This window comes from Paenibacillus sp. 32352 (assembly GCF_002042965.1).
Classification (GTDB): Bacteria; Bacillota; Bacilli; order Paenibacillales; family NBRC-103111; genus Paenibacillus_S; species Paenibacillus_S vulneris.
Map to the genome: position 1 here is coordinate 461,373 of NZ_MZNT01000002.1, position 57,671 is coordinate 519,043.

The window sequence follows — 57,671 nt, forward strand, 5'->3', positions numbered from 1 at the left end:
TGGGGAGCGGAGGATATGAGCGCGATTGCCAAATGCTACGAGGCATGGACCCATTCAACGATCGGCAGCCGGGAATCATAATAAATGGAGAAATAAAGGACCGCAGGGCCATTGGCTTTGCGGTCCTGTTTGAATTACAGGCTTTATAATTTTCGTGGTTCTCTGCATAAAATGAAAATTAATTTCCGTTTACATTCAGTTTAAAATAGCAATGTAAGATAAAGGCAATTCTTGAATTGAGGTGATTTGCCATTTTACAATCAAACAACAAAACCTTGGTACTGGTCGGTTTGATGCTGGGACTTATCTTTGCGGAATTGGATGAAACCATCGTATCGACCGCCATGCCGACGATTATTCGTGAGCTGCACGGGTTATCATTGTATGGATGGGTCGCGGGAATCTATATGCTTGCCGTTACCATGTTCATGCCCATAATAGGCAAGCTGGCCGATATTTACGGACGCAAAAGGGTCTACCTGATCTGCATGGGGCTATTTATCACTGGGTCCATTGTAAGCGGTATGGCGGCTTCCATGACTTGGCTCCTGATAGGACGAGGGATCCAAGGAATCGGCGCCGGGGGACTCATGCCTTTGGCCCTGGTCATTCTCGGTGAGACTTATCCGTTGGAGCAGCGAGCCAAGATTCAAAGTCTCATCGGCCCTCTGATGATTCTTCCGCAGCTTCTGGGACCTACCGTGGGAGGTTATCTGGTTGGAAACATGAGCTGGCATTGGGTGTTTCTGATTAACATTCCCGTCGGATTGTTAGCTGCGGCGGTGCTAGCGATTGGAATGAAGGAATCAAGAGGAGAAGAGAAGCGTTCCGTAGATTGGTTCGGAGCGGCGACGCTTGTGCTCGGACTATTCTCGCTTCTGCTTGCCCCGGTATTGATTGATAATCAGGGGTACACCTGGTCTTCACCGGTCATCATCGGATTATTGTCGCTGTCCTTGCTCTTGTTCGGATTGTTTGTCCTGATCGAATCAAGAGTTCAAGAGCCTATGATTCCGCTGAGTTTGTTTACCAATAGAAATGTGGTCGTCTTGTCCATTCTCGTGTTTATCCTGACGATGGGAATCATGGGCGGCATAGCGTCTTTCCCGTTCTTCGCCCAGAATGTCATGGGTCTTTCACCGACAGCTTCCGGTTATTTAACTCTGGCCTTCATGGCGGGGGCCATTCCGTCCAGCATTGTGAACGGGTTTCTGATTACACGGGTCGCTTATCGTCAGTTATTTATCGTATCTTTCCTGCTTCCGGTTATCGGCTTCTTTCTGCTGATGCAGATTCAGGTCAGTACGACCGTATGGTTCATCATCGTCAGCTTCTTTATTCTTGGTGTGGGTCTAGGGGCACTTTTCGGCGGAGATAACCTTATTGTTCAGGAATCGGTAGATTCCAGAGATAGCGGAATAGCACTATCGACAGTTCAGCTGTTTCAATCATTGGGCGCGACGATTGGATTGAGCGTTTTTGGCAGTATGCTGTCCCGAAATATTAAGAACGGCGTTGCCGGACTTAGCGATCAGCTTCCCCCGGGTACTGCCGAGCATATCGAAACGGGGGGGATTCCGGCGGGAATCTCACCTGAACTGGTGACACAAGTGAAGGAAGCCTTTGCTCATGCATTTCAGCACATGTTCTCCATCTCCTTCGGCTTTGTCATAGCTGCATTTTTTGTCTGCTGGTTTTTGAAAAAAGAGGTTTTATCCAAAAAAGAAAAGGAGACCGCGGGCGCATAATGCGCAGCGGTTTTTCTTACGGAAGGACGTCGATAAGCGGTTTTCTCTTTTGTCTCATGCAGCACCTAATTGCCCATGTCCAAGTACCTAATTCGCGAAAATACATTGCTACTCCTCTCGCGATGCTTTATAATAGCAATACAATTGGAGGGGAACATATGAGCGTATATCAAACAGAAAAAGAGAAGCATTTACAAATGACTTATAAAAATAATGTGGTCATAGCGATGGATGGGAACAAAATGATTGTCGTACATAGTAAACGTTCCGTGAAGCCGCTGCTGCCGTTTGAAATATCCAAAGAAGTGCTTGAACAATGGAAGCAGAGGGATAACCGGATTGCTGTGACCGATACGCCTTTTAAGGATCTGTATTCAACTGCTTTTCATCGCCCGGACAGCGCGCTGGTGTATGTTTCGGACTTTAATGCTATAGAATTTAGTGAATGCTAAGAACAGGGCTCTTATCATCGTAAGGGGGCAGTCATATGAAACAAGCTGCTGCCGGTATAGCGCTGTTCACACTGGCAGGCATCGCGACAGCCCCCGGGTTTATGGACCCTTTCCGCGAGGAGTTGTCCTCCGAGCTGCGTAATCGTGGTTATCGCGTCGTATCGAAGTCCGTCTACCCATTCGGAGATTGGTCGCAGCGTTTGGTGCGTCAATTGGCGGCGATATTTCGCGATTTGACGGATATTCAGGAGCGATTGTGGTCCTCTATCGGAGCAGGAGCTGTCCGGGAGGCCGTATGGGAAGCGGCACAATCTGGCTGTACCGTGTTGTTAGTCGGACATAGCGGCGGTGGCGTGAGTGCCGTTCAGCTCGCAACTCAGCTGACGAAGGCAGGCTACGGTTCACCGCTTGTCGTTCAGATCGGCTCTCCCAAATGCCCTGTTTCCTCCGAGCTGAAGGACCGCGTGCTTTATCTGTCCGCCATGGGAAGCGGAGGGAAGAAAGATCCGGTCTCCCGATTGGGACGCTGGGGCGGCTGGGTGCGCCGGTTTGGCCGCGTCAAGCTTTGGAAATCGGGCGCTTATTCGCCAGGCGAGATTGTTGAGATCTCTCTAGTCGGGAACCACCCGGATTATTTTCGTACACAAGCCCCTTATGTGAATGAAACTGGCGATACGAACATGACCGTGACGCTACGTCCGATCTTATCTTGGCTGGACCGCAAGCTACCCTGACGAAAAGTACTTTTTGCTGAGTACTTCATCGTAATGAATTGCTGATTATAGGAGGATGCCATAAGCGCATGCTCCTATTTTGCTATTGAGAAATCTGCAGATAGACCTAGTCGACAACAGGTAGAAATATGGTAAAATTATCATCATTGATAATGGGAGGGAAACTATGTCAGACCATGATGAAGTGAATGAAAGGCGCCGCAATAAATTAAAACTCATTCAATTTAATAACGATAGCCACTCTTTGGTAGAGTCTGAGAAGCCGAAAGAAACATTTGAAGACGTCGGCGGATTGGATGAAGTAAAGAAGAAAATCCGCATGAGCTTCATTCTGCCTTTGAAGCAGCCGGAGGTATTCGCCGCGTACGGGGAGGAAGCTTGCTGCTGTACGGCCCTCCGGGATGCGGCAAGACGTTCCTCGCCCGGGCGGTGGCGGGTGAAATCGATGCCAATTTCATGCACATCGAGCTCCAGGCCATTCTTTCGATGTATGTCGGCCAGAGCGAGCATAACCTGCATGATATATTCCAGAAGGCGCGGGAAAACAAGCCTTGCGTCATCTTTATTGACGAGCTGGATGCCATGGGCGGCAGCCGCCATCAAATGAGGCAGCATCATGATCGTATGCTGGTGAATCAGCTGCTATTGGAGCTGGACGGGTTACAAGCCAATAACGACAACGTATTCGTGATCGGAGCAACCAACACTCCATGGTATCTGGATTCAGCCCTGCGCCGCCCGGGCCGATTCAATCACCTTGTTTTCGTACCTCCTCCGGAGGAAGCGGAGCGGCAGACGATACTTCAGCTAAAATTAGCCGGAAAACCGGCTGAATCCCTGAATTTAGCCAAAATTGCCGCTGAAACGAAGCTGTTTTCCGGTGCGGATTTGGAGCAAATCGTCAAGGATGCGGTTGATTCCGCTATGGAGCGGACTTTCGAGACCGGGGAGATTCAGCCTATCACACAGGAGGATCTAAGAAGGTCAGTAAAATCTAGAAAAGCAACAACGCTGGAATGGTTTGCAACCGCCAAAAATTACGCGACCTTCAGCGATGTGAACCAGGACTACAGAGTAGTTCTGGACTACATCAAAAAGACGGGCATCAAGTAGGCGCACAAGGGAGGCTCTAGCTTTGGAACCATCGATTCAAGCCGCCTTTGCTTCGGCGCATCAATTAATAGCCTGGAAGAGATATAAGGAAGCATTGAATGAAGTAGGAAAGGTGCTTCAGCAGGATGCGGATAATCCGGACGCGTACGCTTTGAATGCTCAAATCTACCTTTTGATGGACGAACATAAGAAGGCGCTCCATTGGGCGAATCAGGCGATTCAACGGGATCCGGAGCACGAGCTAGCCTGGTACGTGCGTGTCGGCGTCTTTTATGAAACGGAGAAAGAAGCGGAATTTCACGAAGCACTTCAGGAAGCCTTGCGCATTGATCCGTATGAGGCGCATTATTATTTTTTGCATGCAAATCGGCTTAATAAAAAGGGCAAATACCAGGAAGCAAAGGAGCAATTGCTGTCCGCCTTGGAGCTTCAACCGGAATCTCCGCTGTATTTGGCCACGCTGAGCTATGTAGAAGCCCTGCTCGGCAACGATGAAATGTCAAGGCAATTGGACCGGCAGGCCATTCAATATGATACAGAAAATGCCTATGTCCTTCTATATCTGGGTTGGGCGGCGTCTAAACGCGGGGATTATGACCTGCAGGAGGCGTATATGCGGAATGCGGTACGGATGAATCCCGAATCGAAGCAATTTCAAGATGAGTATCTGGAGGCTCTTCAGCACCGCTATTTGCTTTATCGTATTTTCCTCTGGCCCGGCAAACTTTTTCGCAGGATGAAGAGTTGGCAAATTTGGCTGTGCTGGGCCTTGGCCTGGCTGTTATTTAAACCGCTTTTACTCGTATTTATCATTCTTTATATAGTCACGCATTGGCTTACCAAAGGGATCGTTCATGTGCGAGTGTTCGGATGGAAGAGACGAAGCTGAGCTCCTGTCATATGCCTTCATACAACTGACATACTGTTGTCAGTAATCATCTTGTACAATGGCATTAACTAGTGAAAAGGAGCTGTCTAATCATATGAACGCAAATGAGATTGTAAATAGCATGGAAACGTTAACCGGTCACTATCTGGAGGAATTAGAGCGCTATCCCTTGGAGCAGCTGAAGCAGCAACCAGGTGAAGAGGAATGGTCTCTCGGACAAATGTACGTACATTTGATCAACTCCGCTCTCTACATGCAGCTTCGAAATGCTGATACATGTTTGACAAGCAAGGAACCGGTTCACACGGGCGAGGGAAAAACGGACGCCGGCAAGGCGGTATTCGATCTGGGCGGATTTCCCCCTATTCAGATTAAGGCTCCGGCATCCCCGCAGTATACGCCTTCCCAGCCGGAAAGCAAGGAACAAATCGTGGATGGGATGCGCGCTGTGATCCGTCGAATGAAGGAATTGGAGCCGCTGCTTGCAGATGCCAATCTAAGTCACACTGCGCAGCATCCAAGACTTGGCGCATTAAATGCTCGTGAATGGTTCGCGCTTGTCGAGATGCACTACCGCCATCATCTGCTTCAAAAAGACCGGTTGAAGGCCTATCTGGCGCGTGTCTAAATATCCCGTTTATCCAATGGAACGGGGATACGTCAGATTACACTTGACACAAATAGTATAGGTGAGATAACATTATTCCTAACATTACAAATACGTTGAAAAGGAATAGTACGATTTTCTAAACGAACAGAGAGCTGTTGGATGGTGTGAAACAGCCGTGGGGAATATCGGAACTCGCCTTGGAGTTGCTCGCTGAACCAGTTAAGTAGGTGGAGCCGGAGCCTGACCGTTATCATCAGGAGGATACAAGGGTTGTCCGTGCTTGTGAACCCGTATCCGTAGAGGGCATGCCGACTATGGCATGAATTCGGAGTGGTACCGCGTAAGATGTCAAAGTCTTTCGTCTCTGTTTAGTGGAGACGAAAGGCTTTTTTTGCATTCCGTCCGATTATTTGACAAATCAGCGCAGAAATGGATGAAGGGAAGGATAAACCATGAAACATGTTGAAAAGTACGCTAGAGGATATTTTATGCCGCCGGTAACCAGCTTGAATTGGACCAGGAAGGAATATATTACGGAGGCGCCGACCTGGTGCAGCGTCGACCTTCGCGACGGGAATCAGGCATTGATCGTTCCGATGAATTTGGAGGAGAAGCTGGAATACTTCAAGTTGCTTGTAGATATCGGATTCAAGGAGATCGAAGTCGGATTTCCCGCAGCGTCGGAAACGGAATTTACTTTTTTGCGCACCTTGATCGAACAGGAATTGATTCCTGACGATGTAACCATCCAGGTGCTTACCCAGTCCAGAGAGCATATTATCCGCAAAACCTTTGAAGCGCTGAAGGGCGCGAAAAAAGCCGTAGTCCATTTGTATAACTCGACATCCGTGGCACAGCGGGAGCAGGTATTCCGCAAATCCAAGAAAGAAATTATCGATATCGCTTTGACCGGCGCCAAGCTGTTGAAGCAGTGTGCGGAGGAAACCGAGGGGAACTTCCAGTTCCAGTACTCGCCGGAAAGCTTTACAGGTACAGAAATTGATTTTGCGCTGGACATTTGCAATAGCGTGCTCGATGTATGGCAGCCAACAGCGAAGAACCCGGTTATTATTAATCTCCCTGCAACGGTATCCATGTCGATGCCTCACGTATATGCCAGCCAGATCGAGTATATGAGCGAGCACCTGAATTTCCGGGAGCATGTCATTTTGTCGCTCCATCCGCATAATGACAGGGGAACTGGTGTGGCGGATGCGGAGCTCGGGATGCTGGCCGGTGCTCAGCGCGTCGAGGGCACTTTGTTCGGAAACGGGGAAAGAACGGGGAACGTAGACATTGTTACACTGGCCCTGAACATGTATTCCCACGGGGTGGACCCGAAGCTGAATTTTGAGAACATCCCTGCGATCATTTCCGTCTATGAACGATTGACCAAAATGAGAGTGAGCGAAAGACACCCATACGGCGGGGAACTTGTATTCACTGCTTTCTCCGGCTCGCATCAGGATGCGATTGCTAAAGGAATGAAATGGCGCGAGGAAGAGGAGCCGAAGCATTGGTCGGTCCCTTATCTGCTGATCGATCCCAAGGATATCGGCAGGGAGTATGAAGGCGATATTATCCGCATTAACAGCCAGTCCGGTAAGGGCGGGATCGGATACATTCTGCAGCAAAAGTACGGACTCGACCTCCCTGCGAAAATGCGCGAAAACTTCGGTTACTGCGTTAAGAACGTATCGGATCATCAGCAAAAGGAACTGATGCCTGATGAAATTTACAATATTTTCTTGAAGGAATATGTAAATATCCAATCGCCTGTCGAGTTTGTCAAATACCGTTTTACGGACAATGAAGATTTCCAAACCATCGTCACTATACGGACTGGAAACGAAGTCAAGGAAATTACAGGGACTGGAAACGGAAGACTCGATGCAATCAGCAATGCCTTGCAAACGGATCTTGGAATGAATTATACCGATGTGATCTATAAAGAGCACGCACTGGAAACAGGCTCTAAATCACAAGCTGTATCTTATATTGGAATTACGGCTCCAGACGGTAATGTGCATTGGGGCTGCGGCATTGACGTTGACATTATGACCTCATCTGTAAAAGCTCTGTTTAGTGCTGTGAATCAAATGAGCCGTCATACCAAGGCTTGATTGGATTTAACACAGGGTAGTTAACCCCGGTACCATTCTATAATGAAACAAGGAGCAGCTTAAGTCATATCGCTGCTCCTTGTTTGTTTTTCTAATCATACCATTTCATATCTAAAAATTCCTCTGCTGCCTTTCATTCAATCCATTCGAATGGATCGAAAATGTTACCTTCTTTCCAAACCGTCCCATCTCTTAGTACCGGGTATTGGAATGTCAAATTGATCCAAAGCCCGGACGATAATATGATGAATTAATTCGTCGTTAGTTTGAGGATGATTGTAGAACGCCGGCACGGGTGGAAAGATGATCGTTCCCATGCGAGATAAAGCCAACATGTTTTCAAGATGGATATCATTGAGAGGGGTTTCTCGGGTTAACAACAATAGCTTTTTACGCTCTTTTAAAATAACATCAGCTGCACGAGTCAAAAGATTATCGGCAAGGCCCACACGTATAGAGGCCAAGGTTTTCATGCTGCACGGAGCCACGATCATTCCGTTGACCTGAAAGGACCCGCTCGAAATTTTGGCGCCCAAATCCTTATAGGAATAGGTATAATCAGCAAGCTTTTCAACCTCTTTTGCCGTATAAGGAGTTTCTGCTTGAATCGTCATAGCTGCCCATGCAGACATGACCAAATGGGTCTCTACGTCGGTATCCTGGAGCAGCTCCAGAAGACGAATTCCAAAAATCGCCCCTGTAGCCCCGGATATTCCTACAATGATTTTCATTTCTTTTTCCTCCTTTCAGCCATCTTAATAAAGTTAAAAGCCGTAGCTCTCCCAATTGGTCAGGATACGATTACGCAGTTCTTCCGGATAGCTTGCAAAAGAAGCTTCAAGTGGCGCATAATCCTTAGGCCATTCGTCTGAAGGAAGGCAATTATAAATTGCTTTTGCAGTCAATGCTTCCTTTTTCTCAGCTTGGTCCAAATACGCAACAAGCGGCAAGACCTGCTGCTTGGCCATGACAATAGTTTTATCAGGATGGTGCCGAGTAGCTAACGCCCACACCACCTGATTGATGTTGCTCGGATCAATGTCATCGTTAACGACGATTACCTTCGGTATATAAGAACCGACGTCTATCCAAGGGTTGGAAATGAGAAACAATAATATACCAAGTCCAAAGCCTGTACTCCAGATCATGATGGAGTCGGGCTTTTTATCTGAAAACTTTGTTGACTCCATAGAAGAATAGGGGATTTGTTAAGGTTGATGAAAGGTTAAGATCATAAGCTTGTAAGGTTCAGCGTTTATACTATCCTTCTGTAATGATTCCATGTCGGAACAATGGTTTCACTTGAATAAAACGACATCATGACGGAGGTAGAAGCATGAACACGATTTTGCAGGCAAAGCATGTGAGAAAAGTATTCGGTACCAAAGGGAATGTATATACCGCCTTGGAGGATATTAATCTGGAGATCCAAGAAGGGGAATTTGTGGGGATTATGGGCCCGTCCGGAGCGGGAAAATCAACATTATTGAATATCTTTTCTACTATAGATACGCCTTCAGCGGGCGAGATTACGATCGCAGATCAGGATATCGTTCATATGAAAGAAGAGCAATTATCCGATTTCCGCAGAAACAAGCTTGGTTTTATATTTCAGGATTACCATTTGCTCGACACGCTGACGGTGAAAGAAAATATACTGCTCCCGCTGGCTTTATCGAAAGTCCCCGCGCACGAAATTGAAGCACGAGTCCAGCGTATCGCAGATACCTTTGGAATTCGGGGAATATTGGACAAATACCCATACCATATTTCGGGAGGACAGAAGCAGCGAACGGCAGCATCGCGTGCGATCATCACGAATCCAAACCTGATTCTGGCGGATGAGCCGACCGGAGCGTTGGATTCCAAATCGGCAACCAGCTTGCTGGAAAGCTTGGACAAGCTTAATGACAGCAACCGTTCAACCATTCTGATGGTCACGCATGATGCCTATGCCGCAAGCTTCTGCAAGAGAGTGGTTTTCATCAAAGACGGGCAGCTGTACAAGGAGCTCTATAGAGAGAACCTGGAGCGCAAAGATTTTTTTCAAGAGATCCTGGCGGTACTCGCCTCTCTAGGAGGTGGACATCATGACGCTGTTTAGCATTGCCCGGAAAAATATAAAAAACAATTTTACCAACTATTTCGTATACTTTGCATCCATGATTTTCAGCATCCTGATTTACTTCGTCTTTGTTTCCTTAAAGTATGATCAGACGATTCTGGCTTCAACCGGCTCTTCTGTCAAAATCAGCTCTGCCTTCAGCAGTGCAGCTGTAGTATTAATGGTTTTTGTCGCGGTCTTCATCTGGTATTCCAATGGTTTTTTTATGCGGAAGCGCAAAAAAGAGGTTGGGCTGTTGTCACTGCTTGGAGTCCGTAAGAAGCAGATAGGGCGGATGCTGTTTTATGAAAATTTCATCATGGGACTTCTGGCGCTGTTGATCGGGATGGCTCTGGGTTCGCTGCTGTCCAAATTTTTCGTTGTTCTTCTTATGAAAGTGATGGGGTACGATGCGATGAATCATTTCACGATTTCATCAGCGGCCATCTTGAATACGGTGATCGTCTTCTTCGTTATCACTTTGCTGACCTCCCTTCAAGGATACCGGCTGATTTATCGATTTCAAATAATCGAGTTGTTTCGCGCAGATCAAGAAGGGGAACAGGAGCCCAAGACCTCCTATGTTATCGCAATTTTATCTGTGCTTCTGATCGGCTTCGGCTATTGGCTCGCACTTCAGAATTTACTGAAATCCCAGGTGTGGGCGGCATTAGGGTTGATGGTAACCCCGCTGGTTATTCTGGTGACCGTGATTCTAGGCACCTATCTATTATTTAACTCTTTAACCGTGGCGCTCCTGAAGCTGTCCCAAAGAAATAAAAAGAAGTACTGGAGCGGGATTCGTATGATAGGAATCTCACAGCTTCTGTATCGTATCAAGGGCAATGCAAGAACCTTAACGATGATTGCCGTACTCAGCGCCACGACGTTGTCGGCTGTTGGAACGGCGTACGGCTTTTATTACAACAACAGAAGCACGGTAGAGCAAGCCAACCCCAATAGCATTATGTTTATTGCGGCAAATAAAGAGGTGGCCGGTAAGGTACAGTCTATTATCGACAAGAGCGGAGAGCATCATGTCTTGTACCACTTAACTGTTCCCGCCATTCAGGCGGATATAATGAAGGCGGATCACAAGGATATGAATCCGGATAGCGGCTGGTCCTACACATTGATATCTAACCGTATGTTTAATCAGTTGGCGAGTCTGCAGCAAAGAACGGATTCCCTCAAGCTGCAAGCGAATGAAGCGGTTCTGCTGGATCCGGTGTACATGGAGGGGGTATCGCCTCAATACGTCGGCTCTTCCTTCCTGCTGACAAAAGGGAAAACGAAGGAAACGGTAACGTTCAAGGAAATAAAGCAATACAGCGTACTGAATCTTAGTACTGCTTACTCAACGATTGTTATCAGCGATGAGATGTTCTCCCGTTTGGAGCAGCAGCTCACTCCAGATCAGTTGGAAGCGTACAAGATTACTCATGAGGATCGTGCCAAACAGCTGACCAAGGAGATTGAGTCGGTACTGCCGGACGACGCTCATTTTTCCAGCTTCTATCGGAACTATGCCTCCGGACTGGAAGGAACGGGTTTGCTAATTTTTATGAGCGGATTCCTGGGACTTGTTTTCCTGGCTGCAACCGGAAGTGTGATTTACTTCAAGCAATTGACCGAAGCGAATGCAGATAGAGGGCGGTACCTGATTTTGCACAAGATCGGTGTAAATAAGAAAGAAATGAAGAGCACGATTGCCAAGCAGGTCTTATTTGTATTTGCCCTTCCTTTAGCAGCGGGGGTTGCCCATTCTGCGATAGCTTTAACCGCCTTGTCCAAGCTATTGCTGACCAATCTGACTATTCCGGTCCTGATCTGCATAGGAGTATATACCTTCATATATATCGCTTACTACTTTTTAACGGTAAATGCTTATTACAAGATTGCTGTAAAAGCGAATCAATAGGATTCCTATTCAAGGGGGAAACGGGATGAAAAAAACGACAGTTATCACCATCATTGTTGTTGGTATTGCAGCGGTATTGCTGATGTGGATGCAAAATGGAAATATGAACAGACTCGGTACGGAGTCCTATTATGTTCAAGTGAACGAAGGAAAGAAAATAGAGGGAAGTACAAGCACCGGAGAAAAGTACGAAACCTATGAATATATGGTACAAGGATATGATAAGCATGGCTCGGTGAAAACCTTAACCTTTACAGCGACAAAAGAGCTGCGAAAGGAAGCGTATTTACGCTTGTATGTCAAAACCAAGGGGGTAAGCTCCTACCAGGAGGTGCAACTGGACGAAATCCCCGAAAAGGCCAGGATGCTCCTTTCTAATCCGTCCTTGAAGGAATAGCTCCAATGGAACTTGTCAATAAACACGTTCCAGCCGCGATGCATAGGTGCTCTTTTTATGCAAAAGCTATGAAAAAAATCAGCGGATCGTATATAGTATTAGGGAACAGCATGGCAGGATACGGCACGGAGGTGATGGGATGACGCATCCTAAGAAGGTTCTGATTATCGACGATGAGGAGGATATTGTACGGCTGCTTCGAACCGTCCTTATGAAAGAAGGGATTGATCCTGTATACACTGCGGCAACCGCGGCGGAGGGATGGAACCAGTTTCAGGAGAAACAGCCGGATATCGTCCTGTTAGACATTATGCTTCCGGATGGGGAAGGCTATGAGATATGCAAGCAAATTAGAGCCGTTTCGCATGTGCCGATCTTATTTTTATCTGCGAAGACCGAAGAAGTTGATAAAATCCTTGGTCTGGCTATTGGCGGCGACGATTATATAACCAAGCCGTTCAGCCCGAAAGAAGTGGCTTATCGGGTTAAGGCACACCTGAGACGAGCCGATTACAAGCAGATAGAAGAGAAATCAGACCCATTGCTTAAAACGGGTCCGTTTGAACTGAACGAACAGAAGGTCGAGTTCAGCAAGAATGGGAGGGTCATTGATCTCAAGCCCAAGGAGCTTGGTTTGATCAGTCTCTTTTTGAAGCATCCGAATCAAATCATTAGCAAAGAAACGATCTATGATAAGGTGTGGGGCGAGGATTTCTTTGGTTATGACAATACAGTGATGGTTCACATACGCAGGCTGCGTGAGAAAATGGAGGAGGATCCCTCCAATCCGGTGTATTTGGTCACGGTAAAAGGGTTGGGCTACAAGCTGGTGGTGAAGGATGAGCCAAGCAGATGAAATGGAAGCTGACCGGCCGATTTCTGGTATCCGTCGTTCTTATTGTCATTTTGGTCGTATTTTTCAATATGGTACTTTTACTCGGATTGCTTATAGCCCATTCGGTTATAGGCAGCTCGCTCTTCAACCGGAGTGAAGCCTCTGCGGAGACCATGACCCGGAATTTCGCCGAACAGATCGTTATTGCCAATCATCAGGTTTCACTTACAGAAGAAGGGCAGGAAGTGCTTCTAAGCAACAAAGCATGGATTCAGGTGCTGGATGAGGATGGACGGCAGGTATTCAGCTATTTAACCCCCGAAGGAGTTAAGGACAAGTATTCGCCGCTGGACATTATCCAAATGTACAAATATAAAGAGATCAATTCTAGTACAACGGTCTACATTGGAGAAAAATCGGCAGAGAACTATAAATACAGTTATTTTATCGGCGTTGAGAATCTCTTTTTGTCCAGGTTCGTTTTGTCGATTGATTACCGTCATGCCGGAAGGTTGTTCAACATAGTCGGCGTTCTGGTGCTAACGATGGACGGTTTGATCGCTTTGTTCATCGGGTATTTGTTCAGCAAAAGATTAACCAAACCTTTGCACCTTTTAATTGATGGTATCAAAAGCCTCGCGGGCAAGGACTACTCAATTCATTTCACTCAACCGGGGATTTATAAGGATGTATTCATCAATATGAATCACCTGTCAGAAGAACTACAGGCACATGAGAATGAAAGAAAGGCTATGGACCGAATGAAGGAGGAATGGATCGCCAACATTTCCCATGATATTAAAACTCCACTAGCCTCCATTCAAGGGTACGCGGAAATTATGAAGGACCGTGAATACCAATTTTCAATAGATGAGATGCGAGAGTATGCCGGGATCATTGAACGCAAGTCCACGTACTTGAAAGAAGTCATAGACGATCTGAATCTGTCTACCCGGCTGAAGAATAAGCAATGGTCCCTGAATATAAAGAACTTGAACCTTGTAACTCTAATAAGGAATTTAGTCATTGCCACATTGAACGATGCCAGGTATTCGGATCGCAGCATCCATTTTCAGTACAGCCAGGATATCATCATGCTGGAGCTGGACGAGATTCTGATGCGTAGAGCAATCAGCAATCTTATCTATAATTCCATCGTTCATAACGATGAGAAGGTTATTATTCATGTTAGCGTGGAACAGGGGCCGAGAACTCTGATCCGCATTGAAGATAACGGGAAAGGCATTAAAGAGGAGGAGCTGGGCAGGATCTTTGACCGCTATTATCGGGGGACCCACACGGGGGAACTCCATAAAGGCTCGGGGCTTGGCATGGCCATAGCACGCGATATTATTGCAGCTCACGGCGGGGAGATTCAAGTATCAAGTCAACAAGGGCAAGGGACACGTATTCAAATTGTTATCTAAAGCCGCTTTTGCAGCGGCTTTTTTTCGTTCTGCTAATGGCTTCGATAGTTTTGTTCAATCCAGGGAACCATTGTATTGTGAATTTAGATCTGTTATCATATTGATTACTGTTATTATTATGATTACAGATTACATTTATTGTACCTGGAGGAGGCATTCTGTATGAACCCAATCTATAAACCATTATTCCAATCGTATACTTTTCCAAGCGGTGTCCAATTGAGCAACCGAATTGTGATGGCTCCCATGACAAATTGGTCCTCGAACCCAGACGGCACTGTTACGGACGAGGAGATCCAGTATTATGAACGACGCTCCGGTCAAGTGGGCATGGTCATCACGGCTTGCGCTTATGTCACTCCTAATGGGAAAGGATTTCACGGGGAGTTCAGTGCGGACAGCGATGAAATGATCCCAAGCTTACGCAGACTGGCGTCAGCGATCAAGGACAAGGGCTCGAAGGCTGTGCTCCAAATTTTTCACGGGGGGCGGGAGTGTCCACCTGAATTAGTTCCTCAAGGAGACGTAGTCAGCGCCGGCAGCGTACCCAGCTCGCAAAATCCATCCGTTACGCCTCGGGCACTCTCGAGTGAAGAGGTAGCTTCTATAATTAAAGATTTTGGGGAAGCTACAAGAAGAGCCATTGAGGCGGGCTTTGACGGGATTGAAATTCATGGAGCGAACGGATATCTGATTCAGCAGTTTTTCTCCCCGCATTCCAATACTCGTGAAGATGAGTGGGGAGGCAATCTGAAGAAAAGGATGGCGTTCCCGCTTGCTGTAGTCGATGAGGTGAAGCGAGCTGCTAAGCGTTATGCGAAGAGTTCGTTTTTGATCGGCTATCGTTTCTCCCCTGAAGAAGCGGAGCGTCCAGGAATTACGATGACGGATACGTACGAACTGGTAGAAGCCTTATCAAACAAAGGACTGGATTATCTGCATGTGTCCCTAATGGATTTCTGGTCTAATGCCAGAAGCGGGGATGAGCTGGATCGCCCAAGAATGGAATTGATTAAGGAAAAAGTAGCCGGCCGTGTCCCATTGATAGGTGTGGGCTCTATTCATACCGCAGAGGAAGCTTTGAAGGCTTATGATGCCGGTATTCCGCTTATTGCGCTTGGCAGAGAGCTGCTTATCGATCCGGATTGGGTTCAGAAGGTAGAAGAAGGTCTGGAAACGGAAATCGAAGTTACCCTGAAGAAGGACGCCCAGGAACGTCTAGTGATTCCTTCTCCTTTGTGGAACGGCATTATGAATGCCCCCGGTTGGTTACCTGTTGAATAGGATCTGAACTGATGAAATATAGGAGGCGGCTTAAACGGAATGAACTCATTTGTTTTTCAAAATCCGACGAAGCTTATCTTCGGTAAAGGACAGCTGGAGCAATTGGCGACGGAGGTTCAAGCTTACGGCAAACGGGTACTGCTAGTTTATGGCGGAGGAAGCATCAAGCGCAATGGTTTGTATGATAAAGTGATGGGCAGCTTGAACGGCATCGGTGCCCAAGTGACCGAATTAAGCGGCGTTGAGCCGAATCCCCGGCTCACAACGGTGCATAAGGGAGTAGATTTATGCCGTAAACATCAAATCGATCTCATTCTTGCTGTGGGCGGGGGAAGCGTCATCGACTGCTCCAAAGCTATTGCGGTAGGAGCTAAGTACGAAGGTGATGTGTGGGATATTATTACGCGTAAAGCAGCGGCGGCAGGGGCTCTTCCTCTTGGGACCGTATTAACGATTGCCGCAACGGGTTCGGAGATGAATGCGGGCTCTGTTATCACCAACTGGGAAACCAAAGAGAAGCTCGGTTGGGGAAGCCCGTACTCTTTCCCGAAGTTTTTGATTCTGGATCCGGAGCATACGATCTCCTTGCCGGCAGACCAGACGGTCTACGGAATGGTGGACATTATGTCCCACGTGCTGGAGTCCTATTTCCATCACGTCCCGAGTACTCCAGTACAGGACGGCTTCTGCGAAACCATTTTGAGAACAGTGATAGATACGGCTCCGAAGCTGCTTCAAGACCTGCAAAGCTTTGAGCATCGTTCGACGATTATGTACTGCGGAACGATGGCGTTGAACGGTGTGCTCAGCATGGGCATTCGCGGCGATTGGGCAACCCATAATCTGGAGCATGCCGTATCTGCAGTCCATGATATTCCGCACGGAGGCGGCCTGGCCATTCTGTTTCCCAATTGGATGAAATATAATCTGGATGCAGGTGTGGAACGCTTCAAGCAATTCGCGGTCAATGTGTTTGGCGTTAGCACAGAGGGCAAATCGGATCGCCTCATCGCAGAGGAAGGAATTGAAGCTTTGCGTTCATTCTGGACATCCATCGGCGCGCCTAGCCGTCTGAAGGATTACCAGATTGATGAAACATCGGTTGAAACTATGGCCGATAAGGCCATGATCTATGGAGATTACGGTCATTTTCGCAAGCTGAACCGCGAGGATACTGTTGCCATTTACAGAATGTCTCTATAAGCGAATGCGGCTGATTTCGAAGAAATATAGTGGAGGCGCTCCATATGAAGCTATCCGGTAAAGTTGCTGTCATCACAGGTGCCGCGTCGGGTATGGGAAGAGCTATGGCCGAGCTATTTGCGGCGGAAGGTGCAAAAGTGGCCGTGTCCGACCTCCAGTTAGAGGCTGCCCAAACCGTAGTAACGGGGATTGAGGGCAAAGGCGGTCAGGCTATCGCGATTGCTGCTAATGTAACGAAAGAGGACGATATTCAGCGGCTGATCGATACTACGGTCAAGGAGTATGGTACCGTCGATATCTTGGTTAACAATGCCGGAATTATGGATAACTTTGTCCCGGCTGCCGATCTGACAGATGAGCTGTGGGAGCGGGTCTTCGCCATTAATACGACGGGACCCATGAGAACCATCCGCAAAGTGCTTCCCATCTTTACCGGGAAAAAAAGCGGGGTCATCGTTAACGTGGCATCCGCAGGAGGGCTTTATGGCTCCAGGGCAGGCGCCGCGTATACGGCGGCTAAGCACGCTGTTGTCGGGCTTACGAAGAATGTAGGCTTTCAGTATGCGAGCCTGGGGATTCGCTGCAATGCGATTGCGCCAGGGGGAGTCAATACGAATATCGGCACAACGATCAGCTCACCCAATGCATTCGGGATGGAAAGAGCGATGGCTGGCATTAACCTGAATCCCCGTACGGGAGAGCCGGAGGAAATAGCTAAGGTAGCGTTGTTCCTCGCATCGGATGACGCAAGCTTTGTCAACGGTACGGTTATAACGGCGGATGCAGGCTGGACAGCCTACTAAAAAAGAGAAATAGGGATTCATGACGTCAGCCGAGCTTCGGCTGGCGTTTTTTTCTGTTTTGGTCTACTGTGGATTCCGGAAGAAAATCGCAGTGTTTCTATCTGTCCGTATTGTCACTTTATGTCCATATTTTGCCAACGATTCTGTCGGTTTTTGGATTTCTAGGAGGGATTTGTCTTGCCTGTGTCGAATTCGTAAGGACATTATCGGCATAGGGAGTTGGAGAGCAATTGTTACGTTATAAAGTGATTTGCGCAGCCGTTGGCTCTTTTCTGCTTATCGGCGCGCATAATGCTACCCCAATACACGCTCAGGAGAGAGCGGAGGGAACAGCAGTCCTCATTCCAAGCAATAAAGCGCCAATCAATCAGCGTGATGAGAAGGTTCAAAAATCATTTGCGAGAAGCACAGTCGATCGGCTGAATGTTCGTACAAAGCCTGATTTGTCTTCATCCATCCTCTTGATGATCGGGCCATCGAACAGGTACGAGGTAATAAAGGAGCAGGGCGACTGGGTACAGATTCAGCTGCCGGAGGAGAAAGCCGGTTGGGTATTCCGGGAATATATCGAATATGAGCCCTCCGTATCAGCCGTAAGCAAACCAGAGAAGGCTGAACCTGAGCCCAAGGAAACCGCACCCGGCGAACCTTCGAAGCAGAAGGCGGTCGTTCATATTACCGACGTTACGAATTTACGCAGCGGTCCCGGAACGGACTACGATATTACAGGCAAAGCCAAGCCGGGTGACTCTTATCCTATTGTGGATACCAAAGGCGAATGGTATGTCGTTTCTCTCCCAGATCAAACCAAAGCGTATGTTGCAAGCTGGGTCGTACAGACAGAAACGGCAAGGCCGGTTGTACCTTCTACATCAGCTGCTAACAAGGCGTCCGCGCCACAACTATATATTTATCATACTCATAATCAGGAATCATGGAATCAGGTGGCCAGCATCAAGAAAGGCTCTTCGGTTGATGATCCTAATTTGAACATCACCCTGGTCGGGAAACGGTTAGAGCAGCGTCTGCAGGAGAAAGGAATCCCTGCATTAGCCGGTAATGACGATATCGCGGAAAAGCTGAAACAGCAGAAGCTGGGCTTTTCTTCGGCATATGCCGTTTCCCGTCAATCCGTTCAAAAAGCAATCAATACGTATCCTACCCTTACTTATTTCTTCGATATTCACCGAGATGCGGATGTTCCGCGGGATAAAACAACGATCACCATCGATGGAAAATCATATGCCCGCATTTTGTTTGTCATTGGTACGGCACACTCCGGTTACGTTGAGAACAAAGCGTTCGCCGAGAAGCTCGACAAGCTGCTGGATGAGAAATATCCCGGTCTTTCCCGGGGCGTTCTTACGAAGAGCTCCCATCAAGGCAATGGAGAATACAATCAATCCGTTGCGCCGGGAAGCTTGCTGCTGGAAATAGGGGGCACGAACAATACCCTGCAGGAAAGCCTGCAGACTGCGGAAGCTTTGGCAGATGTTTTTGCGGAATACTACGGCAAAGAGAAATGATCGGTTTTGAAGGCGGATCATAATTCATGGCGGAAGGAGGGAGCTACAGTATGCTCCCTAAAGTTGTTCTAGAAGATTTGAAAAAGTTCATTGAGACTCACGAGCTTGATGAACGAACGGCAAAGCTAGTCGCTGACCACGCAGAGCTTTCACTTCAATATAAACTTACGGAGGAAGAGGATTATTCGTCCATAGGAAATAGCCGGATTGCGGGATGCCCGGATCTGCCTCCATCCATAGATTGGCCGATTGATTCCGATGGGGAATACTGGACCTTCATTGCCCAAATCAATCTGGAGGAGCTTCCCGTTTTGCCATTTGACGGGTTTCCGAAGCGGGGTATTTTATACTTCTTCCTGGGCCTGGATGAACCTGCGTACAATATAGACCACCGGATTTATTATTACGACGGAGAGGTCAGCTTATTGAAAAAGACGGAACCGCCGGAGGGGCTGGAGGAAATAGCTGCGGAGTATCGCGGTTTTGTTTCACATAAGATATCCTTTGATCCTGTCTGGACTTTGCCTGAGCAGATGAGGGACATATTGATGGATGAGGTTCCTGAAGTATACGATAAGCTTGAGCATCATAGCGATACTTTATGGGGGCAATTTGAAAGCTGGGCGGGAGATACGCCGCTTGACGCTTACTTATGCCGCAACGGGATGGAGGATCTTCTTTTCAAGTATTATAAAACTGTGGAAGAAGTTCAGCGGGAGGCTAATGAGGCTGAAGCGAGAGGCAGCGTGGATTACGCACAGCGACTACGTACCCAAGTCATTCCCCAGCTGGAGGGCTACCTCGCCAATGAGGATAAGCATAAGCAAGGGGCCAAGAGCTGGCATCCTCTATTATCCGTTTCGTCATTGGACGAAGCAGGCATGTGCTGGTGGGATGCCGGAATTCTTGAATTTTTCATCGATAAATCCGACCTGGAGCGGCTGGATTTCAGCCGAACTTATGTCAATTTGGCAACGAGCTAACGGAAACAAAACTTCCTAAACTGCGTCTATAAGGAAAAGGGACGAAGGGAAGAGTAGCGATGAACTGTTCGGAACATATTCAAACAGAGTCCGTCAGAAAATGTCCGAGCTGCAAACAATTTTTATGCCGAAGCTGTATCGATGCGGGTCATTGCCGGCATTGCGGCTGGATGCTGTCAAGGAAGACGAGGGAGTTCATCCGGTTAACCGGTGTTTTCTGGACGGTGCTCATCGTGGTCTGGGCTGTACTAATAGGGTATGGATATTCTCATTTTACCGGGTTTGCTTCTAACGGCCCGATCTATTTTCTACTGATTACCGTGTCACTGCTTCCTTTATACATAGCGCTGGCTTTTTCTTTTAAGTTCTATTTGGAGGCAGGCTGGTTGGGAAAAAAGCACTCTTGTCTGATCCTCCTGTTCCTGCTGCTGGCCATATGGCTGTTCCGGTTTGTGGTTCTTCCATTAAGCAGCTATGATATTGATTAATCCTTATCTGATAATGGAATCTACTAACGCCTATCAATCCGCGTCTCTACGCGGATTTTTTTATGTTTTACTACATAGTAAAAGGGCCGTCGAAATCATTCGACAGCCGCTTACGTTCGGTACCATCCGTAGAGGGCAGTCTCAGCCGCGTTGTTCAAAAAGCTTGATAATCTCGATAATGACTTGGGTTGCTTTTTCCATATTATCTACCGAGACGAATTCATACCGGCCATGATAATTCTCCCCGCCTGTAAAAATATTCGGGGTAGGCAGCCCCATGTAGGACAACTGCGAACCGTCCGTTCCGCCGCGGATCGGTTCAATAACAGGCTCGATACCCAGACTTACCATTGCTTCTCGCGCGATATCTACAATGTGGCGGACAGGCTCTATTTTCTCCCGCATATTGTAGTACTGATCCTCGATTTCTACCGTGACGCGTCCTTTCCCGTACTGATCCTCCAGGGACGCCGCAATTTGGGTCATTAGCTGTTTGCGGTTGTTAAAGGACGTTTTGTCAAAATCTCTAATCAGGTAATGAAGCTTGGTTTCTTCCACATCCCCCTGCATAGATATCAAGTGGAAAAAGCCCTCATACCCTTCCGTATGCTCCGGTGCCTCTTGCGCAGGCAGTCTTCCATTAAACTCCATCGCAATCTTCGCGGAATTGACCATTTTTCCTTTAGCCGTTCCCGGATGTACAATTTTGCCTTTGCATGTCACAAGCGCACGCGCCGCATTGAAGCTCTCGTACTGGAGCTCGCCAAGAGGTCCGCCATCCACGGTGTATGCATAGGAAGCGTCGAAGGCGGCGACATCGAAGCGATGCGGCCCTCTGCCGATCTCCTCATCCGGGGTGAAGGCTACGCGGACTCTGCCGTGTTTGATCTCGGGATGTTGAACCAGGAACGCCATCGCGGTCATAATCTCGGCGATACCCGCTTTATTATCGGCTCCGAGTAAGGTAGTCCCATCCGTCGTAATTAACGTATGGCCAACATAGCCGGCTAATGCCGGGAAATCCTGGGGAGACAGTACGATCTGCTGCTCTTTATGTAAGATAATATCCTTGCCGTCATAGCCTTCTACAACCTGCGGCTTGACTCCCGCCCCGGTAAAATCCGTAGCAGTATCCATATGGGCCATAAAGCCGATCGTCGGTATGTCTTTGTCAGAATTGGAGGGAAGTGTGGCCATAACATAGCCGTTGTCGTCCATCGTTACGTCCGACATTCCGATGCTTTTCAGCTCATCGACCAGCTTTTGCGCAAGCGTCAATTGGCCGGGAGTCGTAGGACAGGTCTTGCTGCTTGCATCCGATTGCGTATCGATTTGGACGTAGCTTGTCAATCGTTGGATAAGTTGATCTTTCAAAGCGAATTCATCTCCTTTTGTATCATTATAAATCAATTCCGGGGGAAGACAAAGAGGAGGTGAATAAGCAATAGCTCCAGGGGGCGCAGCTTCTTTTCTAGCGCTCCACTCGCGGCGTGGCGGGATTACAAGGCGGTGCAGGAATTTCGCCGGATTGTGCGAGCTTTTTCAAATAATAGCATTCCTCGCGGTACATATGATCGGGCATTAATGGGTTCAAGCTGCTCAGCAGCTCCTTATTCAATTCCAGCTCCTCCAGCTCTTTTAAGAAGGCCATGAATATCGTTAATTCTAGGTTGACGTCTTGATGAAATTTAATGAATGAAGGATACTGACTTCTCATCGTACGCAGATAACCGGCTAATTCTACCGATTTTAAATAAAAATCAATAAATTGCTTTTCGAATGCTTTGCTCTTGGCAATCCATTGTCTCTCTGTGGGGTCCAAATCGCTGGAAAGAGCGGTAGCGTGGTAAATTGCATCAGACAACCAGATCAAATCGTGGTGAAGAGGAGGATAATGCGGAACGGGCTTGCCCGCGAGAAGCTCGTCGAGAATGCGGACATATTCCTCCAGCTCATTGACCATATGGTTCAGAAAGGTAGGCGTTAAATTCATTTTGACGGACTTCAGCAGATTTCTCTCCAGCAGGTTCAGTTTATAAGCACGAAGACGGATGGTGGCTTGATAGGCAGCATGATTCAGTTCCGAGAGCTGGGCTTGATCCAGCGGGCCGCGGGAGCGCTCAAGCAGCGTATCAAACTGGCGTATGAATTGGCCGGACTGCTCGATATCTTTACTTTCGGAGGAAGATAACGTGCTGTGTATAAACCGTGAATGATCGCCCAAAATTTGCAGCCAAAACTGATGCTCGAAGACGGCATTCGGGTCCGCCATATGGATCAACCCCTTATAGTTATTATGTTCCAATTTATGAGAGCGATCCTCAAGCTATTCGCGACAAGCTGAACGGATGACACCAAAAGGAAAAGGTAATTCACTCAAGAAATGAATTTCAGAGCATAATGGAAGCATATTTCTGAGAGGTTCTAATTCACCTTCAGAGCCTTAAAGATGGGGTTGCAGCGTGCTTAAATGTACTGGCGCGGGCACTTTTGAGGAATCTCAACAAAAAAAGAAGAGGAGTAACCCTCTTCTTAAGAAATTCGCAAAATAGTTAATGTTGGGTTGTGATAAAATACGGTATTACCTACTTGGCCTACCGCGACAACAGATAGAGCGTTGCCAGCAGTTAGCTGAGCAATTTGAGTAGAACTTAAATTAAAACTAAAACCTGCAACTCCCGAGGGCATGAGGCTAGAAATGGACGCCGGTCCAAAACTTCCATTATCAACAGCGAACCCAATAGAAGCGCCATTACCAGTATTTGTAATTCCAGATATCGTTAGGCTAAAGGAAATTAAATATATACCTGATTCAATTATTGTTATGGTATTAGTCGTTGTATCTGGTGTGGTATTGAATGAGGGGCCAATGGTTAAAAATTCGATTTTTTCTCCTACTACAACAGGGTTTACAGATCCAACGCTATACATTGACCCAAATGTTTGAAAGCCAATTGGTCCAGTCGGTCCAGTAGGCCCAACAGGGCCTGTTGCTCCGTGTGGCCCCGGAGGTCCTGGGGGTCCTGTCAATCCAGTCGGACCCGTTGGCCCAGTCGGACCTGTCGGTCCCGTTGGGCCGGTTATGCCAGTTAAACCTTGATCCCCCACAAGTATCAACTCCATTTATCATCTTGTACTATTTTATGTCTATCAAATCGAAAAGTAATGGATACTTTTCAGGGAATAAAAGTCCAAAGTACGAAGAAGAGGTTTTAAAACCAAGCGTGAGGCGAATGATGAGTTAATTAGACTTCAAAAAGAAGTTCAGGATGATGAGTACATCGGTAAAAATCATACTCGAATTGGTGAATGGCTTAAATACTGGTTAGATAACGTACGTAAGCTTCAATGTGACGCGACTACCCATTATAACAACGAGCTATATCTGATGGATTGATTAAAGAAAATCCTGTGAGAAAAGCTAAGATACCTAGATATGTCAAGAAGAAATTAAGTGGACACAAGGTTCAAGCTACTGAGTTTCTCAGGTTCACCGCGAGAGATAGGTTCCATTGCGTATACGCTCTCGCTTTATTCACTAGCATGAGACAAGGTGAGATACTAGGTCTAAGATGGAAAGATATTGAGGGGTCAAAACCATTTCTGGTGAGCGTGTCATAGCAATATCGGATCAGTTAATAGCTATACTCCAAAATCAACGTGCTAAGTAAGCTGTTTTCAAGCTTCAGGCAACAGAGTTCAAGGATCTCGATCTTGTAAAATACAACCTTAAGGACGGGGGCACAGTGTTCCCAGGCAATTTCGTTAAAACTTATATCGATGTGCGGAGCACATAAAATCCCTAATTCAGCATGGAACTAGCTTTATTTAGTCATACTGGGTGAAATCGCGCATACCTATAATCAATTTGCGTTTTATTTACTAATGCAAAAGGAGCAGGAATATGCAGCTGATTCTCGTCATTTTGTTATTAGTCCTGATCTTGCTGCCGGTCTCATTATTGGCCTACATGTACGCTCTTTCGAAAAAGCCGCAGCATTCTATCATCCGCGCCCATCCTTATCTGGGATGGCTCAGGTATGTGCTGGAGAAGCTTGGCCCTGAGTTTCGTCAATATTGGTTTGACCACGACACGCAGGGGAAGCCGTTTTCCCGGTCTGATTTTATCGGGGTGGTATTTGCGGCGAAGTACCGTACGGACCTGATCAGTTTTGGGTCCAAGCGCGATTATGAAGCCTCCGGATATTATCTTTCGAATGATCTGTTCCCTAAGCTTCTTGATGACCTGCGGGTGGAGCACAGCGAGAATGTAACCGGCAAAAAGTACGAAATCGTGAACGAGGGCTTATTTACGCGCAGAGAGAGGATGAAGGAGGGAAAGGCCAGAAATTGGCTTTACCCCGACGAAGATGCCGTCATGATCGGAGAGGCTCGCACACATCCATGGGTGGTAAAAGGGATGTTCGGCGCTTCAGCCACTTCCTACGGGGCGGTTGGCGAGCATTATATTGAATCCACGGGAGCGGGGGCCCGGATGGCTGGAGGTACATGGCTCAATACCGGGGAAGGCGGGATTGCTCCCGAGCATTTGGCTTCCGGCGCGGATTTAATCGTTCAGATTGGACCCGGATTGTTTGGCTTCAGGGATGCTGACGGGAATTTCTCGATGGAGGAATTTCGTGCGAAGGCAGCTATTCTTAATGTGAAAGCATTTGAATTGAAATTTGCCCAGGGGGCAAAAATTCGCGGAGGCCATCTGGAAGGGGCAAAGGTCAATGAGAAAATTGCCGCTATCCGCAAAGTTCAGATCGGAGAAACGGTGAACTCGCCTAACCGGTTTTCCTTTATCAAGAATTCGGAGGAAACATTGCTTTTTGTCAAGAAGCTGCAGGAAGAAGGCGGGAAGCCCGTAGGCATCAAAATCGTCGTAGGGGATCAAAGAAGGCTGGAGCCATTGTTTCAATGCATGCGGGATCTAAAAATTTATCCGGATTTCATAACGGTCGACGGAAGCGAAGGCGGATCTGGAGCTACCTTTAAGGCAATGGCAGATGGAATGGGCTTGCCCTTGTTCCCGGCTCTTATCCTGCTTGATGATACCGCCAGAGCTTATGGTGTGCGCGATCGAATCAAAATCTTTGCCTCCGGGAAGCTGATTACCCCCGATAAGGTGGCTATTGCATTGGCGCTTGGGGCAGATTGTGTCAATTCCGCAAGAGGGTTTATGATGGCTAACGGCTGTATTATGGCTATGCAGTGTCATACGGGGAAATGCCCGACGGGCGTGACGACGACTGATCTGAAGTACCAAGCAGCCCTGGCTCCGGAAGAAAAACAATGGCGCGTGATGAACTATATCCTCCAAATGCGGGAAGGCGTGTTCTCCCTGGCAGCGGCGTGCGGTTTGGAGAGCCCGAAGCAGCTTAGGCGCGAGCATGTCGTTTACAAAAACGAGGAAGGCCGAAGCGTTCCCATGAGTGAACTGTTCCCGTATCCACAGGATAAGCTTTGTGAGAACGGTGGAATGGACAATAGATAGGGAGCGTATCTAAATTGATACAACGACGAAAACCATAGCTTTTTCATTCGACATTCGGGCTTGAGCAATCAAGCTTTTTTTCTTTTGGCAAAATTGTGTATGATAGCTATAGAATGGACAGCCTTTTCCATTGGGAAGGAATTCCGTTTTTTGGGTATAAAATAAGTATACCGGTTTGATCCTGTATTTAAGACAAACACCATCGTACAGAGAGGGGGTACCACTGGGGGATGAAAATCACAGCTCTGATTCATAACTTGGCATGCCGCTTTCAGGATGACGACGTGCCTGCCTTATCGGCGCAATTGACGTATTATCTAGTGCTCTCCTTCTTTCCGTTCTTGATCTTTGTCGGAACCTTGATGAGCTTTACCAGCTTCTCCGCGGATGAGGCGCTTGAACGCTTGAGCTTGGTTTTACCGGATTTATCGAACAAGACTATTTCGGACGTGTTTCATGAGATCGAGCAGACCAGGAGCGGTTCCTTGCTGTCCATCGGTTTAATTGCCACGCTGTGGTCGGCCTCCAATGGAGTCAATGCGGTCATCAAAGGAATTAATAAGGCATATGAGCAGGAAGAGGATCGTCCCTTCTGGAAGGTGCGGCTCTTGTCCTTAGGAACGACCGTCGTACTGGCTGTAGCGATCCTGCTAAGCTTCGTGATGCTGGTATTCGGACGTAAAATCGGTGAATGGCTGTATGTTACCGCCAAGCTTCCCGGCGACTTCTCCACAGTATGGTCCTGGGCGCAATATGCCGTGCCGCTGCTCGTTATTTGGACGTTGTGCTGCCTCATTTATTCGTTTCTTCCGAATGTTCGTTTGAGGTTCCGTGAGGTGATTCCCGGGGCATTATTGGCGACTTTTGGCTGGATCATCGCCTCGCTGCTGTTTTCTTTTTATGTGAATCATTTTAACAGCTACACGAAAACGTATGGCAGTATCGGAGGCATCATCGTTCTGCTCATCTGGCTGTATTTAACCAGTATGATCATTCTGCTGGGGGGAGAACTGAATGCAGCACTGCACTTTATTCGCAGCGGAATGGTCAAGCCGCCGTGCAAAATGTTCGGGCTGCCAATGGCATTCTTTAAGAGAAATAAGAAGACGGTCAGCGATTGAGTATATCAATCTAAGCGGCTGCTACGGCAGCTGCTTTTTTCATTTTTAAAGAATGGACTATCAGGAGTAGATTATTTAAAGAATCTGATGTACAATGCTTGGTTATAAAAGGCTTTGCTGGAAATACTAACTTCCATCCTAAGAATGGAGAATAGAGGGGATTGACATGAACAACTCCACAGTGCTTCACAGCGGCAGACGTGCTCCATTGCTGGTCAGTATGGGGATCAGCTGGCTGTTTGATGCGATGGACGTCGGGATCATTTCTTTTATCGTAGCGACCTTGACCGTACAATGGCATCTGACTCCGGAGCAGGTAGGGGTGTTTACTAGCATTAATTCCGTTGGTATGGTATTCGGTGCGGCAATGGCCGGTTATATGGCGGATCGCTTCGGACGGAAAACGATTCTGCTTTGGACCCTGCTCCTTTTTTCCGTTGCAAGCGGCTTGTCCGCGTTTGCAGCAAGCTTCACTATGCTGTGCATTCTTCGCTTCGTTGCAGGAGTAGGTCTCGGAGGGGAGCTCCCGGTAGCATCAACGCTTGTTTCCGAAACGGTGCCGGCAGCGGAGAGAGGGAGGACAGTCGTATTGCTTGAGAGCTTCTGGGCAGGCGGCTGGCTTGCGGCGGCTCTTATTTCGTATTTCGTCATTCCAAGGTTCGGCTGGCAGGCAGGATTCCTGATCGGAGCAATACCTGCGTTGTATGCGCTCTATTTGAGAAGGTCCATAGAAGAGCCTCAGCGATTCGTACGCAATCAGGCGGGAAGGAAGCCGAAACTTCGTGAGCAATGGGCTGCCGTGTGGCAGAAGCAGTACTTGCGCTCCACCGTCATGCTCTGGATTCTCTGGTTTACCGTAGTGTTCTCGTATTACGGGATGTTCCTGTGGCTTCCGACTGTTATGGTCATGAAGGGCTTCGGGCTGGTCAAAGGGTTCCAGTACGTGCTCATCATGACGTTGGCCCAACTGCCTGGATATTTTACTGCGGCCTATGCAATTGAAAAATTCGGTCGCAAATTCGTGCTTGTGCTGTATTTGATATTGACAGCGCTAAGCGCGCTTTGGTTCGGCTCTGCCCAGACGGAAGCATCGCTGATTGCTGCAGGCATCTGCCTGTCATTCTTTAACCTGGGAGCATGGGGCGGTCTTTACGCCTACACGCCGGAGCTGTACCCAACCCGGGTAAGGTCCACCGGAGTCGGCATGGCGACGTCCTTCGGCCGTATCGGAGGTGTCATTGCTCCATTCCTTGTAGGTGTTCTTGTAACTCGCGGGGTGGAGCTTCAGACGATCTTTTACCTGTTCTTTGCGGCGATTCTGATAGGGGCCTTGGCGGTATTTTTCCTTGGGAAGGAGACGAAGGGCATAGAGCTGGAGAATTGATGGCGTACGATAGAAAAGGAGGGAGCTTCCATAATACACCGGTACATGATAATAACCCTCGTCGCTTGGATTATCGTAAGTTTGCTTGGGTGGGGGAATCCTGGTATGGCTTCCCCCAGGGAAGACTTGCTGGAGAAAGCGCTGCTTCAACAATTGCATCCGTTAATCCAGAGCACATTGCAAAGCATTTATCAGGAATCATTATCGCAATATGATTGTGCTCATATCCTTTCGATCAATGAGCGTATAACCAGCTCAAACCAGGATGTTAAAGCATCACCGGTGGATGCCATACATGGTCAAGCCTATTTCGAGCTGATTGTCGGTGTAAGAAGAAGCGGCGGGGAATATATAGAGCTCACCTTCATTAATGATACGGCATCAGGGCAGTATGACCTGAAGACATATAAGCAGAGCATGGCCCCGAAGGAATTGTTTTGTCCAGAATGACCTGCATATATTTGAGCTTCTACAGTTCGTATGCTATAATCAGCGCAATCGCTACATAGCACATCGGAGGAAAGAGCATGCTTACTTTTGAGCAAAAACTGGCCATCATCGAATCATTCCCTGAGCTGACGCGCAAGGATGTCTCGTTAGGCCGCGTGAATTTTCAATATGAGAACAGCGGCTTCGACCGCAAAAATGTCGTCTACCACCTGCATAAGAACGGGAACGGCTTCGTCTATGCGGGGCACCTGGACGAATATCCTATTGACGACAAGGGTCTAGTCAATATTCGCGATTTTACAGAGGAGGAGCTGCGCAGCTTGCTGGCAGCGTCGATCCGCTCCCTATCGCCGGATTCGGCTGAGGCTTCGGGACCGTCATCGGAAGGCAGAGAGGAGCTCTGGATCGGACCAGACAAGGCTGTGCTGCGGCTTTTTTACGAGGACGAGCTGTGGTACCTCTATGACAGGCAGCATTTGGAGTCCGCTTTCGAAACCTATGAGGAAGCAGAGGAATACCTGAACGAAGAAGGATTTGTACGCAGCGGCGCCTAAGCGGCCGCTGCTTGTTATTTATGGACCTTTTGCAAAGCTAAACGTCACAATAAAGGAGACAGTAATCTTGCAATGGACTCTTTACATTGACTTACGTAGGATCTTTTTTTGTACGTTTCCATAGTCAGCTCGAATGAACGCTCCAGATCGACCTTAAAAAGCTCTTCAAGCTTGCCGGCCGTCTTCGTGTCATAGATAAAAGCATTAATCTCAAAGTTGAGCTTGAAGCTTCGAATATCGATATTGGCCGTACCTACCGAGGCAACCTTACCGTCGATCACCAGCGTTTTGGCATGAAGAAAGCCTCCCTCGTACAAGTAGCAGCGCACCCCGTTATCCAGCAGCTCGCCCAAATAAGAACGCGACGCCCAGAACACGAAGAAATGATCCGGACGGTCCGGAATCATGACCTTAACGTCGATGCCGGACAAAGCGGCCATTTTCAACGCAGTCAGCAGGCTCTCGTCAGGGACGAAATACGGGGATTGAATACAGATGCTCCGTTTGGCGGAATGAATCATTTTAATATAGGCGTTTTTGATTTGCTGTCTATTCGAGTGGGGCCCGCTCGATACAATCTGCATCCCGACGCCTTGAGGATGGACGTCCTCAGAGAAATATTTGGCATCGTAGCTGATGGGTGCGGCATGGGTTCGATTCCAATCCATCATAAAATGAGCCTGAAGCACATTAACGACGCTGCCTTCCAGCCTCAAATGGGTATCTCTCCACGGTCCCAGCTTCGGATCCTTCCCTAAATACTCATCTCCTACATTAAAGCCTCCTATATAGCCCCACTTGCCGTCGATAACTACCACCTTACGATGGTTGCGGTAATTCAGCCTGAGGTTTAAATAACGGATTTTGGACGGAAAAAATGCCGCAGCCTTTCCGCCGGCGTCAAGCAAGGGCTGGATGTATGTTTTCTGCATTCCGTAGCTTCCTACATCGTCATACAGCAGCTTGACCTCAACCCCCTCCAGAGCTTTTTGGGTTAATAGCCGAAGCAGCTCTTGCCCGAGTGCATCTGTTCGGACAATATAATATTGCAGATGGATGAACAGGGAAGCATTACGGATATCCTCGAACAGGGAGGTAAACTTGCTTTGGCCGTCCGTGAAGATGTCCACCTGATTATCTTGGGTCAGGATGGAATAACGGCCGCTCATCAGGTTCATGTGCATCATGTCGTGGTAAGCTTCCATGGCCGGATCGACATAATGCATGACGCCGAGCTCAATTTGCTCCGCCTGCGTTCGGGATATGGCGTTGAATTCCTCCCGTGTTTCATCCTTCATGGCTATAATTCTTCGGCTGTTCAACGTTTTACCGACCAACAGATAAATGATAAATCCAATGCCTGGGAGGAAGAGCAGAACCATCAGCCAGGCCCACGTGGCTACAACATTGCGCCGCTCCAGGAAGATGATGGCTAAGGCAAACAAATAATTAAGGAGCGTTAATAAATTATATACATCTTGAAATTCAAACAGCGGGGTCACCTCCTGCCAGCTTTCGTGCTGTCTATTCTTAAGCATAACCCCATCTGGAATCATTATCCACCTTCTAATTAGAATTTCCTTACCCCAACCCCCTGGATGTGAAGCAGGATAATGCTCTCGTATGTATGTAGAACGCACAAATAAGATTTTCGGGTCTCATGCCTCAGGGAGTGTGGAAGGGAAGCAGGGCACAATGACAGCTATTAAATACCTTATGGAACGGCAGGCGAATTTATTAACTTTTCTTGCCGATGCAGTAATACACGGGTCCAAAGCTTCAATACTGTTAGAAAGAACCGATATAATAGAAATTTATCTTTCCATCTATTCATTATTATGACATTATTATCCATAAATAACTTGTTAAAAGGTGGGAGATGGTATTGTCAATTACTGTAAGACCTCTTCGTCTGCCCGACGACTATGAGGCGATTGCCAAGCTGGTAAATACCTATTGGTCCGAGCCCGTGGACGCCGCAAAGCTGGAGGAAGATGACCGCAAGCTGTATACGGTCGGCAGGACGTTTATCGATGAGAACGGGCTGTTAGGCGGTTATGATCGGCTGAGATTGGCTGCTGTCACTGATCAGGATGAGGTTATCGGTTATTTGTGGACTTGGAGAGCACCTTGGACGGAACCGGGGAATTTGAATCATACCCTGGTAGTCGACCCCTCCTTTCGGAGTCAGGGAGCGGGAAGAAGGCTGTTCGAACAGGCTGTAAGCTGGGCCGCTGCGCTAGGAACTAGTAGAATTGTAACCGAAGTCTGGGATGATGACCCGGCATCGCAGCATTTTGCCGAAACGAACGGATTTGTCGTCGAACGCCATTCCTATCAATCCGTACTTCCGTTAGCAGGAAGGGACGACTTAGTGACGGTTGACGGGAATATTATTACCCAGCTGGAAAACGAAGGGGTTCGGTTTACGACACTTGCCGATGAGGGTGAGGAGGCCGGAGAGCTCAAGCTCTATGAGCTTTACAAGGAAACCCTCGTGGATATACCAGGCTTCACTGGTGAGGTCCCCGTCATCTCCGAATGGCGGAAGTGGTATTTGATGGCGAATGGTTACTCTCCCGATCAGGTTCTTATCGCCGCTGCTGGCGATCGTTATGTAGGTGTAACCAATGTGCTTCACAATGCGAAGACGAACGGCATGTACCATGAATATACCGGGGTCAGCCGCGACTATCGCCGCCGCAGTATTGGACTGGCACTTAAGATAAAAGCGATTGAGCTGGCCATAGCTCGCAAAGCAGCCTACATTCGTACGGACAACGATTCCACGAATGTCCGGATCCTGACGATCAACCGGAAGCTGGGTTATCAGCCGCGCAGGGGATCTTATCGAATGGTTATGGAAATGAAGGATGTACCTGCGCAATCATAGTTCATACTTAACAGATGAAAGGAGTTTTTTGTCCTGTTCATTCACTGGAACAACATCCTGATAGTGCTGGGTGTATTAGCCATTGTTGTCATAGGTCTTATCGTGTATATCAAAAATAAAAAGAGATAGTAGGAGGGGGAGCGGCTCAATTTTCCCTTCTCCAGATACAATAATGAATGGTTGTCCGTTGAACATAGAAGCTGAACAGAAAGCAATACCAAATATAAGCGAGAGCTTCCCGAACAACTTGTTTCTCTTAAGACCTAACAAAATGACGGGTTCCGGACGAAATACTTAAGTAGTACCAGGTCCGATCTTTGGGCTCAACATAGGAGGAACAAGGGAATGGAGAATGAAGCAAGCACAGCCGGATGGGACGCTATCGATCACGTACTGTCCAAAATCTACGGAGACCAGGAGCCGAAGCATTACGGGACGATTCTCAGCTATGCTTTGGGCGGTCAAGATCCGCTGGATGGAATCAGTGTCTACAAGAGTGATTCGCCTCAGCCACACTGGCATTTTGTCACATACGGCTTTTCAGAGCTTTACGAGAAGGAATCGGACATTCCGGATGAGAGCGGTTATGGGTTTGAGCTGACGCTTCGTCTATCGAGGACGGAAGATGAAGAGGAGCCTCCGGCATGGGCATTGAATTTGCTGCAAAATATGGGACGGTATGTATTTAAGAGCGGCAATATTTTTAAATCAGGTGATTATCTGGATGCTAACGGCCCGATATGCCTGGGTGCCGATACAGAGTTAACCGCATTGGCTTTCGTAGAGGACCCGGAGCTTCCGGCAATTGATACACCAAACGGACGGGTTGAATTTATCCAAATGGTTGGAATCACAGCCGATGAACTTGAGGCGATGCAAACATGGAATACGCTAGGCGTGCTTTCCGAGAGCTTGCCCTATATTCCACAGTACATGACGGATCTGGGGCGAGAATCCATTGTACAGATCCCATCGGTTGCCCATGCTGTAGAAAGAGGAATGCTGGAGGAAGGCTCCAATACGGGCTTCCTGTATGTGGATCAGCTGACATGGGAGGAAGGAAAGAAGGGCTGGTTTAGCAAAACTCCTTCCAAGCTTACGTTAGGAGCCAAGCAAGCTGACATTATTGGCAAGCTGCTGCAAGGTCGAATTATGAAGGGTAAAACACTCACCTTGCTGGGTTCGGAAACCTGCGTCGTCTTTGAGCCGGGGGATAAACCTGGAGTTGAAGCCGATGAGGAGAAGATTCGTTGGATACTAAATCATGATGCGGCTAAAGAACTATCCGGCAGATTGCAGCCTAAGGAAAGCACATTGGAGCTCGCCTCCATGCAAGGGACGGTTATTGAGATCGTCAAAACTAATATAACGGACCATGAAGGGAACGTTGTCAAAACCATCGGTTAAACTTGATATCATAAAAGGGATAGGGGAGCTTGCGGACGACGCAGCTCCTTTTGTATTGGGTGCGAGACTTAAAAGAGGCTTTGAGGAAAGGAGAATAACGTTGTAAAATAAACGAAATAACAACTTAGGACTATAAAAGGGGATAAAAGACAGATGGTATTGAACATGCCCAAAAGCGTCACCCGCTTGCTGCGTCACCGGCTTTCGAGCCTAAGGCTGGACCTGATCCATGCAAAATATACGGATTGCCCTCCGGACTGGATAAGACGCGACTTTATACCGGAATATAATAAATTTTACTATATTGTGGACGGTTGCGGCTCGATTACGGTCGGCGGGCAAACCTTTCTGCCGGAGCCAGGACAGCTGTTCTTTGCCCCTGCGGATGTGATGCAGTCTTTTTCCGTAACCAATGGCCCTCCATATCAGATGTATTGGTGCCACTTTACTTCGAACATCGCCATGGGGCAGTTGTTTCAAACATTCGGTCTCCCGAATATCGTAACAGTCCAGGACAGCGGCTTGTTGTTAAAGCATTTTGGTCAAATGATGACGAACCGGGGAAGTCAATGGCCTACATCTTCCTTGAAGATTCAATCCGCTCTTTTTGAAATTCTAGCCTTGTTCATTGACACGGCTCTGTCAGACAAGAGCTTAACCTTGCCGGGGTTAGCCGATAGCAAGCTGATCGACACGATCCATTACATCGATCAAAACCTGTCCAAGGAGTTTACCGTTGACGAACTCTCGGAAATAGCGCATTTTCATCCGAATTATTTTATCCGTTTTTTTAAAATGCACTTAGGCGTCCCGCCGATGCGATATATCCATGAACGAAGGCTGGAAAGGGCCAAGGAGCTGCTGTCGAGCACAGAGATGAAAATAAGCGAAATCGCTAATATGACGGGGTTCTATGAAGCGTCGCATTTCTCTACAGCCTTTAAAAAGTATACAGGAACTTCACCGTCGGCATACCGTAACAGATAAGGGTCTATTACAGATGGCCCGCGAGTGGAACGGATCAGCTGTGCAGGATAAGGAGTGAAGTTAATTTTATTAAAGCAATAGTTAATATCGTCTATTCAAGTTGGGATGAAAGCGCTTTATACTGACGTCAGCACATGAAAATGGATGTGCAGCAGAGAATGCCTAGTCTAACAGGGAAGGGGGAGGATGCAAGTCCGACTTAAGCTGCATCCGCCGTACAGGGAATGCGGCGCACGTACCATCTATCCGACAAGGTGATTCAAGAAGGAGGCGTTATCTTATGTCCAGATTCCTATCTTTAGCCAAGACTCAGATGAAGTGCATTGCGTTAACAGGTTTGCTGCTTGCAGGCCTCTCTCCCTTTAGTGCCGTTCAGGTCCAGGCTGCCAGCCCTATGGTTGTTGACAGCCTGGATGGTCCGGTTACCCAGAATGAAATTAATTCCTTTAAAGCCTACATATTGGACCTTCAGCCGGTCGTATGGCCTAATACCGATTCTATGCAAAATGAGTATGCCCAGGGAAAAAGCGGCGAGAGCATTAAAGCTATGGGGCTCATGTATGAACTGACGGGCGACGCCGCCATTCTGGATCGGATGATCTATTTCTGCAACGTTCTACTTTCGCAGCGAAATGATATTTTGCCCGCGCCCTATGGCCAACGTACGGTATGGACGAATACGGTTGCACCTGTGTGGCCGGGCAACAGCAGCGGAACCGCTTCCGCCGATTCGGCCAACGGGGATCCGATAGGCCATCTTGCGAACTGCGCAAGGCTCATTCTCAAAACCCCTTCGATATGGAACACGACGGTTCCGGACGGGGACCCTTATGGCTATGGAGCAACCTATAAGCAGCGTGCAACCAAGTTTTTAGCTGAAGCCGATTATGTGATCAACCAGTTTATTTTTCCCAAGCTGCTCAATTTGTCGAACGGCAACAAGTACTACTTTTCGTCTCAATCTCCTTACATGACGAATGGAGCCATGCCGTGGAATCAGCAGATGATGATCTCGTACGGCTTGCAAAATGTTGCTATGGCCCATGAGCTTCTCGGGGATAATCCTTCTCTGGTATCTCAATACGACAGCATCATACAGGCGAATGTGAACTGGTATTTTGCCAATAACTCCGCCAAACAGGTGTATACCACCAGCTTAGGCAACACTGCTTATAATTGGGGATATAACCCGACGCTGCTGAGCGGGGAGGATAACAGCCACGGCAGCCTGGATGTAGCGGGCTTTTACCGCCAATTCCTAAGCGGACGTTACGGGATTACGGCGGCACAGCTGAAGCCGATCGCTAATATGTACGCCGACGTCATGATGAGAGGCCCTAATGATTTCGCGGGAAAAGTCGATGGCACCGACGGCTCGGGGAACAGTGCGCCTACAACCTATGCGCGGAGCGGCTACTTGTTCTTGACAGCGCTTCGTCCGGATATGTACTATGCGCTTGCGAATGCGGATTTGTCGAGATCCGGCACCAGCATGGACATATTCTCCCGCTTGATGTGGGCCAAGAACAAAAGGTACCAGAACGGCGGTAATCTTGCATCCGGCAAGACCTACAGTGCCTCTTCCTCCTGGAGCTCATCGTATGACGCTGGTAAAGCGTTTGACGGAAATGTCTCCTCCCGATGGTCTGCGTCCAGCGGCTCCACAAGCAATCAATGGATTAGTGTGGATTTCGGGTCAACGAAAAGCTTTAACCAGGTTTTCATCAAGGAAAGCACGTATACGAGGATCACATCTTATAAGCTCCAGTCCTCCAACGACGGTACGACCTTCACGGATATTGCAGGCACCTCGGGAACATCGATCGGCGCAGGCAAAACGATAGACTTTAATACGGTCAATGCCCGCTACGTAAGGCTTTATATAACTTCCGCCAGTCAGGAGCCGACCGTGAATGAGATTGAGGTATATAAAATGAATTAACACGTAATCGGTTAAAAAACGTTTAACGGCCGCCAACCCCTTTGCGGGATGGCGGCCGTATGTGCAGTTAGGCGATGCTGTTCTTATAAAGGGAGGGGAAAGATTCGTAGTTATCATTTGGGATTATTGCTGTTACAATAAAGGAAGCTATATCAAACAGGAATGGACCCAAGTCTATTTGACAGAAAAAGGATCTTATCGTAGTTGAGAATTCGATCACAACAAGGAGTGTGCGGTTTATGGAAAGCAATAGAAATTGGGCAGGCAATTATACGTATGGTACTACTAATCTTCATGTTCCCGAAAGCTTGGAGCAAGTACAGGAATATGTAGCCCGCTGCAACCGAATCAAGGTGCTGGGCACGCGCCATTCCTTTAATGGCATCGCAGACTCTAGGGAGAATCTTCTTTCGCTGGAGAAGCTCAACCGAGTGGTCGAATTGGACAAGCAGCGAAGGAAAGTAACCGTCGAAGGAGGCATTCGATACGGCGAGTTGTGCCGCTACCTGCACAGCCATGGCTTTGCGCTGCACAATTTGGCATCGCTGCCTCATATCACGGTTGCAGGAGCCTGCGCTACGGCGACCCACGGCTCAGGAGATCGGAATGCCAGCCTTGCTGCAGCGGTGCATGCCCTCGAGATTATCAAGGCTGACGGGGAGAAGATCGTGCTATCCCGTGATCAAGGAGACGGCACCCTCGAAGGAGCCGTTGTCGGACTTGGAGGATTGGGCGTCGTTACAAAGATAACGCTGGATGTCGTACCGGTATTTCAAATAAGCCAGCATGTATATGACAACTTGCCATTGGCACAATTGAAAGACAATTTCGACGCGATATTCTCCAGCGCCTATAGTGTAAGCCTGTTCACGGATTGGAAGCAGTCCGCCTTCAATCAAGTTTGGCAGAAGCGGGTATTATCCCAAGATGCCGATCCGGTTACAGAGGATTTCTTCGGAGCGGCACGTGCATTGGAAAATCGGCATCCGGTGCCAGGACTCACGGCGGAAAATTGCAGCGAGCAATTAGGAATACCTGGGCCCTGGCATGAGCGGCTGCCTCATTTTCGAATGGATTTTACCCCGAGCGCAGGGGAGGAGCTGCAGAGCGAGTATTTTGTCGCCCGACAGGATGCTTATAGCGCACTTCAAGCAATTGAACAGCTGAAGGAGCGTATAGCACCACTCCTGCACGTTTCCGAAGTTCGAACGATTGCGGCCGACGACTTATGGATGAGTCCTTGCTACCAGCGGGATTCGGTAGCGTTCCACTTTACCTGGAAGCCCCTTGTGGAGGATGTTCGACAGCTGCTCCCGATTCTGGAGGAAAAGCTGGAGCCTTATCAGGCTCGCCCGCATTGGGCCAAGCTGTTTGCGATGACTCCATCACGGCTGCACTCGCTTTATGAGAAGCTGCCGGATTTTCAACAACTGCTCCTTCGCTATGATCCGGAAGGAAAATTTCGCAATGATTATTTGAATCATTATATTATGCATTGATTGTATGCTCTTTTCCTTTGGTCTTCGGTATTAACTGGAGCCTTCGTAATGTCGATACAATAACAGAAGACCAAAGGAGAGAGATGAAATGAACAACAAAACCATAAATATAGGCTTAGCTGGATGTTTGCTGTCCCTCTTGGCTGTTCCGCAAGCCTTGGCATCGCCCGATTCAGCTGTATCCATCTCTGTGAACGGGATTGAAATTTTTACGGATGCTCCTGCTTATATCCAGGCCGATGCGGGAGTCACCTACGTCCCGATCCGGGTCGTCTCCGAATCACTGGGAGCGAACGTTACATGGGTAGAATCTACTAATACAGCGATCATAAGCAAGTCAGGTACAGTGCTAGAATTGACCCTGAATCAGCCTGCTGCAAAGAAAAATGGCCAAGCCGTTACCCTGGAGGCGCCCGCCGTAATGCAAAATGGCCGTTTGATGGTGCCGATTCGTTTTGTTTCGGAAGAGTTGGGTGTAAGCATCAGCTGGGACCCGGATTCACGTTTGATAAATCTAGGAACTGCGGCAGCCAACCCCTTATTTGCGGCCGGATCCGGCAATGACCCTCAGAACATTCATAATAATGCTATGGTGACGGAGTATAACGGCTGGCTTTATTATGCCAATATCGGCGATAGCAACAAGTTGTACCGAATGTCCCTGGACCGGACTGTTAACGTGCAGTTAACCGATGAACCGGTTACCGATATCAGTGCAGTGGACGGCTGGGTGTATTACCGGATCTATGAGCATAGGGAAGGCAAGAGAACCGATGCCGGAGAGATCTACCGAATACGTACGGACGGAAGTTCTAGGACCCTGCTGAGTGAGCACGAGACACGGCATTTATTCATGAGAGACGGCTACCTGTATTACAGCAGGGATAAGGGGATGGGCTCCGGCCCTATCTATAGGATGAAGCTTGACGGAACTGATAGGACCCAGCTCAGCGGCGAGGATGAAGAGGTATTTGAGATGGCCCTGGGGGGCGATTCGATTTATTATACGTTGAGCTCCGGAGGGCTATACCGGATCGATCCGGAAAGCACAGAGTCGGCGGCAATAGATTCAGATTGGTACTATGATATTAGAATCGTTGATGGCTGGCTGTATTATAAGGACGATAAAGGGTACTTGCACCGCATGGACTTGTCAGGGGGCGGCCGAAGCAGCATCGGCGATCATCCTGTAGGATCGTTTTGGATTAAAGACAATACGGTTTACTATGAACAAATGGTGGAGGGCAAATGGTCCTCCTCGGAATCCAGGCTATATCGAAGCGGGCTGGACGGAAGCAATCCCACTCTGCTCGTTGATAAAGTCATATTAAACATCAATGTCATTGGTGAACGTTTGTACTACATGACTTATGAGACTATCAATTCCGATGTTCATCAATACGCAGACATTGTGAATACTCTTTCAAGAATGAATTTGGATGGAACGCATAAGCAAGATTTAACGTCCAAAACAACGAACCCGTTTCCGGATTTACTCAGGAAAAAATAACAGAAGCCACTTGAACAATAAGACACTGACCATCCGATCAGTGTCTTATTTATTTACTTATTAGTGTCTGTACGAAATGTTGTTGGCGATAGTGGATCCGAATCCTTGGGCTTGATTATATGGGAGCACGCTGTTTTGTGCGGTATTCTCCAAGGATCTGCAAATTTGAGCTACTTGCTGCATTTGTTGCATAGCAAGCTGATGACCTTGCAGAGCAGTCTGGATCATTTGCGAGGCTCTTTGCTCTTTTTGCGCGATCTGCTCCAGAATCACAGCATTTTGCTGCTCTTGCTGCAGCAATTGCTGATACATTTGGGTCGCTTGTTGAGTCTGGCTCATCAGCTGATTAATGATTTGTTCACATTGATTGATTTGGCTGGACATATTTTGATACATAGTATAATTCCTCCTTTGATTTGGCCTTTTGTTTTAAAGGTGCCAAATATAGAGTCTACTTAATTTTTTGTTTTATGCGGAGTGGAAAGAAGTGCAAGCTTTGGCCTTGACCCCGATTATTTTCTTTGGGCTTCAGCCCGAATAACGCGAGCAATACGGCAATTGCGCTGCATCCCGCCATGGTGAAGAACATCACGGAAGGAGACAGCTTGATAAGCAGCGAGGCAAGCGGAGGACCAGCCGCTACCCCGATAAATCGCATAGAGCTGTAGATGGAGGTAATAGTTCCCCGCTGTTGTTTTTCAATACTCTCCGTAATCATCGCATCCAGGCAGGGTAATGCAATTCCGACTCCAATACCCATAAAGCATATTGAAATAATCAGAATTAAGGCGGCGGAATAGATAAACCCGTCCCACAAAAGACTTAAGGCAACTAAACTCATTCCGGCAAACGTCAGCCATTTCATCAGGGTCATGTTTTTTTTAATGATTTTCCCGGTAATAAAGGACGCTAAGCACAAGAAAGCTAACGGAATGGCCAAGATACAACCCTTAAGTATACCTTTAATATGGTAATTATCTTCCAGTAGATCAGATAAGTAAAATAGGATCCCGAAGATAACCAGCATACAGATACCGCCAATGCCAAAAATAGCGTACAGCCATCTGCCGTTTTCTTTAAAGATTTGCTTAATTTGCGTGAAGAAGGCGCGAAGGGTTGCTTGTTCTTGATCGGCTTCGTTGTCTTCCTTCTTTGGAGTTTTGACCAGAAAGGCTACGAGCACGGTAGAAATGATGCATAAAACGGGTATGGCAAGAAAAGGCAGGAACCATACAGCCATGGCTAAGGCCGATCCTAGAACGGGGCTCAGCACCTTACCGAACGTATTGGCAGTTTCCACAATGCCCAGACCGCTGCTGACATCGTCCTCGTTCTTGAACATATCTCCCACCAAAGGGAGTACGATCGGGAAAGCCCCCGCGGCACCCACCCCTTGCAATAAACGGCCCAGCATAATAACCATGTAGGATTGATCAAGCCACCAGGCTCCAAGTCCTGAGACCAATCCGCCCGCTGCTGTTATCAGCAGACTGGGAATAATGATTTTCTTTCGTCCGAAACGATCGGATAAGTAGCCAGCTAATGGGATCAGCAGAATGGCTACGGCAGAGTAAACGGTAATCAGCAAGCTCACTTGAAGCGAAGTAATGCCCAGCTTGTCCCGTATGGATGGCAACACCGGAATCAGCATCGAATTACCTAAAGTCATAATTAGCGGAATGGAAGCGATCGCTATAAGGTCCCATGTTTTTCTCTCTTCCATGCTACACCTGTCCTTTTAGGGAGAATGTCAAATCCAAGACATACACCCCATACTATAACCGTTTCACCGTTGGAATATGCAATCCATTGAGTTGAATAAGCTATCAAATCAAACCGGTATGTAGTTGGAAAGGTCATTAACGTCTTGCCATGCTCGAAGCCATATTGCGATAGTTGAGGGGGGAGAAGCCGACATGGGCTTTAAACTGTCTGCTGAAATAATGAAGCTCCAGTCCGACCGCGGCCGAGATTTCCGTAACTGTCATCGTAGTATCTCGAAGCAGTGCTTGCGCTTGGTCCAGGCGAAGGCGATTCATATATTGCATAGGTGACGAACCGATCATATCTTTAAACAGCCGGGAGAAGTAATTGGTATCCAGGTGAATGAGCCGGGCAAGCTCAGGCACAGTAACATCATCGCGCAAATGATTCTCCATATAGTTCACGACGGTTTTCAAGTTTTCGTACGATAACGGGGATTGAGAGAACATATTTTGGATACCTGCCCGTTCTACATAAAAGTGGAGCAGATGAAGCAGCAGAGAGCTTGTCATGATCGGGGCGAACGGTTCACTTCGGCTCATATGGCAGTTCAGCTCTCGAAACAGATGCGCGAGCAGCCCGATATCCTGTTCAGGAACATCAATATAATGAGGAACGTCGATCATCCGAAACAGATCCGTTTCCCCAATCGAAGCCTGGAAATGACACCAATATTTCTGAAATGTCCGATTGCTGATTGAAGCAAGAGACTGCCGTGTTCCGGCAGGCAGCAGGAACAATTGATTAGGCTTGGGTTCGTAATCGCAGCCGTCGATACTAATGGAGCCCTCGCCATCGAGAATGAAATAAAACTTATGGACAGCCGGTACAAAATTCAGATTGCCCCAGCTTCGAGGCACTCTCGTGAATCCGCCGCTAATTGGTGCAGCTTGAATGTTGGCAAAAATCCGCTTCATGATATGGTTCAAGGAATTATCTCGCATAGTATCACCCGGGAAATGGACTTTTTTTAATAATAGGAACAGGCTTCTTTGTTTACATTTATTATAGTACAAATTCCGGTACGTAGATTGAAATTATCAAACTTTGCACAAGGCTTCAAAGGGCAAGGAAAAAACGAACTTGAAATGTACTGCAGGAAAACAGAGATCCACTGAGAATATGTAAATAACATTGGTTTGCACGAATGGAGGTCTTGCATTGAATTTTCTTTTGAATGAGGCCATTGAATTGCTGGAGCGCACACCCCGAACCTTGGAGTCTTTATTATCCGGATTATCCGATAGATGGCTGCATTGTAATGAAGGGGAGGGGACATGGAATGTCATTGAAGTCGTTGAACACCTGATAGAAGGAGAGAAGCATAACTGGGTGCCGCGTTTGGACATGATCCTGAGGGAGGGGGAGGACAAGCCGTTTCCTCCGTTTGACCGGTTTTCCCATTTGCATTCAGAATCCCGAAGCACCATCGAACAATCATTGCAGGCATTTAAACAAATCCGATTTCAAAACCTGGATTTCGTGAAGGAACGAATTCAACCCGAGCTCCATCTGGAATTGGCGGGAACTCACCCTGAGTTTGGCCCCGTTAAGGTAAGAGAGCTGCTCTCGACGTGGGTAGTTCATGATTTGACACATATGACTCAGATTGTAAGGGTGATGGCCAAGAGCTACAGCTCCGATGTAGGGCCATGGAAGGCTTATTTAGGCATATTAAAGCATACATGAGTTTTTTCGAAAAAAATGGTTTACCGCTTTACAGTTATTTGATATTATATACGCAATAGATGAATCAAAATGCGATGAAGAGAAGAGTAAATAAATGGATTCTTGAGCAGAGAGCTCCGGCAGCTGAAAAGGAGTGAAGAATTATTTATTGAAAAAAGGCTCAGAGCAGCACATCGGAACCCATGCACAAACGGAGATGGTGTGACAGGAGCTCCTGTTATAGAGCTAGAGTATAAGCATTCTTGGCAATGTCGTACTCGAAGAGGCAAATATGGCGACATATGGGCGAATCTGGGGTGGTACCACGAGCATACAAATCTCGTCCCCAAGACTATCTAAGTCTTGGGGGTGGGATTTTTTTATTGCAGTCTCGTGTAACACGATTCAGACAACGGATGTATATGATGAAACAAACATAATTTTCATACTAACTTCGAAAGGATTTGAACATCTATGGCGGCAAAATTGAAAGTAGGTATTGTAGGGGGAACAGGAATGGTGGGACAGCGGTTCGTACAACTGCTCGATCAGCATCCTTGGTTTCAAGTAACGGCAATTGCAGCGAGTGCCGGTTCGGCAGGTAAGACATATGAGGAAGCTGTACAAGGCAGATGGAAGCTGTCCAGCTCCATTCCCGAGGATGTGAAGGGCATCGTTGTACAAGATGCGTCCAAAGTGGAAGAGGTTGCTCAGAATGTCGATTTTATTTTTTGCGCAGTCGAAATGAAGAAGAATGATATTCAAGCGCTGGAAGAGGCTTATGCCAAAACGGGAACGCCAGTTATCTCCAATAACTCGGCCCATCGCTGGACTCCGGATATTCCAATGGTTATTCCGGAAATCAACCCGGGGCATATCGAAATTATTGAAGCGCAAAGAAAACGTCTGGGAACATCCACCGGTTTTATTGCCGTTAAGCCTAACTGCTCCATTCAGAGCTATGTGCCTGCTCTTAACGCGCTTCTCGATTTCAATCCGACAACCGTGGTTGCGTCCACCTATCAAGCTATTTCCGGAGCGGGCAAAAACTTCACCGATTGGCCGGAAATGCTGGACAATGTCATTCCTTACATCGGCGGAGAGGAAGAGAAGAGCGAGCAGGAGCCGCTGCGTATTTGGGGCAGCATTGTAAATAATGAGATCGTGAAAGCTAGCGCGCCATTAATTACTACCCAATGTATTCGCGTACCTGTTACGGACGGACACTTGGCAACGGTATTCGTATCGTTCGAAAAAAAGCCTTCTAAAGACGAAATCTTGAGCCGTTGGCTGAACTTCAAAGGACGTCCGCAGGAGCTTGAGCTCCCAAGCGCACCAAAGCAATTCATTACTTATTTCGAGGAAGAGAACAGACCGCAAACCAAACTGGATCGCGACATTGAGCGCGGTATGGGCGTTTCGGTAGGCAGATTGCGCGAGGATTCCCTGTATGATTTTAAATTTGTAGGTCTGTCCCATAATACTTTGCGCGGCGCCGCAGGCGGTGCGGTCTTGATTGCCGAGCTTCTTAAAGCGGAAGGCTATATTCAAGCTAAGTAATCAGTGAGTGAGATCATTCAGGCTATAAGCAGCTAGTAAAAAGCTCTGGACGAATCGGCCCCAGCCAGTATTCTTTAAAGATACGGGCTGGGGCCGATGTTTATTTAATGAAGAAACCTCTCCCGGTCAGGAGAGGATGATTTTTTCGCCTCCTGCTATTGATCCTTACCGGCTTCGAGGGGCTTTCCGCTATCGGGAATAACGAACGATACGGTCGTTCCTTCGTTGATCCTACTGACTATAGACAAGCCGTGTCCGTATAGCTGGGTCAGCCTTCGATGGGTGTTGGAAATACCAATCCCCCGCCTTGCATTGCTGGAAGGATTTAATAGCTGAGCGGCCCTTTCCTGATCCATTCCTTTACCGTTGTCTTGGACTTCAATAAAGGCGAGGTTTTCTTGGCGGCTAATGCTTAGACGTACTGTACCCCCTAAATTCCTGCTTAATAGGCCGTGAATTACGGCATTTTCGATGAGCGGCTGAATAGAGAGGGGAGGGAGCAGAAGCCCTTCAATGTTCGGGTCAACCTCCCATTGTATAGATAGCCTCTCCCCAAAACGCTCCTGTTCGATATACAAGTAGGATTTGACAAGCTCCAGTTCATGCTCAAGCTCAACCAGTTCATCCGTGTTCAAATAGTCAAAGCTAATCCGAAGGAAGGATGCAAAGGCGTCGCCGAGCTTCCGCATTTTTTCTGTATCTATATCACTTAGCGCCATTAGCGCACTTAACGTATTGAACAGAAAATGAGGATGGATTTGCGCTTGCAGATAAGCAGCCTCTATTCGCAACCGTTCATCTATAGATTGCTTCAGTGCTGTCAACGCTCGGATTCGATATTTAAGCTCCGTTGAGTCAACAGGCTTGGTAATATAATCGTTGGCTCCAGCCATAAATCCGGTATAGATATCGGCGGGCTGGGTACGGGCGGTCAACAGTAGGATGGGAAGATCGGATACCGAATACCGTTCCCTTACTTTTTGCGTCAGCTCATAGCCGGAGGTATGAGGCATCATGACATCGGTAATCAGCAAATCCCATTGCTTGGTCTCCAGCAATTCCAACGCTTCCCGAGCTGAATGAACTGTAGTAATGTTGTACGATTCCGCCGACAGGATTCCCTCCAGTACACTAAGATTGATCGGGTCATCGTCAACGGCAAGTATATGGATGCTTTTCGAGTTCACAATCGACGGAATGATGACGGAGGCTGCCAGTTCTCCTATGGAATCTGCAAACGGTGCTCCCGTATTCACAAATCCTGCCGCTTCGGGAACGGACTGCTGAATATCTTGCTGCAGAGGAGAATTCATTTCGTCGGTTATAGGAAGATCGAAGCTGAATACAGAGCCTTCGCCCAATTGGGATCGAACCGATAACGTACCGCCGTGCAGCTCCACCAGCTGCTTGCAGATGCTTAACCCAAGGCCGATGCCTCCTCTGTCACTAACTCCATAAGCTCCTTGCTCGTAAGGTAAGAAGATACGGGCTTGTGTTTCCTCGTCCATTCCAATTCCGGTATCCGATACATGAAGGATAGCCCGGCCTTCCCTCATGTCAGCGGAAACGGATATGATCCCTTGTTCCGTGTATTTGATCGCATTATGTAATAAGTTATATAATATCTGCACCAGTCTTTTTTCATCAGCCATGACCGGCGGAAGCTTCTCGCTTATATCCATATGCAGCTGTATGGGCTTCGTACCGGTCATAAAGGAAAGCATGCCGATAACTCCAGGGACGACGGACTGAACGAGCAAGGGTTCCTTACTCAGCGTGAGTCTTTGCTCTTGAAGCTGCGCTACATCAAGAAGATCTCCTAGCATATGAGACATGCGGTTACTGATCGTGATCAACAGCTCCATATCCTTTAGGCTGCTCCCGTTCAAATTGTCTTTTTCCTTCGTAACCACAGTCCGTGCGATATTCATAATTCCATGAAGCGGTGTCCTCAGCTCGTGAGACGTGTTGGCGAGAAACTGATCTTTTAACTTGTCCGCTCTTTTGAGCTGCTCATTAAGCTTGGCGTTTTCACTGGATTTACGGAAATATTTTTTAAACCAATATGTGGAAAACCCTGTAATAGCTGCTAAGATATCCAATGGATAATAGACTGTTGTGACATTGGAAACGGCTTCTATCAAGCTCCATGTTACGTTGGATAGGATAGCAACGGCTGTAAGCATCAGGAAGATGATGTCTTTATCGGCTTGTTTTTTGAAGATCATTGTACCGACAATATAAATAAACCAAGCAAACGCAAGTAAGTAATATACATGGAAGACTTGATAATATGTCGCTGTATGAACCCATGAAGCAGGGGCAACAACCAGGAATCCTGAATAAATGGCAACGGCCGCTAGATAGATGCGAAGGCCCAGGTTTCCAGGTGGAGCTGCAGCGAACTTTCTGAAAAGAAGTAGAATAAATACATTTTGCCACAAAAGAGCAAGCAGCCGGAGCTTGATAGCCCAAGCGTAATTGACAGGCAGCCATAGCAAGAGCACGTTATCGTGCCCGGCAAGCACGGCAATACCGACCGACACCGTTAACAAGCCAGTGATCAGCAAAGCCCTCTCATGACGGTTGAATATAAATAGAATAATTGCATATAAACCATGGAGCAGCAGAATAAGAAATATAACCAGCTGAAATCCAATGGAATACCATCGTACATAGTCGATAGAAGCTTGGGAGCCGAAGCGAAAAGACTTCAGGATCCCGCCGGAGTGGGGGTCGTCAAAGTTCGCTGCCCGAATAAGCAATTCTATCTCAGTAGTCCCTTCTATAGAATAAGTTGAAGTGTAGGACACATTCCAAGGCACATAGTCATTCGGGTTTGCCGCAGGGTTGCCCATACCGCCAACAGTAACTCCGTTAAGTTCTATTGCCGAGGATGCCTGGATACCTTGAAACCACAAAGCGACCGGCTGCTTTAAAGGATCAATAAGTATGCGCAGCCGATATGTACCGTATCCGTAGGAAGAACCGGACTCATCATCCAGCAAGCTTCCCCAGTCTCCCGGAACTTGTATGGCTGCTGCCTGATTTGACCCGGTCCGAATATCCTGACTTGTCAGTAATTGATTTGGGTAAAATTCCCATTCGCCGTCGAGCAAGAAGGAAGCGGTTTGATCCAGATTAAATCCGCGGAGATCCAGCACGCCATGGTCGGGGCGAGGCTCGCTCAAAGTAAGAAAAGCTTGGTTCCACGCCAGACGCAGGCCGAGAAGAAAGCTTAAGAAGAGGATTAAAATAACCCCATATCGAATTGAGGTTCTAGCGTTTATTGTTTTCATAATACAAGCATTTCGACATAATCTGCGCTTATTCCTTTTTTATTGCAGGATTGGAATTGGCCGCTGATAAAAGTATAGCCAAGGCAGGGTATGTTATGTGGTGGCTTTCATGTTTTTTGGGAAGATTACATTAGAATAGAACAGGATATTGGTGAAAGCGGGGAACATCATGAAAGCATTGGACTTGGACTACCAAATAATCGATGAGTGGGATGAAGTTCTATGGTCATCTGTAGAGCCGATTTACGAGCAGGCCTTTCCAATAGGCGGGAGGAAGAGCAGGGATATCGTTCGCCGGATGTTCAGCAGAAAAATGTGTCAGCTGCATACCATCTCGCGAGGCTCCGAGTTTATTGGTATGGCATTAAGCGGCATCGATAAGCAAGCAGGCGCGTTACTGATCGACTACTTGGCGATTAGATCTGAAGTACGGGGCGAAGGGAACGGAAGATGCTTTCTGGACCGAATAAAGGAATGGGCACGAACGCATGCAGAATGCAAAGGGATTATCGTCGAAGTGGAGGCAGAACCGACAGAGGAGAACAAAAGGCGAGTCCAATTCTGGGAAGCCAATGGATTTCATCTTACCGATTATGTACATCATTATATATGGGTGCCGGAGCCCTATCGGGCTATGTACTTAAACTTCAATGAAGAAGACCGTCTGCCGGAGGATGGGGAGCAGCTCTTTCACAGCATTACCCGTTTTCATGAAAAGGCCTATCGGCGGAACTAACACATTCGTTACATATAAGAATAAAAAAGGGTGCGGGATTCCCCCGTCACCCTAATTGTCATGTCAACCGATTAGCGATGATTGTCGTTATTCTCATCAGCAGCAGCATTATTGCCGCCGACGTTCTCGCCAGCTTGGTTACCCAGCGCTGCGCCTACAACACCGCCTACAACCGTTCCTACCGGTCCTAGTGCCGAACCGACAATCGCACCTACAGCGCCTCCGCCTACCGTTCCTACAGCTTCACCCACGTCGTTACTGCTTATTGCATCAGCTTCTTCATTGTGATTGCGTTCTTTATCCTTTGCCATGCTATCATGCACCTCACTTTTGTCATTATGGGAAAACAACGAATTTGACATTTCCCAAACTTTATCATGCCCTAAACGCTTTATTCAGATTCCTCCAGCGAAAAGGGGGAAGGGAAAAGTTACGTGCATGAAGGCGCCGGGACTATCCCATTCTAATGAGGGGTGCACAGGGAATCCTGACCGACACGATGATGGAGGTGAATGGTTATGCCTAAAGGCAAAAAGAAAAACGAAGGGAATAAGTACAATTCCAACCCGAATTATGCAGATCAAGTGATTGACAATTATGAGGGACATCCAGCGCAAAATAATCCTCGAGAGAGCGATGATACGTTCCGTCATAAATAATCAAGCTACAGGACAAAGCAGCCAACGCAATTGGCTGCTTTGTCTGTCCCTAAAGGGTAAAAACTAGCAGGGAGTACCCGTATAGTCCGCCGTCACAAATACCCCAACAGGGGGGAGGCTGGTGCTGGCCGGTGCGCCTTGCTCCTGTTGAGTCAAACAGGTGTTGGTGGTCGCAATCCAGGTGCCTCGTTCCCCCGCTTGAATGGAAGGCGGCATCATGAGAAGAGAGCCGTTCAGGACATAATGCCGGGTGCGAATGGCTGGGTCGTCATAATTACTCAGAGTTCCAATGAAACGGGCATACGGAGAAGAGAAGCTGATCTGTCCGCTGCCGGAATTCCAGAAGCCTTCAATAGGAATCGGAGTTCCCCGAAAATTAACCGTGCCTGTGAATCTCCCGTTGGTTTCGATGGAGTATATGTTGAGTTCTCCCCAGACAACAGGTCTTCCTCCGGCAAAAGCATTGATTCCCCAACGTGAGGGTGTTGGGATAGTAACCTGCCTTGTTTGCAACGCTGTCACTCCCTTTGAATCACAAATAATATCGTGCAGTACAGCAAAGATGACTGTAAAGTCTCTGCCGCTGGCTACATTTATGATATGGGGCTCATGCCTATATGGGAACTATTACGAGGCAAATATTTGCGAAGTCTCCTTAACCATGTTTATGCGCTCACCTGATCTGCCCAAATAAGGAAACTATCGCCTTTCCGCTGCGTCTAAATGATTGTAACGGAAGGGAGGGCCAATAAGAATGAAATTTATCCATCGCATATTTTTTCTTTTATCTTTAGTCTGGTTCACTTGTTCGATTCCCTTGCATTTATTTGCGGCAGGGGAAGAAGAGCTAAAGCCGAATATGCTGACCTTAACGGAGTCCACAGCTCTATACGAGGAGCCGAATCTTTCATCCCCCACGGGAGTGGAGCTTACGCCGCAAACGGTAAAACTGGCAGGCTCTAATAGAAGCAAGCAGCCCATGTGGGACGATACCGCTTGGTATCAAATTGAGACTTGGTTAGGAAATAAGTGGATCTATGTCTCTAAGGCCATTCCGTTCCGGGCATATACCGCCAAGGAGCCGCCTGCTTTGCTCATGAAGGAGACGGAGCTGTACGATGCCCCGTTCTTGGATAGAGGCACTGGAATTAAAATTGCTCCACAATATGTAGACCGCAATTCCTTTGTACAAAACTACTTTCGCATCTCGACATGGTTGGGAGAGAAGTGGATTCCTATCGATGAACTGGTCATTGTTCCACAGCCCATGGAACCCAAGCCTTTGAAGCTCATGCCGGGCAGTCCCGTCTATGACAAGGCTGACTACAGCTCGAAGCCGGCCAGGATCATGGAAACGCCGGTCATGGTCGTCGCATTTGAGAAATACCAGCGCTGGTATCATATCCATACCGAGAATGGGGATGCATGGTACAGTCCCTTTATCGGACCTTCAGACAAAGTGGCGCTGGCCGATAAGGAGCTGAATGTACCTGAGGGGACACCCATCAGGGAATATGCATTCGATACCTATCCGCTCCGCTCGTTATGCCAGCTTTCAGCCCAAACCATTCGGGCCTATGAGAAACGCGGAGACTGGTACCATGTTCAGGCTTGCGGCTCGGATGGATGGGTGTTGGTTCCGGATCCTGCTTTTCGGATCACGGATGAAACACAGCGGATTTCCTTAGATATTCAATCGATACGCTGGGATGGGGAAAGGACGATTTTGCAAGGCAGACTGAAACTACCGAGAGCCTGAACAGCCTGGATCATCCTGTATCCTTCGAGCTTCTTTATTTGGATGCCAATGCGAACGAACTTGGGCGAATGATAGGAAATATCGATTCGATGGATTCAGGAGATATCAATGAGCTGACGCTGAAATCGGAGGGCAATCTGTCAAGCTATTCGAATATGGTTCTCCGCTATGTAGATTCCGTTTATCCAGATTTATCAACTCATCCCGCGAACTAGCTGAATGAAGTCAGGATTGCTTAGCACATCGGAATTATTAATAAACAATAGTTCCTGAATTTGATGCTCCTCCATGAATGGTACCAATGACTTTGTAAATTGCCGCGGGTCTATAACGTAAATTTCATTGTAATGAGGAAGAAGAAATGGAATCAAGGCGTTGCCATAGGAATCCTTAATAACAGCCAACCGCTTCCCGTTGTTTATCTCCGTTGTAATTCGGCCCCATGGCCGGTCACCGCTCAGAAAGATTCTGTATTTGTTTTTTTTCTGGGCATGACTCATGTCGAGCAGATCCATCTTGAGCGGTCCAGCGTAATGAACCGTATATTCATGCTTCACATAGGGTTTATATACAACGATCGTATCCGGATGCTTCTCCAGCTTGCTGTTTCGGGTAGCTGAGTATAAGGATCCCAGAAAACCGGCGACTTCCGCCTTCTCGTATTTCTCCAGAGGAATCGGAGATTCGCCCTTTGCTTTCATAAACGCCGCATATCCGTAATAGGCACCGGTTGCTGTCCAGTGATGATCGGTTCTAAAAAAGATGGCATCTTCCGCATGATTCTGCAGCATGGATAATGCATCAACCGGGGTAATGTCCTGGTTCAGCTGCTGATAGACCTCATGAATAGCCTCCTGCTGGGAGGCGGATAATTTCCTCAGCTGTTCGCTTTGCATAAATTCTGCCCCTGTAGGAGCAATGAGAACCGACACGGGAATTTTGGCGTTGAAATGGGCATCCATAGCTGCTTTCACATGATTGATCGTTTCTGCATACAGCTTTCCGGCCGAGGAAATATAGCTGAATAAATTCACGGCACGCTGCTCCATGATCAAGACTTTTCCGATAACATTGCCCGGCTTCTGCGCTTTGGATTCCATGTCGGGCTTCGGTTGCGGGGAAGGAACCGGAGTCGGGGCAGCATCAGGTATACGGACTGTAACCTCAGGCCCTTGAGAGGGGGGCTGATTCATCGTTACTGCAGGCTCTTCGTCGGCAGGTACAGCCGCTTGTCCCGTATTATCTGCATTCGAAGCGACAATCACGGCATCCTGAGAAAGGGTCAAGCCTTCCCATGCTTCCACGAGCTTGCTTAGTCCGACCAGCGCATCCCGATGAGGAACATGATCGGCTACATAATTCTCTATGTCATGCAAATATTGGCCAGACCATAAGGCATGAGTCGACCATTGCGGAAGCGGCGCGAGATTGCGGTTTTCCGTCTCCGAGAACACCCTGTTTCCGCCTAAAGACCACATTAAGCCTGTACCTAGATAGATAAACAGGAGAAAGAAGCCAATTTGTAAATATTGTCCTAGCTTCATAGCTATGCCTCCGCTGAATCAAAATCGGAAATAGAAGAAGGGCGTATAGGTTTTTCCTACTAGCAGCAGCACCGAGACGGCCAGAATCACAAGCGAAGTAATCGGCACCAAAAGCTGATTATAGACGGCATGTGCCATACGTGGCTTCATGCGATGCGACATGGCTTGATGCAGCCTGGCAGGGACCGGTGTAGATATAATGAGGCCAAGCACGAGCAGGATAATATGGTTCTGCAAATGAATGAAGAAGGCTTCATTAACCGCCGGTACATGCCCAAAACCGAACATCGTTCGTAAATATCTCGCTCCGTCCCGCAACGACTCAAAGTAAAAAAACACCCATCCAACAAGCACCACCACCGTGAAGTACAAATGAGAAATGAAGCGGGGCAAGCGGGAAAGCAGCTGCTGAAGGAAGCTTTTCTCCAAAGTGATCATGGCGCCGAAAAATAACCCCCATACTACATAATTCCAGCTGGCGCCGTGCCATAGACCCGTCAAGAACCAGACGATGAACATGTTCATCAAGGCGCGCTTCCGGTTACCGCCTAAGGGAATATAGACATAGTCCCGGAAAAAACGGCCTACCGAGATATTCCACCGGCGCCAGAACTCAGCTGCTCCCGTCGAGATATACGGATAGTCGAAATTTTCCTTAAAGGAGAAGCCGAACATTTTGCCAAGGCCGATGGCCATATCCGAGTACCCGGAGAAGTCGAAATAGATTTGAAGGGCGAAAGCGAGGATGCCGAGCCAAGCTCCTGCCACAGTTAATTGGTCGCTCGGACTATCCAGGAAAAACGGAGTCAGCCCTGCCAGGGAATTGGCGAAAATCACCTTTTTCCCGAGCCCTGTTATGAAACGAACGACACCTTGGCTGAACCCGTCCAGGGTAATCCTGCGTTCCTTAAGCTGAGTTTGCACATCGGCATACCGGATGATGGGACCAGCCACCAATTGCGGGAATAGCGCTATATATAAGAGCAGTGAGGAATAGGAGGTCAATGCCGGGGCTTCACGCCTATAGACGTCCACCAAATAGGAAATGACATGGAAAGTAAAAAAGGAAATTCCTATGGGAAGGGCAGGTGGTGTGTAGGCTAACGAAACGGATGTTAAGGATTGGAAGGCTTCAAGAAGAAAACCTAGATATTTGTAATAAACGAGAAAGAGGACCTGGAACGCAATAGAAAGAAAGAGCAGCGTCTTGCCTGTCTTTGTCTGGCCTGCCCGTTCGATGCAGCGTCCGCTGATCCAGCCGATCAGCACATTGAACAACAAGATAAAGACCCCAGTCAGCTCTCCCCAGGCATAGAAGAAGAGGGAGAAGAAGAGGAGCACCGTATTTTTCCATTCTTTTTTCGCGATAAAATAGAGAAGCAGGACTAGTGGAAGGAACCCGTAAAGAAATACAAAGCTGGAAAATACCATGAGGACGATCACCTATCCCTGTAAGTTCATGTAAAGGTCTGAATAGTATGTCCCCCTGCCGTCCCATTCGGAGGGGGATTTTCATTCAAATGAGCTTATTCTTTCTCGGAGACGGGTCCCGGAGGCGGGGCTGGATTGATCTGTACAGGCTCTTTTGTCTTTCTGGTTTCATGCAATCGGGTAGCTCCCGCTTGATGGGTGAGCAGGTCGTCCATTTCAGGATTCGATCTTTTATCCACGTCGGATTCCTCTATTCTCTAAGTTGTTATGGCTGCAGATGGCATGACTGCCGGACAATCTTGCTTCGCTCTTCAGGGTTTATGCTGCTGCGTATTCCGGAAAGGATAAGGGAAAGATCCCTTCGGTTCATATCTTAACCATTAGGTGCAATATTATGCTGTGCAGGCAGTTCATACTTTTTTAATCATTCTTTTAGAGACCGTTAATAAGTTATGGTTAAGATGAGGAAAGAACAGTGGTAGGGGAAGGGAGGTGAACACAGGTGGGCATGATCAAATTGAAGCCAACCCCGCGAAAGTGGCTGCTTACAATTCATATTCTATTCTCGGCCATCCTGTTCGGAGGCGCGGTCATCTTCCTCGTCTTAAGCATCATCCTGGCAAATACAAACGATGCAGGTGTGTTTACGGCATGCTATACCGTCATGCATCTACTGGCAAAGACGTCAGTCCGCGCTTCGACAATCGGGACATTGGCAAGCGGAATTTTGTTGTCCGTGCTGACACCGTGGGGGCTGTTTCGATATAACTGGCTCATTGCCAAGCAGTTCCTGACCGCGTTATGTATTTTGTTAGGACCAATCGGCATGTACTTCTGGACCCTGAAGGCTGTAACGATAATAACGGCGGAAGGAATTCAGGCTTTATCGAATCCTGAATTTGCTGTGAACAATATTCAATTGTGGATAGGGATCGTCATTCAGCTCCTGGCTCTTCTCGCGTTATTCGCAATTTCGGTCTTCAAGCCGGGAAAGCGTCGATCAAAAAGCTAGAACTGGCAGGGAAGAGGGCTTTGGGGACGTGAAGGCCCCCATGAGCTGCGCTTAGTATCATACATGAATGAGCCGCTTGGCCTCCATATAGAGCACCTGCACAAACTTTTTCGTGTTAATTTTCGTTTGCGAAAAGGACGGCTCGACGTCGTTTTGGAGCTCCATCATCTTCTTGCGGATTTCGGTGAAATCAAAGTATTTCGACGCGATGTTCTCGAACTTCGGGTTGGAATAATCGGTCAGTCCCAGCGATGCGATATGGTTGAGCGTTTGAAACAAGGCCCGGCGCACGCGCTGCTCCGAAGCTTTGACCTCCTTGGCTATATCCGAATCGGATGCCGCGCTTCCCAGCTTGCGTACCGCGATTCCGCGGAATATGTCCTTGAGAGCGGGAAAGGTGTGGGGAGCTTCCGCCGAGGTATCGTGTTCGTACAAATATTCCAGCATATCCAGCAGATCTTTGCTTCCTGCTTCGCCAATCATACCAAGCTCAGACAGAAGAGTTCGTCCGGAGGACGTGATGGTATGGCGGGCACTAGATGATTCCGGCCGTTCAGGGGGACCTCCCAGGTTTAGAACTTGCAGAGATTTTTGAATATCCTGAATGGATTTTTGCAGACGCAGCCGTTCCTCTACCTTTCGGATCACGGCAAGCACCTCCAGCCGGTTAATCGGCTTGGCAATATAGTATTCGATGCCTAGCGAATAGGCTTCGCCAATCATGTCCTTGCTCTCGATCTGGGAGATCATAATGATTTTGCCGCTGAACAGCGGAGCGATTTCCCGAACGGTTTGAATGCCGTCGCGAAGGGGCATAAGCAGGTCGATCAGCAAGATATCGACTCTTTTCAGCTCGAGCAGCTCCGCAGTAACAAGAGAGCCGTCCTCGGCTTCTCCTACAACCTCCCCTAATGCTTCGTCCTCTATAAGATCGGCCAGCATGGACCGAATGCCTTGATCGTCATCGACAATAAAAAAACGCATGATGTTTATCCCCTCTTGATAACTTGTTGTACAGGCAATGTAATGGTGAACATGGTCTCACCCTCGCGGGAATCCTCTCTAAGCTCGATCTTTCCTCCCAACGACTCTGCCACCTCCTGAATATAGAACAATCCCATACCAGTCGATGGGGTACCCGATAGATCATATTTGGTCGTATAACCCGGTGTGAATATGCGTTCCCTGCGTTTGATGGGGATGCCGGGACCATTATCGATCACGTGGATTTGTATGTATTCGCCCTTAAGAAATGCCCTGATCAGAATAAAGCCTTCTTTATCCATCGCCTCAACGCTGTTTGCGACCAGATTGTTTACCAGGGTTAGAAGCGTAAACACATGGAGCTCAGGCAGCGCTTCATCCACATCAAGGCTAAACCGGATGGATTTGCCGAGCGCTTCTGCATACTTCTCATTAGTGCTGACAATAAGACGTCCGATCTCTCCGGCTCCCATATAATCCGCCGAGCTTTGCTCGTGAATAAGCTTAGATAGACCCGCATAAATGCGCTGGTTGTCTTTTTTGATCTCATGGACCTGACCGGATATCCGCAGGGCACGCTCGGCAAGAAGCCTGATAAGACCGGGTTCGGCAGCTTGTTCGGCTCGAAGCAGGCTGCGATACAGGTCGTAGCTGTCTCTGGTAATATTCTCGGCGTACTTGAGGTTTTTTTTAAGCTGGACCGATTCCTCATACAAATTCGAAATAAGCACCAGAGTATGTTCGTTTTGCCGCCGCTGCTGCTCCTCATTCAAGACCGCTTGGCGCAGCTGGATGATATTGTACAAGCCGAGCACGAAAAAGCTTCGAACGACAGCGATCAGCACGATTTTGCCATAAGCCTCCCAATGGATGAAATCCTCAATAATCGTCGGCCGGAACGCAAGCTCTGCGAAGGTTGCCCCTGTCTCCGTGATGATATCCAAAGCGCCGACCCGTAGAGGCTGATACGGCTGTTTATTCAAATTGAGAAGCTGGAATAGGCAAGCGTAGGTCGTGTAATAGAAAAAAACAGGATAATGCAGCTGAAACAACTCATCGATGGATAATCCATTAGGGTGCAGAAAACCGTCCCAAAGAAGCCGGAACAAGACGACATTGAAGCCGACGATCAGTCCCGACAAGAATGGAGGGAGGGTTCGAATCCATAATAAGAAAAAGAAAAATACCGGCGTCCCGAGACTAATTCGAAACGTATCGTGGAATGGAAAAAACTTGATCTCTCCGGCAAGCGGTACTGCAATCATCATGAATAGCAACGCGGTAATAAGCTCTTTCAAGGATAGCACTTCCTATCATTCAATAACCAGACTAGATTATTGTACAGAAGTTTGCCCTATTTTTCGAATC

At 47.8% G+C, this 57,671-nt stretch carries 52 protein-coding genes, 2 pseudogenes and 2 other annotated features (1 of these 56 only partly in view); of the genes and pseudogenes, 38 read left to right on the plus strand and 16 right to left on the minus strand.

Going from position 1 to position 57,671, the window contains the following annotated elements:
- The 8 genes and pseudogenes from B1728_RS06330 to leuA form a co-directional block, all read left to right on the plus strand.
- A protein-coding gene (locus B1728_RS06330; RefSeq protein WP_079909335.1) for an NAD(P)-dependent oxidoreductase crosses the window boundary here: on the plus strand, positions 1 to 81 show its final stretch. The gene continues 837 nt to the left of window position 1, outside the view; only the last 81 of its 918 coding nucleotides appear in the window; the start codon falls outside the window, past its left edge; the stop codon is at positions 79 to 81.
- A 194-nt stretch (positions 82 to 275) separates the two neighbouring features.
- Positions 276 to 1,748, plus strand: a complete 1,473-nt coding sequence (locus B1728_RS06335; RefSeq protein ID WP_256865257.1) for an MDR family MFS transporter — start codon at positions 276 to 278, stop codon at positions 1,746 to 1,748.
- 158 nt (positions 1,749 to 1,906) lie between these two features.
- Positions 1,907 to 2,200: a hypothetical protein gene (locus tag B1728_RS06340; RefSeq protein ID WP_079909336.1), complete on the plus strand. Its 294-nt coding sequence runs from the start codon at positions 1,907 to 1,909 to the stop codon at positions 2,198 to 2,200.
- Between the two features lie 35 nt (positions 2,201 to 2,235).
- Positions 2,236 to 2,934 (plus strand): hypothetical protein, encoded by a 699-nt coding sequence (locus B1728_RS06345; protein WP_079909337.1) that lies wholly within the window; start codon positions 2,236 to 2,238, stop codon positions 2,932 to 2,934.
- A 166-nt stretch (positions 2,935 to 3,100) separates the two neighbouring features.
- Positions 3,101 to 4,047 (plus strand): annotated as a pseudogene (locus B1728_RS06350) (ATP-binding protein).
- Between the two features lie 22 nt (positions 4,048 to 4,069).
- Complete coding sequence (locus tag B1728_RS06355) at positions 4,070 to 4,936, plus strand: tetratricopeptide repeat protein (protein ID WP_079909338.1); 867 nt, start codon at positions 4,070 to 4,072, stop codon at positions 4,934 to 4,936.
- 94 nt (positions 4,937 to 5,030) lie between these two features.
- The gene (locus B1728_RS06360; protein WP_079909339.1) at positions 5,031 to 5,564 is read left to right on the plus strand and encodes a DinB family protein; all 534 of its coding nucleotides are present in this window, start codon (positions 5,031 to 5,033) and stop codon (positions 5,562 to 5,564) included.
- A gap of 86 nt (positions 5,565 to 5,650) precedes the next feature.
- Positions 5,651 to 5,915, plus strand: a binding site (T-box leader).
- Positions 5,916 to 5,998: 83 nt separating this feature from the next.
- Positions 5,999 to 7,669 carry a 2-isopropylmalate synthase gene (gene leuA / locus B1728_RS06365; RefSeq protein ID WP_079909340.1) on the plus strand — a complete coding sequence of 557 codons (1,671 nt, stop codon included), beginning with the start codon at positions 5,999 to 6,001 and terminating at the stop codon, positions 7,667 to 7,669.
- Between the two features lie 164 nt (positions 7,670 to 7,833).
- On the opposite strand, the gene B1728_RS06370 is transcribed toward leuA, so the two are convergent.
- Both B1728_RS06370 and B1728_RS06375 read right to left on the minus strand, forming a co-directional pair.
- Complete coding sequence (locus B1728_RS06370; protein ID WP_079909341.1) at positions 7,834 to 8,400, minus strand: UbiX family flavin prenyltransferase; 567 nt, start codon at positions 8,398 to 8,400, stop codon at positions 7,834 to 7,836.
- A gap of 33 nt (positions 8,401 to 8,433) precedes the next feature.
- On the minus strand, positions 8,434 to 8,817 hold the full coding sequence (locus B1728_RS06375) for a UbiD family decarboxylase domain-containing protein (RefSeq protein ID WP_256865258.1): 384 nt from the start codon (positions 8,815 to 8,817) through the stop codon (positions 8,434 to 8,436).
- Between the two features lie 188 nt (positions 8,818 to 9,005).
- Here B1728_RS06375 and B1728_RS06380 point away from each other — a divergent pair, with 188 nt between their 5' ends.
- From B1728_RS06380 to B1728_RS06430, 11 genes are all read left to right on the plus strand, one after another.
- On the plus strand, positions 9,006 to 9,773 hold the full coding sequence (locus B1728_RS06380; RefSeq protein WP_079909343.1) for an ABC transporter ATP-binding protein: 768 nt from the start codon (positions 9,006 to 9,008) through the stop codon (positions 9,771 to 9,773).
- The gene (locus B1728_RS06385) at positions 9,760 to 11,694 is read left to right on the plus strand and encodes an ABC transporter permease (RefSeq protein WP_079909344.1); all 1,935 of its coding nucleotides are present in this window, start codon (positions 9,760 to 9,762) and stop codon (positions 11,692 to 11,694) included. The genes B1728_RS06380 and B1728_RS06385 overlap by 14 nt, the downstream gene beginning before the upstream one ends.
- A gap of 25 nt (positions 11,695 to 11,719) precedes the next feature.
- On the plus strand, positions 11,720 to 12,091 hold the full coding sequence (locus tag B1728_RS06390) for a YxeA family protein (protein ID WP_079909345.1): 372 nt from the start codon (positions 11,720 to 11,722) through the stop codon (positions 12,089 to 12,091).
- Positions 12,092 to 12,230: 139 nt separating this feature from the next.
- Positions 12,231 to 12,947, plus strand: coding sequence for a response regulator transcription factor (locus B1728_RS06395; RefSeq protein ID WP_079909346.1), 717 nt, complete (start codon positions 12,231 to 12,233; stop codon positions 12,945 to 12,947).
- Complete coding sequence (locus tag B1728_RS06400) at positions 12,944 to 14,353, plus strand: sensor histidine kinase (protein ID WP_079909347.1); 1,410 nt, start codon at positions 12,944 to 12,946, stop codon at positions 14,351 to 14,353. The genes B1728_RS06395 and B1728_RS06400 overlap by 4 nt, the downstream gene beginning before the upstream one ends.
- A 162-nt stretch (positions 14,354 to 14,515) precedes the next feature.
- A complete protein-coding gene (locus B1728_RS06405; protein WP_079909348.1) occupies positions 14,516 to 15,637 on the plus strand; it encodes an NADH-dependent flavin oxidoreductase in 1,122 nt (373 codons plus the stop codon).
- Positions 15,638 to 15,676: 39 nt separating this feature from the next.
- Positions 15,677 to 16,840: an iron-containing alcohol dehydrogenase gene (locus tag B1728_RS06410; protein ID WP_079909349.1), complete on the plus strand. Its 1,164-nt coding sequence runs from the start codon at positions 15,677 to 15,679 to the stop codon at positions 16,838 to 16,840.
- 44 nt (positions 16,841 to 16,884) lie between these two features.
- Positions 16,885 to 17,643 (plus strand): SDR family oxidoreductase, encoded by a 759-nt coding sequence (locus B1728_RS06415; protein WP_079909350.1) that lies wholly within the window; start codon positions 16,885 to 16,887, stop codon positions 17,641 to 17,643.
- A gap of 230 nt (positions 17,644 to 17,873) precedes the next feature.
- On the plus strand, positions 17,874 to 19,169 hold the full coding sequence (gene spoIIP, locus B1728_RS06420) for a stage II sporulation protein P (protein ID WP_079909351.1): 1,296 nt from the start codon (positions 17,874 to 17,876) through the stop codon (positions 19,167 to 19,169).
- 50 nt (positions 19,170 to 19,219) lie between these two features.
- Positions 19,220 to 20,152, plus strand: a complete 933-nt coding sequence (locus tag B1728_RS06425) for a YwqG family protein (RefSeq protein ID WP_079909352.1) — start codon at positions 19,220 to 19,222, stop codon at positions 20,150 to 20,152.
- Between the two features lie 59 nt (positions 20,153 to 20,211).
- The gene (locus B1728_RS06430; protein WP_079909353.1) at positions 20,212 to 20,640 is read left to right on the plus strand and encodes a hypothetical protein; all 429 of its coding nucleotides are present in this window, start codon (positions 20,212 to 20,214) and stop codon (positions 20,638 to 20,640) included.
- A gap of 141 nt (positions 20,641 to 20,781) precedes the next feature.
- Here the strand turns inward: B1728_RS06430 and pepT are convergent, their stop codons facing one another.
- Positions 20,782 to 22,014: a peptidase T gene (pepT, locus tag B1728_RS06435; protein WP_079909354.1), complete on the minus strand. Its 1,233-nt coding sequence runs from the start codon at positions 22,012 to 22,014 to the stop codon at positions 20,782 to 20,784.
- A 97-nt stretch (positions 22,015 to 22,111) separates the two neighbouring features.
- Positions 22,112 to 22,912, minus strand: coding sequence for a DUF2935 domain-containing protein (locus B1728_RS06440; RefSeq protein ID WP_079909355.1), 801 nt, complete (start codon positions 22,910 to 22,912; stop codon positions 22,112 to 22,114).
- A 426-nt stretch (positions 22,913 to 23,338) separates the two neighbouring features.
- Between B1728_RS06440 and B1728_RS36525 the strand changes: the two genes are divergently transcribed.
- The 7 genes and pseudogenes from B1728_RS36525 (at position 23,339) to B1728_RS06475 (ending at position 29,649) form a co-directional block, all read left to right on the plus strand.
- Positions 23,339 to 23,587, plus strand: coding sequence for a hypothetical protein (locus B1728_RS36525; protein WP_218672288.1), 249 nt, complete (start codon positions 23,339 to 23,341; stop codon positions 23,585 to 23,587).
- Positions 23,588 to 23,845: 258 nt separating this feature from the next.
- Positions 23,846 to 24,037, plus strand: a pseudogene (locus B1728_RS37320) (site-specific integrase); the annotation flags it as partial.
- 507 nt (positions 24,038 to 24,544) lie between these two features.
- Entirely contained in the window at positions 24,545 to 26,140 is a 1,596-nt protein-coding gene (locus tag B1728_RS06455; RefSeq protein WP_079909357.1) for an FMN-binding glutamate synthase family protein, read from the plus strand.
- A gap of 230 nt (positions 26,141 to 26,370) precedes the next feature.
- Entirely contained in the window at positions 26,371 to 27,261 is an 891-nt protein-coding gene (locus B1728_RS06460; RefSeq protein ID WP_079909358.1) for a YihY/virulence factor BrkB family protein, read from the plus strand.
- A 166-nt stretch (positions 27,262 to 27,427) separates the two neighbouring features.
- Entirely contained in the window at positions 27,428 to 28,645 is a 1,218-nt protein-coding gene (locus tag B1728_RS06465; RefSeq protein WP_079909359.1) for an MFS transporter, read from the plus strand.
- A 105-nt stretch (positions 28,646 to 28,750) separates the two neighbouring features.
- Positions 28,751 to 29,095, plus strand: coding sequence for a hypothetical protein (locus B1728_RS06470; RefSeq protein WP_079909360.1), 345 nt, complete (start codon positions 28,751 to 28,753; stop codon positions 29,093 to 29,095).
- 77 nt (positions 29,096 to 29,172) lie between these two features.
- Positions 29,173 to 29,649, plus strand: coding sequence for a hypothetical protein (locus tag B1728_RS06475; protein ID WP_079909361.1), 477 nt, complete (start codon positions 29,173 to 29,175; stop codon positions 29,647 to 29,649).
- Between the two features lie 44 nt (positions 29,650 to 29,693).
- Here B1728_RS06475 and cls read toward each other — a convergent pair whose 3' ends face one another.
- Positions 29,694 to 31,205: a cardiolipin synthase gene (gene cls / locus B1728_RS06480; RefSeq protein ID WP_256865259.1), complete on the minus strand. Its 1,512-nt coding sequence runs from the start codon at positions 31,203 to 31,205 to the stop codon at positions 29,694 to 29,696.
- Between the two features lie 329 nt (positions 31,206 to 31,534).
- Here cls and B1728_RS06490 point away from each other — a divergent pair, with 329 nt between their 5' ends.
- The 6 genes from B1728_RS06490 (at position 31,535) to B1728_RS06515 (ending at position 39,887) form a co-directional block, all read left to right on the plus strand.
- Complete coding sequence (locus B1728_RS06490; RefSeq protein WP_179135910.1) at positions 31,535 to 32,542, plus strand: GNAT family N-acetyltransferase; 1,008 nt, start codon at positions 31,535 to 31,537, stop codon at positions 32,540 to 32,542.
- A 345-nt stretch (positions 32,543 to 32,887) separates the two neighbouring features.
- On the plus strand, positions 32,888 to 33,949 hold the full coding sequence (locus B1728_RS06495) for a suppressor of fused domain protein (RefSeq protein WP_079909364.1): 1,062 nt from the start codon (positions 32,888 to 32,890) through the stop codon (positions 33,947 to 33,949).
- 153 nt (positions 33,950 to 34,102) lie between these two features.
- Positions 34,103 to 34,936, plus strand: a complete 834-nt coding sequence (locus tag B1728_RS06500) for an AraC family transcriptional regulator (protein ID WP_079909365.1) — start codon at positions 34,103 to 34,105, stop codon at positions 34,934 to 34,936.
- A 280-nt stretch (positions 34,937 to 35,216) separates the two neighbouring features.
- The gene (locus B1728_RS06505; RefSeq protein ID WP_079909366.1) at positions 35,217 to 36,878 is read left to right on the plus strand and encodes a discoidin domain-containing protein; all 1,662 of its coding nucleotides are present in this window, start codon (positions 35,217 to 35,219) and stop codon (positions 36,876 to 36,878) included.
- 239 nt (positions 36,879 to 37,117) lie between these two features.
- Positions 37,118 to 38,377 (plus strand): FAD-binding protein, encoded by a 1,260-nt coding sequence (locus B1728_RS06510; RefSeq protein WP_079909367.1) that lies wholly within the window; start codon positions 37,118 to 37,120, stop codon positions 38,375 to 38,377.
- An 88-nt stretch (positions 38,378 to 38,465) separates the two neighbouring features.
- The gene (locus B1728_RS06515) at positions 38,466 to 39,887 is read left to right on the plus strand and encodes a DUF5050 domain-containing protein (RefSeq protein ID WP_079909368.1); all 1,422 of its coding nucleotides are present in this window, start codon (positions 38,466 to 38,468) and stop codon (positions 39,885 to 39,887) included.
- A gap of 60 nt (positions 39,888 to 39,947) precedes the next feature.
- On the opposite strand, the gene B1728_RS06520 is transcribed toward B1728_RS06515, so the two are convergent.
- From B1728_RS06520 to B1728_RS06530, 3 genes are all read right to left on the minus strand, one after another.
- Positions 39,948 to 40,283 (minus strand): hypothetical protein, encoded by a 336-nt coding sequence (locus tag B1728_RS06520; protein WP_079909369.1) that lies wholly within the window; start codon positions 40,281 to 40,283, stop codon positions 39,948 to 39,950.
- 55 nt (positions 40,284 to 40,338) lie between these two features.
- A complete protein-coding gene (bcbE, locus tag B1728_RS06525) occupies positions 40,339 to 41,610 on the minus strand; it encodes a bacillibactin exporter BcbE (protein ID WP_079909370.1) in 1,272 nt (423 codons plus the stop codon).
- Between the two features lie 136 nt (positions 41,611 to 41,746).
- Positions 41,747 to 42,595 (minus strand): AraC family transcriptional regulator, encoded by an 849-nt coding sequence (locus B1728_RS06530; protein ID WP_079909371.1) that lies wholly within the window; start codon positions 42,593 to 42,595, stop codon positions 41,747 to 41,749.
- Between the two features lie 217 nt (positions 42,596 to 42,812).
- Between B1728_RS06530 and B1728_RS06535 the strand changes: the two genes are divergently transcribed.
- Positions 42,813 to 43,340: a DinB family protein gene (locus B1728_RS06535; RefSeq protein ID WP_079909372.1), complete on the plus strand. Its 528-nt coding sequence runs from the start codon at positions 42,813 to 42,815 to the stop codon at positions 43,338 to 43,340.
- 65 nt (positions 43,341 to 43,405) lie between these two features.
- Positions 43,406 to 43,670: a binding site (T-box leader), on the plus strand.
- Positions 43,671 to 43,793: 123 nt separating this feature from the next.
- Positions 43,794 to 44,879, plus strand: a complete 1,086-nt coding sequence (asd, locus tag B1728_RS06540) for an aspartate-semialdehyde dehydrogenase (RefSeq protein WP_079909373.1) — start codon at positions 43,794 to 43,796, stop codon at positions 44,877 to 44,879.
- Positions 44,880 to 45,034: 155 nt separating this feature from the next.
- Here asd and B1728_RS06545 read toward each other — a convergent pair whose 3' ends face one another.
- Complete coding sequence (locus B1728_RS06545) at positions 45,035 to 48,178, minus strand: hybrid sensor histidine kinase/response regulator (RefSeq protein ID WP_079909374.1); 3,144 nt, start codon at positions 48,176 to 48,178, stop codon at positions 45,035 to 45,037.
- 169 nt (positions 48,179 to 48,347) lie between these two features.
- On the opposite strand from B1728_RS06545, the gene B1728_RS06550 reads away from it, so the two are divergent.
- On the plus strand, positions 48,348 to 48,914 hold the full coding sequence (locus B1728_RS06550; protein ID WP_079909375.1) for a GNAT family N-acetyltransferase: 567 nt from the start codon (positions 48,348 to 48,350) through the stop codon (positions 48,912 to 48,914).
- Between the two features lie 71 nt (positions 48,915 to 48,985).
- Here the strand turns inward: B1728_RS06550 and B1728_RS06555 are convergent, their stop codons facing one another.
- Complete coding sequence (locus tag B1728_RS06555) at positions 48,986 to 49,225, minus strand: glycine zipper domain-containing protein (protein WP_079909376.1); 240 nt, start codon at positions 49,223 to 49,225, stop codon at positions 48,986 to 48,988.
- A gap of 207 nt (positions 49,226 to 49,432) precedes the next feature.
- On the opposite strand from B1728_RS06555, the gene B1728_RS36170 reads away from it, so the two are divergent.
- Complete coding sequence (locus tag B1728_RS36170; RefSeq protein ID WP_179135912.1) at positions 49,433 to 49,573, plus strand: hypothetical protein; 141 nt, start codon at positions 49,433 to 49,435, stop codon at positions 49,571 to 49,573.
- 63 nt (positions 49,574 to 49,636) lie between these two features.
- On the opposite strand, the gene B1728_RS06560 is transcribed toward B1728_RS36170, so the two are convergent.
- On the minus strand, positions 49,637 to 50,095 hold the full coding sequence (locus B1728_RS06560) for a hypothetical protein (protein WP_377740539.1): 459 nt from the start codon (positions 50,093 to 50,095) through the stop codon (positions 49,637 to 49,639).
- A gap of 232 nt (positions 50,096 to 50,327) precedes the next feature.
- On the opposite strand from B1728_RS06560, the gene B1728_RS06565 reads away from it, so the two are divergent.
- Positions 50,328 to 51,332 (plus strand): hypothetical protein, encoded by a 1,005-nt coding sequence (locus B1728_RS06565; protein WP_079909378.1) that lies wholly within the window; start codon positions 50,328 to 50,330, stop codon positions 51,330 to 51,332.
- 194 nt (positions 51,333 to 51,526) lie between these two features.
- On the opposite strand, the gene B1728_RS06570 is transcribed toward B1728_RS06565, so the two are convergent.
- The 3 genes from B1728_RS06570 to B1728_RS36175 form a co-directional block, all read right to left on the minus strand.
- Positions 51,527 to 52,876, minus strand: coding sequence for a DHHW family protein (locus B1728_RS06570; protein WP_079909379.1), 1,350 nt, complete (start codon positions 52,874 to 52,876; stop codon positions 51,527 to 51,529).
- A gap of 18 nt (positions 52,877 to 52,894) precedes the next feature.
- A complete protein-coding gene (locus tag B1728_RS06575) occupies positions 52,895 to 54,307 on the minus strand; it encodes an MBOAT family O-acyltransferase (protein ID WP_079909380.1) in 1,413 nt (470 codons plus the stop codon).
- 95 nt (positions 54,308 to 54,402) lie between these two features.
- Complete coding sequence (locus B1728_RS36175; protein WP_179135913.1) at positions 54,403 to 54,546, minus strand: hypothetical protein; 144 nt, start codon at positions 54,544 to 54,546, stop codon at positions 54,403 to 54,405.
- 269 nt (positions 54,547 to 54,815) lie between these two features.
- Between B1728_RS36175 and B1728_RS06580 the strand changes: the two genes are divergently transcribed.
- Positions 54,816 to 55,319 (plus strand): hypothetical protein, encoded by a 504-nt coding sequence (locus B1728_RS06580; RefSeq protein WP_079909618.1) that lies wholly within the window; start codon positions 54,816 to 54,818, stop codon positions 55,317 to 55,319.
- A 57-nt stretch (positions 55,320 to 55,376) separates the two neighbouring features.
- Here the strand turns inward: B1728_RS06580 and B1728_RS06585 are convergent, their stop codons facing one another.
- Both B1728_RS06585 and B1728_RS06590 read right to left on the minus strand, forming a co-directional pair.
- Entirely contained in the window at positions 55,377 to 56,303 is a 927-nt protein-coding gene (locus tag B1728_RS06585) for a response regulator (RefSeq protein ID WP_079909381.1), read from the minus strand.
- Positions 56,304 to 56,308: 5 nt separating this feature from the next.
- Positions 56,309 to 57,610, minus strand: coding sequence for a sensor histidine kinase (locus B1728_RS06590; RefSeq protein ID WP_483310966.1), 1,302 nt, complete (start codon positions 57,608 to 57,610; stop codon positions 56,309 to 56,311).
- Between the last annotated feature and the right edge of the window lie 61 nt (positions 57,611 to 57,671).

Bases quoted from the DNA above. Each gene is read 5' to 3' on its own strand.
- B1728_RS06340 (WP_079909336.1), top strand. From the start codon at position 1,907: ATGAGCGTATATCAAACAGAAAAAGAGAAGCATTTACAAATGACTTAT.
- B1728_RS06345 (WP_079909337.1), top strand. From the start codon at position 2,236: ATGAAACAAGCTGCTGCCGGTATAGCGCTGTTCACACTGGCAGGCATC.
- B1728_RS06360 (WP_079909339.1), top strand. From the start codon at position 5,031: ATGAACGCAAATGAGATTGTAAATAGCATGGAAACGTTAACCGGTCAC.
- leuA (WP_079909340.1), top strand. From the start codon at position 5,999: ATGAAACATGTTGAAAAGTACGCTAGAGGATATTTTATGCCGCCGGTA.
- B1728_RS06370 (WP_079909341.1), bottom strand. From the start codon at position 8,400: ATGAAAATCATTGTAGGAATATCCGGGGCTACAGGGGCGATTTTTGGA.
- B1728_RS06375 (WP_256865258.1), bottom strand. From the start codon at position 8,817: ATGATCTGGAGTACAGGCTTTGGACTTGGTATATTATTGTTTCTCATT.
- B1728_RS06380 (WP_079909343.1), top strand. From the start codon at position 9,006: ATGAACACGATTTTGCAGGCAAAGCATGTGAGAAAAGTATTCGGTACC.
- B1728_RS06385 (WP_079909344.1), top strand. From the start codon at position 9,760: ATGACGCTGTTTAGCATTGCCCGGAAAAATATAAAAAACAATTTTACC.
- B1728_RS06390 (WP_079909345.1), top strand. From the start codon at position 11,720: ATGAAAAAAACGACAGTTATCACCATCATTGTTGTTGGTATTGCAGCG.
- B1728_RS06395 (WP_079909346.1), top strand. From the start codon at position 12,231: ATGACGCATCCTAAGAAGGTTCTGATTATCGACGATGAGGAGGATATT.
- B1728_RS06400 (WP_079909347.1), top strand. From the start codon at position 12,944: ATGAAATGGAAGCTGACCGGCCGATTTCTGGTATCCGTCGTTCTTATT.
- B1728_RS06405 (WP_079909348.1), top strand. From the start codon at position 14,516: ATGAACCCAATCTATAAACCATTATTCCAATCGTATACTTTTCCAAGC.
- B1728_RS06410 (WP_079909349.1), top strand. From the start codon at position 15,677: ATGAACTCATTTGTTTTTCAAAATCCGACGAAGCTTATCTTCGGTAAA.
- B1728_RS06415 (WP_079909350.1), top strand. From the start codon at position 16,885: ATGAAGCTATCCGGTAAAGTTGCTGTCATCACAGGTGCCGCGTCGGGT.
- B1728_RS06425 (WP_079909352.1), top strand. From the start codon at position 19,220: ATGCTCCCTAAAGTTGTTCTAGAAGATTTGAAAAAGTTCATTGAGACT.
- B1728_RS06430 (WP_079909353.1), top strand. From the start codon at position 20,212: ATGAACTGTTCGGAACATATTCAAACAGAGTCCGTCAGAAAATGTCCG.
- B1728_RS06440 (WP_079909355.1), bottom strand. From the start codon at position 22,912: ATGGCGGACCCGAATGCCGTCTTCGAGCATCAGTTTTGGCTGCAAATT.
- B1728_RS36525 (WP_218672288.1), top strand. From the start codon at position 23,339: ATGGACGCCGGTCCAAAACTTCCATTATCAACAGCGAACCCAATAGAA.
- B1728_RS06455 (WP_079909357.1), top strand. From the start codon at position 24,545: ATGCAGCTGATTCTCGTCATTTTGTTATTAGTCCTGATCTTGCTGCCG.
- B1728_RS06460 (WP_079909358.1), top strand. From the start codon at position 26,371: ATGAAAATCACAGCTCTGATTCATAACTTGGCATGCCGCTTTCAGGAT.
- B1728_RS06465 (WP_079909359.1), top strand. From the start codon at position 27,428: ATGAACAACTCCACAGTGCTTCACAGCGGCAGACGTGCTCCATTGCTG.
- B1728_RS06470 (WP_079909360.1), top strand. From the start codon at position 28,751: ATGGCTTCCCCCAGGGAAGACTTGCTGGAGAAAGCGCTGCTTCAACAA.
- B1728_RS06475 (WP_079909361.1), top strand. From the start codon at position 29,173: ATGCTTACTTTTGAGCAAAAACTGGCCATCATCGAATCATTCCCTGAG.
- cls (WP_256865259.1), bottom strand. From the start codon at position 31,205: ATGATTCCAGATGGGGTTATGCTTAAGAATAGACAGCACGAAAGCTGG.
- B1728_RS06495 (WP_079909364.1), top strand. From the start codon at position 32,888: ATGGAGAATGAAGCAAGCACAGCCGGATGGGACGCTATCGATCACGTA.
- B1728_RS06500 (WP_079909365.1), top strand. From the start codon at position 34,103: ATGGTATTGAACATGCCCAAAAGCGTCACCCGCTTGCTGCGTCACCGG.
- B1728_RS06505 (WP_079909366.1), top strand. From the start codon at position 35,217: ATGTCCAGATTCCTATCTTTAGCCAAGACTCAGATGAAGTGCATTGCG.
- B1728_RS06510 (WP_079909367.1), top strand. From the start codon at position 37,118: ATGGAAAGCAATAGAAATTGGGCAGGCAATTATACGTATGGTACTACT.
- B1728_RS06515 (WP_079909368.1), top strand. From the start codon at position 38,466: ATGAACAACAAAACCATAAATATAGGCTTAGCTGGATGTTTGCTGTCC.
- B1728_RS06520 (WP_079909369.1), bottom strand. From the start codon at position 40,283: ATGTATCAAAATATGTCCAGCCAAATCAATCAATGTGAACAAATCATT.
- bcbE (WP_079909370.1), bottom strand. From the start codon at position 41,610: ATGGAAGAGAGAAAAACATGGGACCTTATAGCGATCGCTTCCATTCCG.
- B1728_RS06530 (WP_079909371.1), bottom strand. From the start codon at position 42,595: ATGCGAGATAATTCCTTGAACCATATCATGAAGCGGATTTTTGCCAAC.
- asd (WP_079909373.1), top strand. From the start codon at position 43,794: ATGGCGGCAAAATTGAAAGTAGGTATTGTAGGGGGAACAGGAATGGTG.
- B1728_RS06545 (WP_079909374.1), bottom strand. From the start codon at position 48,178: ATGAAAACAATAAACGCTAGAACCTCAATTCGATATGGGGTTATTTTA.
- B1728_RS06550 (WP_079909375.1), top strand. From the start codon at position 48,348: ATGAAAGCATTGGACTTGGACTACCAAATAATCGATGAGTGGGATGAA.
- B1728_RS06555 (WP_079909376.1), bottom strand. From the start codon at position 49,225: ATGGCAAAGGATAAAGAACGCAATCACAATGAAGAAGCTGATGCAATA.
- B1728_RS36170 (WP_179135912.1), top strand. From the start codon at position 49,433: ATGCCTAAAGGCAAAAAGAAAAACGAAGGGAATAAGTACAATTCCAAC.
- B1728_RS06565 (WP_079909378.1), top strand. From the start codon at position 50,328: ATGAAATTTATCCATCGCATATTTTTTCTTTTATCTTTAGTCTGGTTC.
- B1728_RS06570 (WP_079909379.1), bottom strand. From the start codon at position 52,876: ATGAAGCTAGGACAATATTTACAAATTGGCTTCTTTCTCCTGTTTATC.
- B1728_RS06575 (WP_079909380.1), bottom strand. From the start codon at position 54,307: ATGGTATTTTCCAGCTTTGTATTTCTTTACGGGTTCCTTCCACTAGTC.
- B1728_RS06580 (WP_079909618.1), top strand. From the start codon at position 54,816: ATGATCAAATTGAAGCCAACCCCGCGAAAGTGGCTGCTTACAATTCAT.
- B1728_RS06585 (WP_079909381.1), bottom strand. From the start codon at position 56,303: ATGCGTTTTTTTATTGTCGATGACGATCAAGGCATTCGGTCCATGCTG.